Source organism: Kitasatospora sp. NPDC092039 (genome assembly GCF_044756065.1).
GTDB lineage: Bacteria > Actinomycetota > Actinomycetes > Streptomycetales > Streptomycetaceae > Kitasatospora.
The window spans coordinates 1-56,870 of sequence record NZ_JBIVSD010000012.1 but is presented as its reverse complement, the minus strand read 5'-3'; the positions used below and the strand labels follow the sequence as shown (position 1 = coordinate 56,870).

General features: G+C 73.5%; 50 protein-coding genes and 3 pseudogenes (1 of these 53 running past the window's edge). 27 read left to right on the top strand and 26 right to left on the bottom strand.

Translation table 11 applies throughout. The annotated features are described in order from the left end of the window. The 3 genes from ACIQI7_RS23230 to ACIQI7_RS23220 all read right to left on the bottom strand — a co-directional run. Positions 1–659, bottom strand: the 5' portion of a protein-coding gene (locus tag ACIQI7_RS23230; protein ID WP_387752976.1) for a redox-sensing transcriptional repressor Rex. Its footprint begins 244 nt before the window's first position; 659 of the gene's 903 nt are visible here — the first part of the coding sequence; it begins with the start codon at positions 657–659; its stop codon lies beyond the left edge, outside the window. Between the two features lie 101 nt (positions 660–760). After that, positions 761–1,507, bottom strand: a complete 747-nt coding sequence (locus tag ACIQI7_RS23225; protein WP_401112984.1) for an exonuclease domain-containing protein — start codon at positions 1,505–1,507, stop codon at positions 761–763. A 171-nt stretch (positions 1,508–1,678) separates the two neighbouring features. Next, positions 1,679–1,972: a glutaredoxin family protein gene (locus tag ACIQI7_RS23220; protein ID WP_387752971.1), complete on the bottom strand. Its 294-nt coding sequence runs from the start codon at positions 1,970–1,972 to the stop codon at positions 1,679–1,681. A 103-nt stretch (positions 1,973–2,075) separates the two neighbouring features. Between ACIQI7_RS23220 and ACIQI7_RS23215 the strand changes: the two genes are divergently transcribed. From ACIQI7_RS23215 to ACIQI7_RS23205, 3 genes are all read left to right on the top strand, one after another. Then, the gene (locus tag ACIQI7_RS23215; protein WP_401112982.1) at positions 2,076–3,101 is read left to right on the top strand and encodes an HAD family hydrolase; all 1,026 of its coding nucleotides are present in this window, start codon (positions 2,076–2,078) and stop codon (positions 3,099–3,101) included. 568 nt (positions 3,102–3,669) lie between these two features. Further along, on the top strand, positions 3,670–4,485 hold the full coding sequence (locus tag ACIQI7_RS23210; protein ID WP_401113242.1) for an ECF subfamily RNA polymerase sigma factor, BldN family: 816 nt from the start codon (positions 3,670–3,672) through the stop codon (positions 4,483–4,485). 310 nt (positions 4,486–4,795) lie between these two features. Beyond that, on the top strand, positions 4,796–6,094 hold the full coding sequence (locus tag ACIQI7_RS23205; protein WP_401112980.1) for a DUF5667 domain-containing protein: 1,299 nt from the start codon (positions 4,796–4,798) through the stop codon (positions 6,092–6,094). A gap of 158 nt (positions 6,095–6,252) precedes the next feature. Here ACIQI7_RS23205 and ACIQI7_RS23200 read toward each other — a convergent pair whose 3' ends face one another. The 5 genes from ACIQI7_RS23200 to ACIQI7_RS23180 form a co-directional block, all read right to left on the bottom strand. Beyond that, positions 6,253–7,260, bottom strand: coding sequence for a lysophospholipid acyltransferase family protein (locus ACIQI7_RS23200; RefSeq protein WP_401112978.1), 1,008 nt, complete (start codon positions 7,258–7,260; stop codon positions 6,253–6,255). 7 nt (positions 7,261–7,267) lie between these two features. Beyond that, on the bottom strand, positions 7,268–8,401 hold the full coding sequence (locus ACIQI7_RS23195; RefSeq protein WP_401112976.1) for an NAD-dependent epimerase/dehydratase family protein: 1,134 nt from the start codon (positions 8,399–8,401) through the stop codon (positions 7,268–7,270). A 226-nt stretch (positions 8,402–8,627) separates the two neighbouring features. Beyond that, complete coding sequence (locus ACIQI7_RS23190; protein ID WP_003948845.1) at positions 8,628–8,726, bottom strand: 30S ribosomal protein bS22; 99 nt, start codon at positions 8,724–8,726, stop codon at positions 8,628–8,630. A 191-nt stretch (positions 8,727–8,917) separates the two neighbouring features. Continuing rightward, positions 8,918–9,127: a helix-turn-helix domain-containing protein gene (locus ACIQI7_RS23185; RefSeq protein WP_045699258.1), complete on the bottom strand. Its 210-nt coding sequence runs from the start codon at positions 9,125–9,127 to the stop codon at positions 8,918–8,920. Positions 9,128–9,352: 225 nt separating this feature from the next. After that, positions 9,353–10,549 carry an acetoin utilization protein AcuC gene (locus ACIQI7_RS23180; RefSeq protein ID WP_401112974.1) on the bottom strand — a complete coding sequence of 399 codons (1,197 nt, stop codon included), beginning with the start codon at positions 10,547–10,549 and terminating at the stop codon, positions 9,353–9,355. Positions 10,550–10,786: 237 nt separating this feature from the next. On the opposite strand from ACIQI7_RS23180, the gene ACIQI7_RS23175 reads away from it, so the two are divergent. Further along, positions 10,787–11,251, top strand: a complete 465-nt coding sequence (locus tag ACIQI7_RS23175; protein ID WP_387752955.1) for a hypothetical protein — start codon at positions 10,787–10,789, stop codon at positions 11,249–11,251. A 34-nt stretch (positions 11,252–11,285) separates the two neighbouring features. Here ACIQI7_RS23175 and ACIQI7_RS23170 read toward each other — a convergent pair whose 3' ends face one another. Both ACIQI7_RS23170 and proC read right to left on the bottom strand, forming a co-directional pair. Then, the gene (locus tag ACIQI7_RS23170) at positions 11,286–12,536 is read right to left on the bottom strand and encodes an MFS transporter (protein WP_401112972.1); all 1,251 of its coding nucleotides are present in this window, start codon (positions 12,534–12,536) and stop codon (positions 11,286–11,288) included. Between the two features lie 114 nt (positions 12,537–12,650). Further along, on the bottom strand, positions 12,651–13,478 hold the full coding sequence (proC, locus tag ACIQI7_RS23165) for a pyrroline-5-carboxylate reductase (RefSeq protein ID WP_387752949.1): 828 nt from the start codon (positions 13,476–13,478) through the stop codon (positions 12,651–12,653). A 209-nt stretch (positions 13,479–13,687) separates the two neighbouring features. On the opposite strand from proC, the gene ACIQI7_RS23160 reads away from it, so the two are divergent. Both ACIQI7_RS23160 and ACIQI7_RS23155 read left to right on the top strand, forming a co-directional pair. Further along, on the top strand, positions 13,688–14,137 hold the full coding sequence (locus ACIQI7_RS23160; protein ID WP_401112970.1) for a hypothetical protein: 450 nt from the start codon (positions 13,688–13,690) through the stop codon (positions 14,135–14,137). A gap of 239 nt (positions 14,138–14,376) precedes the next feature. Continuing rightward, a complete protein-coding gene (locus ACIQI7_RS23155) occupies positions 14,377–15,693 on the top strand; it encodes a hypothetical protein (RefSeq protein WP_401112969.1) in 1,317 nt (438 codons plus the stop codon). Positions 15,694–15,717: 24 nt separating this feature from the next. Here the strand turns inward: ACIQI7_RS23155 and ACIQI7_RS23150 are convergent, their stop codons facing one another. The 8 genes from ACIQI7_RS23150 to ACIQI7_RS23115 all read right to left on the bottom strand — a co-directional run bounded on the left by ACIQI7_RS23150 (position 15,718) and on the right by ACIQI7_RS23115 (position 27,704). Then, positions 15,718–16,248: a hypothetical protein gene (locus tag ACIQI7_RS23150; protein ID WP_401112967.1), complete on the bottom strand. Its 531-nt coding sequence runs from the start codon at positions 16,246–16,248 to the stop codon at positions 15,718–15,720. A gap of 153 nt (positions 16,249–16,401) precedes the next feature. Next, positions 16,402–18,246: a dihydroxy-acid dehydratase gene (gene ilvD, locus ACIQI7_RS23145; protein ID WP_401112965.1), complete on the bottom strand. Its 1,845-nt coding sequence runs from the start codon at positions 18,244–18,246 to the stop codon at positions 16,402–16,404. A 229-nt stretch (positions 18,247–18,475) separates the two neighbouring features. Beyond that, the gene (locus ACIQI7_RS23140; protein ID WP_401112963.1) at positions 18,476–19,264 is read right to left on the bottom strand and encodes a class I SAM-dependent methyltransferase; all 789 of its coding nucleotides are present in this window, start codon (positions 19,262–19,264) and stop codon (positions 18,476–18,478) included. A gap of 46 nt (positions 19,265–19,310) precedes the next feature. Next, positions 19,311–20,114 (bottom strand): sugar phosphate isomerase/epimerase family protein, encoded by an 804-nt coding sequence (locus tag ACIQI7_RS23135; protein ID WP_387753201.1) that lies wholly within the window; start codon positions 20,112–20,114, stop codon positions 19,311–19,313. Between the two features lie 762 nt (positions 20,115–20,876). Further along, positions 20,877–21,839: a Ppx/GppA family phosphatase gene (locus tag ACIQI7_RS23130; RefSeq protein WP_401112962.1), complete on the bottom strand. Its 963-nt coding sequence runs from the start codon at positions 21,837–21,839 to the stop codon at positions 20,877–20,879. A 203-nt stretch (positions 21,840–22,042) separates the two neighbouring features. Then, the gene (locus ACIQI7_RS23125; protein ID WP_401112960.1) at positions 22,043–23,251 is read right to left on the bottom strand and encodes an SUKH-4 family immunity protein; all 1,209 of its coding nucleotides are present in this window, start codon (positions 23,249–23,251) and stop codon (positions 22,043–22,045) included. Between the two features lie 1,116 nt (positions 23,252–24,367). Further along, the gene (locus ACIQI7_RS23120; protein WP_401112958.1) at positions 24,368–27,142 is read right to left on the bottom strand and encodes a toxin glutamine deamidase domain-containing protein; all 2,775 of its coding nucleotides are present in this window, start codon (positions 27,140–27,142) and stop codon (positions 24,368–24,370) included. Between the two features lie 70 nt (positions 27,143–27,212). Next, positions 27,213–27,704: a hypothetical protein gene (locus ACIQI7_RS23115; protein WP_401112956.1), complete on the bottom strand. Its 492-nt coding sequence runs from the start codon at positions 27,702–27,704 to the stop codon at positions 27,213–27,215. A 388-nt stretch (positions 27,705–28,092) separates the two neighbouring features. Here ACIQI7_RS23115 and ACIQI7_RS23110 point away from each other — a divergent pair, with 388 nt between their 5' ends. Next, positions 28,093–28,995 carry a hypothetical protein gene (locus tag ACIQI7_RS23110; RefSeq protein WP_401113239.1) on the top strand — a complete coding sequence of 301 codons (903 nt, stop codon included), beginning with the start codon at positions 28,093–28,095 and terminating at the stop codon, positions 28,993–28,995. A 25-nt stretch (positions 28,996–29,020) separates the two neighbouring features. Here ACIQI7_RS23110 and ACIQI7_RS23105 read toward each other — a convergent pair whose 3' ends face one another. Further along, the gene (locus ACIQI7_RS23105; protein ID WP_401112955.1) at positions 29,021–30,190 is read right to left on the bottom strand and encodes an NADH-quinone oxidoreductase subunit D; all 1,170 of its coding nucleotides are present in this window, start codon (positions 30,188–30,190) and stop codon (positions 29,021–29,023) included. After that, entirely contained in the window at positions 30,187–31,203 is a 1,017-nt protein-coding gene (locus ACIQI7_RS23100) for an SAM-dependent methyltransferase (protein ID WP_401112953.1), read from the bottom strand. The genes ACIQI7_RS23105 and ACIQI7_RS23100 overlap by 4 nt, the downstream gene beginning before the upstream one ends. 164 nt (positions 31,204–31,367) lie before the next feature. Between ACIQI7_RS23100 and ACIQI7_RS23095 the strand changes: the two genes are divergently transcribed. The 8 genes from ACIQI7_RS23095 (at position 31,368) to ACIQI7_RS23060 (ending at position 39,367) form a co-directional block, all read left to right on the top strand. After that, the gene (locus tag ACIQI7_RS23095; RefSeq protein WP_401113237.1) at positions 31,368–32,564 is read left to right on the top strand and encodes a sensor histidine kinase; all 1,197 of its coding nucleotides are present in this window, start codon (positions 31,368–31,370) and stop codon (positions 32,562–32,564) included. A gap of 37 nt (positions 32,565–32,601) precedes the next feature. Further along, positions 32,602–33,291: a response regulator gene (locus tag ACIQI7_RS23090; protein ID WP_401112951.1), complete on the top strand. Its 690-nt coding sequence runs from the start codon at positions 32,602–32,604 to the stop codon at positions 33,289–33,291. A gap of 246 nt (positions 33,292–33,537) precedes the next feature. Then, the gene (locus ACIQI7_RS23085; RefSeq protein WP_401113235.1) at positions 33,538–34,389 is read left to right on the top strand and encodes a Rossmann-like and DUF2520 domain-containing protein; all 852 of its coding nucleotides are present in this window, start codon (positions 33,538–33,540) and stop codon (positions 34,387–34,389) included. Next, a complete protein-coding gene (gene panC, locus ACIQI7_RS23080) occupies positions 34,389–35,294 on the top strand; it encodes a pantoate--beta-alanine ligase (RefSeq protein WP_401112949.1) in 906 nt (301 codons plus the stop codon). Before ACIQI7_RS23085 ends, panC begins: the two co-directional genes overlap by 1 nt. Positions 35,295–35,428: 134 nt before the next feature. Further along, positions 35,429–35,878, top strand: coding sequence for an aspartate 1-decarboxylase (panD, locus tag ACIQI7_RS23075; RefSeq protein ID WP_387752910.1), 450 nt, complete (start codon positions 35,429–35,431; stop codon positions 35,876–35,878). Between the two features lie 15 nt (positions 35,879–35,893). Continuing rightward, positions 35,894–37,564: an L-aspartate oxidase gene (locus tag ACIQI7_RS23070; RefSeq protein ID WP_401112946.1), complete on the top strand. Its 1,671-nt coding sequence runs from the start codon at positions 35,894–35,896 to the stop codon at positions 37,562–37,564. A gap of 4 nt (positions 37,565–37,568) precedes the next feature. Continuing rightward, the gene (gene nadC, locus ACIQI7_RS23065) at positions 37,569–38,531 is read left to right on the top strand and encodes a carboxylating nicotinate-nucleotide diphosphorylase (protein WP_401112945.1); all 963 of its coding nucleotides are present in this window, start codon (positions 37,569–37,571) and stop codon (positions 38,529–38,531) included. Between the two features lie 47 nt (positions 38,532–38,578). Continuing rightward, a complete protein-coding gene (locus ACIQI7_RS23060) occupies positions 38,579–39,367 on the top strand; it encodes a type III pantothenate kinase (protein WP_401112943.1) in 789 nt (262 codons plus the stop codon). Between the two features lie 7 nt (positions 39,368–39,374). Here the strand turns inward: ACIQI7_RS23060 and ACIQI7_RS23055 are convergent, their stop codons facing one another. Both ACIQI7_RS23055 and ACIQI7_RS23050 read right to left on the bottom strand, forming a co-directional pair. After that, positions 39,375–40,340: a hypothetical protein gene (locus ACIQI7_RS23055; RefSeq protein ID WP_401112941.1), complete on the bottom strand. Its 966-nt coding sequence runs from the start codon at positions 40,338–40,340 to the stop codon at positions 39,375–39,377. Positions 40,341–40,413: 73 nt separating this feature from the next. Continuing rightward, positions 40,414–40,968 (bottom strand): SigE family RNA polymerase sigma factor, encoded by a 555-nt coding sequence (locus ACIQI7_RS23050; protein ID WP_401112939.1) that lies wholly within the window; start codon positions 40,966–40,968, stop codon positions 40,414–40,416. 162 nt (positions 40,969–41,130) lie between these two features. On the opposite strand from ACIQI7_RS23050, the gene ACIQI7_RS23045 reads away from it, so the two are divergent. From ACIQI7_RS23045 to ACIQI7_RS23015, 7 genes are all read left to right on the top strand, one after another. Then, positions 41,131–41,886 (top strand): hypothetical protein, encoded by a 756-nt coding sequence (locus tag ACIQI7_RS23045; protein WP_401112937.1) that lies wholly within the window; start codon positions 41,131–41,133, stop codon positions 41,884–41,886. 246 nt (positions 41,887–42,132) lie between these two features. Further along, positions 42,133–43,689, top strand: coding sequence for a bifunctional lysylphosphatidylglycerol synthetase/lysine--tRNA ligase LysX (gene lysX / locus ACIQI7_RS23040; protein ID WP_401112935.1), 1,557 nt, complete (start codon positions 42,133–42,135; stop codon positions 43,687–43,689). A gap of 243 nt (positions 43,690–43,932) precedes the next feature. Then, on the top strand, positions 43,933–44,370 hold the full coding sequence (locus tag ACIQI7_RS23035) for a BlaI/MecI/CopY family transcriptional regulator (RefSeq protein ID WP_401112933.1): 438 nt from the start codon (positions 43,933–43,935) through the stop codon (positions 44,368–44,370). Between the two features lie 10 nt (positions 44,371–44,380). Next, positions 44,381–44,917, top strand: a complete 537-nt coding sequence (locus ACIQI7_RS23030; RefSeq protein ID WP_401112931.1) for an amino-acid N-acetyltransferase — start codon at positions 44,381–44,383, stop codon at positions 44,915–44,917. Between the two features lie 91 nt (positions 44,918–45,008). Next, positions 45,009–45,362: an Lsr2 family protein gene (locus ACIQI7_RS23025; protein WP_387752884.1), complete on the top strand. Its 354-nt coding sequence runs from the start codon at positions 45,009–45,011 to the stop codon at positions 45,360–45,362. Between the two features lie 674 nt (positions 45,363–46,036). Beyond that, positions 46,037–48,556, top strand: coding sequence for an ATP-dependent Clp protease ATP-binding subunit (locus ACIQI7_RS23020; protein WP_387752881.1), 2,520 nt, complete (start codon positions 46,037–46,039; stop codon positions 48,554–48,556). Positions 48,557–48,901: 345 nt separating this feature from the next. Then, complete coding sequence (locus tag ACIQI7_RS23015) at positions 48,902–51,247, top strand: immune inhibitor A domain-containing protein (RefSeq protein WP_401112929.1); 2,346 nt, start codon at positions 48,902–48,904, stop codon at positions 51,245–51,247. A gap of 96 nt (positions 51,248–51,343) precedes the next feature. On the opposite strand, the pseudogene ACIQI7_RS23010 reads toward ACIQI7_RS23015, so the two are convergent. Beyond that, a pseudogene (locus ACIQI7_RS23010) lies at positions 51,344–52,183 on the bottom strand (threonine aldolase family protein); the annotation flags it as partial. Between ACIQI7_RS23010 and ACIQI7_RS23005 the strand changes: the two are divergent. Further along, positions 52,172–52,327 carry a hypothetical protein gene (locus ACIQI7_RS23005; protein ID WP_401112928.1) on the top strand — a complete coding sequence of 52 codons (156 nt, stop codon included), beginning with the start codon at positions 52,172–52,174 and terminating at the stop codon, positions 52,325–52,327. The pseudogene ACIQI7_RS23010 and the gene ACIQI7_RS23005 overlap by 12 nt on opposite strands. A 79-nt stretch (positions 52,328–52,406) precedes the next feature. Here the strand turns inward: ACIQI7_RS23005 and ACIQI7_RS23000 are convergent, their stop codons facing one another. Next, the gene (locus tag ACIQI7_RS23000) at positions 52,407–52,769 is read right to left on the bottom strand and encodes a hypothetical protein (protein ID WP_401112926.1); all 363 of its coding nucleotides are present in this window, start codon (positions 52,767–52,769) and stop codon (positions 52,407–52,409) included. An 84-nt stretch (positions 52,770–52,853) separates the two neighbouring features. On the opposite strand from ACIQI7_RS23000, the gene ACIQI7_RS22995 reads away from it, so the two are divergent. The 3 genes and pseudogenes from ACIQI7_RS22995 (at position 52,854) to ACIQI7_RS22985 (ending at position 54,692) form a co-directional block, all read left to right on the top strand. Then, positions 52,854–53,372, top strand: coding sequence for a GNAT family N-acetyltransferase (locus ACIQI7_RS22995; protein ID WP_401112924.1), 519 nt, complete (start codon positions 52,854–52,856; stop codon positions 53,370–53,372). Positions 53,373–53,413: 41 nt separating this feature from the next. After that, positions 53,414–53,779 (top strand): annotated as a pseudogene (locus ACIQI7_RS22990) (GNAT family N-acetyltransferase); the annotation flags it as partial. A 67-nt stretch (positions 53,780–53,846) separates the two neighbouring features. Further along, positions 53,847–54,692 carry a sterol carrier protein domain-containing protein gene (locus ACIQI7_RS22985; protein ID WP_401112922.1) on the top strand — a complete coding sequence of 282 codons (846 nt, stop codon included), beginning with the start codon at positions 53,847–53,849 and terminating at the stop codon, positions 54,690–54,692. 68 nt (positions 54,693–54,760) lie between these two features. Here the strand turns inward: ACIQI7_RS22985 and ACIQI7_RS22980 are convergent, their stop codons facing one another. Next, entirely contained in the window at positions 54,761–55,579 is an 819-nt protein-coding gene (locus ACIQI7_RS22980) for a TetR family transcriptional regulator (RefSeq protein WP_401112920.1), read from the bottom strand. Positions 55,580–55,759: 180 nt separating this feature from the next. Here ACIQI7_RS22980 and ACIQI7_RS22975 point away from each other — a divergent pair, with 180 nt between their 5' ends. Further along, positions 55,760–56,332 carry a GNAT family N-acetyltransferase gene (locus ACIQI7_RS22975; RefSeq protein ID WP_401112918.1) on the top strand — a complete coding sequence of 191 codons (573 nt, stop codon included), beginning with the start codon at positions 55,760–55,762 and terminating at the stop codon, positions 56,330–56,332. Between the two features lie 91 nt (positions 56,333–56,423). On the opposite strand, the pseudogene ACIQI7_RS22970 reads toward ACIQI7_RS22975, so the two are convergent. Further along, positions 56,424–56,747 (bottom strand): annotated as a pseudogene (locus ACIQI7_RS22970) (Appr-1-p processing protein); the annotation flags it as partial. Positions 56,748–56,870 lie beyond the last annotated feature (123 nt).

Here is a 56,870-nt window from a genome sequence, read left to right as displayed (position 1 = left end):
AGCTCGATGGAGAGGTCCACCTTGCGCACGTCCACGCCGTCCGGGACGGTCAGCACGGTCGGGGCGAAGTTCAGGATGCTGGTGACGCCGGCCTCGACCAGCCGGTCGCAGACCTGCTGGGCGGCGCCGGGCGGGGTGGTGATCACACCGATGGAGACGTGCTGGCTCTCGACGATCGACTCCAGCTCGTCCATGTGCCGCACCGGCAGTCCGGCCGCGGTGGAACCGACCACGTTGGGGTCGGCGTCCAGCAGGGCGGCGACCCGGAAGCCGCGGGAGGCGAACCCGCCGTAGTTGGCGAGCGCGTGGCCGAGGTTCCCGATCCCGACGATGACGACCGGCCAGTCCTGGGTCAGGCCGAGCTCGCGGGAGATCTGGTAGACGAGGTACTCGACGTCGTAGCCGACACCGCGGGTGCCGTACGAACCGAGGTAGGAGAAGTCCTTGCGCAGCTTGGCCGAGTTCACGCCGGCCGCGGCGGCCAGCTCCTCGGAGGAGACGGTCGGCACCGAGCGCTCGGAGAGCGCGGTGAGGGCCCGCAGATAGAGGGGCAGGCGGGCGACCGTCGCCTCCGGGATGCCCCGGGCACGCGAGGGTCGGCGCGCGGCGCCCTGGTCGGGCGTCTGCGAACTGCTCTGTGGTGATCGGCCGATTGCCACGGTGCTCCTGTGGGTGAAGCTGGGCTTTGACAGCCAGGCTATGCGTTTGTGAACGTGTGCACAAAGATGGTGTCCGTTTTGTCCCCGCACAGTGATGCGCATCACGCCGTCGAACCCATAGCACCGGAGGGGGTCAGGACGATCTCCGGGGCCTGGGAACCGGGCAGCCAGGGGCCGTGCGGAGCCTCCCGGCGCAGCAGCGGGACGGCGGCGCCGGACGGGCGGGAGCGGGCCCGGCCCAGCCGGGGCCAGGGCACCCGGGCGGCCTCCCGCAGCGGGCCGGTCCAGTCGTCCGGCGGGCAGGAGGGGGCGTCCAGGCAGTGCCGCAGCAGCTCGGCGGTCACCCGGGCGTCGCCCAGCGCGGTGTGCGCCGGGTACCAGCCAAGGCCCGCCGCCTCCACGCAGGCCGCCAGGCCGTGGCCGCGGGCCTCCGGCAGGTGGGCGCGGGCCAGCCGCATCGTGCACAGCAGCGGGACCGGGGGCAGCGGCACCCCGATCCGGGCGAACTCGCGGTCCAGGAAGGCGTGGTCGCAGCTGACGTGGTGACCGACCAGCACCCGGCCGGCCAGCAGCTCCAGCAGCCGCGGGGCGATCTCGCGGAAGCGCGGGGCGCCCTCGACGTCGCACTGGCGTATCCGGTGCACGTGGGTCGGGCCGACCGGGCCCAGCGGATCCAGCAGGGTGGCGAACTCCCCCTCGGGGCGGAGCCGCTCGTCCAGCAGCACCACCGCGACCTCGACCACCCGGTGCCGCCACGGACTGCGGCCGGTCGCCTCCACGTCCACCACGGCGAAGCCGCCGGTCCCCTCCGGGGCTCGGGGCGTCGCGGGGGTCGGGCCGGGAAGCATGGCGCACTCCTCGTGTGCTCAGCCCCCCATGGGCGCAAACGCGTTCGATCGTAAGCCGACCAACCCGCGCCGCCCCAAGCCGGAACGGAGTGTCTTTGGCAACGATTCGGCGAACCGCCCCCGCCGATCGGCGGGGGGCGGCGCACGGCCGGACACCCGGTCAGGACCGGCTCAGCCGCCGAGGGCGGTGCGCAGCCGGCGCTCGTCGACCCGCCAGAAGTCGTGCTGGCGGCCGTCGACCAGGGTGACCGGGATCTGCTCCCAGTAGCGGCGGTACAGCTCCTCGTCCTGGGTGATGTCCCGCTCCTCGAAGGACGCCCCCAGGTCGCCCGTCACCCGGAGGATCACCTCGCGGGCCTCGTCGCACAGGTGGCAGCCGGGCTTGCCGACCAGGGTCACGGTCCGGTCCGCGGGCTTGGGGCTCTTACGTCGCAGCAGTGGGCTCACCGCCCCATTCTCCGCCATCGCACCCGCCCGCCCGGAGCTCCCGGCACCCGGTGGAGCTGTTCACCCCGCGGGCACGGCTCCGTCACGGTCGCCGCGCACCCGGCTGGCTATCCTCGATGACATGGCCGTGCTCAGAAGGCTCACCCAGGCAAGGCGTTCCAGCAGCGAGCGGAGCGCACTGGCCGGCGAAGCCGCGGCCGAGGCCGCCGAGGCCGCGCTGCGGGCCGAGCCCGGGCCGGCTCCCGCCGCCGAGGACGCAGTGGCCGCAGACGCAGTGGCCGAGACCGCACCGGCCGCAGACGCAGTGGCCGCGGCCCGGCCCGGCAAGGCCCCCAAGGCCCCGGCCGAGAACCACACCCCGGACCCGGACGACCCCCGCGCCGCCGCCTTCTTCGACTGCGACAACACCATCCTGCGCGGCGCCGCGATCTTCTACCTCGGCGTCGGCCTCTACCGCCGCGGCTTCCTCACCCGCCGCGACATCGCCCGGTTCGCCTGGCAGCAGGCCTGGTTCCGGCTGCACGGCGCCGAGGACCCGGAGCACATCTCGGACGCCAAGCAGTCCGCCCTCGGCATCGTGGCCGGAAAGCCCACCGCCGACCTGGAGGCGATCTGCGAGGAGATCTTCGAGATCGTGGTGGCGGACAAGATCTGGCCGGGCACCCGCGCCCTGGTCCAGATGCACCTGGACGCCGGCCAGCGGGTCTGGCTGGTCACCGCCGCCCCGCTGGAGGTGGCCCGGATCATCGCCCGGCGGCTCGGCATGACCGGCGCGCTGGGCACCGTCGCCGAGGCCCGGGACGGCCGGTACACCGGCCGGCTGGTCGGCGACCTGCTGCACGGCCCGGCCAAGGCCGCCGCCGTCCGCGCGCTGGCCCGGCGCGAGCGCCTCGACCTCGACCGCTGCGCCGCCTACAGCGACTCGGCCAACGACATCCCGATGCTCTCCCTGGTCGGCCACCCGTACGTGGTGAACCCGGACGGCGCGCTGCGGCGCCACGCCCGGGCCCAGGGCTGGCGGGTGCGGGACTTCCGGACCGGGCGCAAGGCGGCCCGGGTGGGGCTGCCGGCGGCGGCCGCGGTCGGGGTGCTGGCCGGCGCGGCGGCGGCCGGGGTGGCGCTGAACCGGCGCCGCCGCCGCGCCTGAACCTCCCGCGCCGGGCGGTCGGGCGGCTCCGGAGGGCGCCCGGAGGCCGTCCGGGCGGGCTCGCCCCCAAGGGTGAGTCCGCGTCAACAAGGCCTCTGACCTGGCCCCTCTTACGGGCGAACTCCCCCGCACCGCACGGAAGTCCGGGCCATCTGCACGAACTTGGCGCCCAGTGACCGGTTCTGATCGTTCGCCAGGCCGGGAAAGTCAGGGGTTGCCGGGCCCCAAGGCTGGGAAACCGCCCCTCAGGCCGCCGAATTGGTCACCCTGGGCACCCGTTCGATCACGTTGAGCCGGATGAACGATGACAGCTCCGGTCAGTGTCAGCCGAATATGCACAACAAATGGATCCCAAACGACCACTTCGACCACACGGTGTAGCTGTCATTGCACAAAGCGTTATTCTCTCCTGGATGCACGTCACGACGCGTCCCGCTCGAACGGACGCTTCGGCGAGTGCTCTCCGCGCAGGCGGAGGTGATCCGTCCACAGTTCTGCCTCTGGGAGTCCCGTGTACCCACCCGTCCGGAACGACGCGCCTGCACCCTCCCGCCCGTCGTCCGCGCCCCTGCGCGCCCGCACCGGCCTCCGCGGCCGGCCGACCGCCGAGCGGCAGATCTCCACCGGCCTGGACCTGTTGCGCACGCTGCTCCGCAGCCAGCTCCCCGTCTCCCCCCAACTCGCGCCGGCCGGAGGATCGTTCGGCCAGCCGCAACCGCTCGGACCGGCGCTGCGCACCACCGCCGCCGGCTCGGCCGGCACCGGCTCGCGCGGCCGCACCGGCAGCACCGGCCGGGGCCGCACCCGGACCGCTCCCAGCCCCGGCTACGAGTCCGAGCACAACCCGATCATGGAGCTGGTCGAGCGGGCCCAGGCCGGCGAGAGCGAGGCCTTCGGCCGGCTCTACGACCACTACGCGGACACCGTCTACCGCTACATCTACTACCGGGTCGGCAGCCGGGCCACCGCCGAGGACCTCACCAGCGAGACCTTCCTGCGCGCCCTGCGCCGGATCGGCACCTTCACCTGGCAGGGCCGGGACTTCGGCGCCTGGCTGGTCACCATCGCCCGCAACCTGGTCGCCGACCACTTCAAGTCCAGCCGCTTCCGGCTGGAGGTCACCACCGGCGAGATGCTCGACTCCAACGAGTGCGAGCGCAGCCCGGAGGAGTCGGTGCTGGAGTCGCTCTCCAACGCGGCCCTGCTGGAGGCGGTGCGCCGGCTCAACCCCCAGCAGCAGGAGTGCGTCACCCTGCGCTTCCTGCAGGGGCTCTCGGTGGCCGAGACGGCCCGGATCATGGGCAAGAACGAGGGCGCCATCAAGACCCTCCAGTACCGCGCCGTCCGCACCCTGGCCCGGCTGCTCCCGCCCGACGCGCGATGAGCCGGGCCGAGGACGGCCCCGGTTGCATAGGCCTCGGTTGCATAGGCCTCGGTTGCATACGCCCCGGTGCCATACGCCCCGGCGGCCCGTCACCGTTCGCGCCCGGCCGACACGTCAGGGTGAACGGACGGTCCGATGATCAGCCGTGCGTAACCGACCGCCCGTACCGCTCGTTGGCCAGCGTGCAAGTCCCCACCGGGCCCACGGTCAAGTCGAATTGTGGCCTATCACCCGATGGAGTGGCTTTGGCCAGCCGGGGCAACCGTCCGGCGGGCCGGGGTGTCGACAACGACGAAGGGAGGTGTGGCCCGTGACGGCAAACGTGCTGGAGCACCGGCGGGCGAAGGCCTTCGCCGAGGCGCTGGAGGCCCACCAGGCGGAGCAACGCGCTGCGGCCGACGGCCAACCGGACAACACCGCCGCCACCGGCGCCGGTCCGGTCGCGATGGCCGAACTGGTCGGTCTGGCCGACGCGCTGGGGGCGCTGCCCGGGCCGGTGCTGGACCGGGGGGTCCACATGGTCCAACGCGCCCAGCTGACGGCCGCGTTCGAGCAGGCCTTCGCCGGCGGGACGGGCGCCCAGGTGCCCCGTCAGCGCCGCCATCGGGCGATCCGGACGGCGCCGCGCGGCCGCTGGAGCCGCCGGTTCGCGATCGGCGGACTGGTCGCCGGGCTCGCCGTCGGCAGCCTGGCCGGCGCCGCCGCGGCCAGCTCCAACGCCGTCCCCGGGGACGGCCTGTACGGCCTCAAACGCGGACTGGAGGGGCTCCGGCTCGACTTCGCGGGGTCCGACTCGGAACGCGGCGAACTGCTGCTGGACAACGCGGCCACCCGGCTCGGCGAGGCCAAGACCCTGGTCGGCCGCACCGGCCCGGCCGGCGCCCTCAGCCCGGCCACCGTCGACCAGGTCCGCCGCGCCCTGGACGACATGCACGCCGACGCCCTCAAGGGCCGCGAACTGCTGCGCTCGGTCTACCGCAGCAACGGCTCGCTCGACCCGATGCGGGCACTGGCCGGCTTCGCCCACGACGAGGACGGCCGGTGGAGCGAGCTGCAGGGCAGGCTGCCCGTCCAGCTCACCCGGCAGGCCGATCTGGTGAACCGGCTCTTCGACGACATAAGCGAGGACGTCGCGCCCCTGCGCCTGGTCCTGCCCCCCGCCCAGAGCGGTGGCACGGCCGGCACCGGAGCGGTCGGCGGCTCGTCCGTCTCGACCGGCGGCCCCTCCGCCGCCGCCCCCGCGGCCGGATCCGGCACCACCGCCGGCACCGGCCAGGCCCCGGGCTCCGGCCCCGCCGGCAACCACCCCGGTGCCACCGAGCACGCCCCGGCCAACCCCGGCTCCGGCGCCTCCGGCAAGGGCGGCGTCCTGCCGGACGCCCTGCCCAGCAGCGCCCCGGACGCCGTCAACGGCCTGGTCGGCGGCCTCACCAACGGGCTCACCGGCACCAAGCCCTCGCCGAGCGCCGACGCGGCCCCGCCGCAGGCCCCGCCGCAGGCCCCGCAGTCGGCCGCGCCCGGCGCCCCCGACGCGGCCCAGCCGCAGGGCGTCGAGGTGCCCCCGCTGCTCCCGGACCTGCTGCCCGGGCTGCGCATCCTGGGCGGCTGACCCCGAGGACCGCGAGGGCCCGGCGGAGTGCGATATCCGCCGGGCCCTCGCTGTGCCCGGGGCGCCCGCCGTACCCGGAGCGCGGCGAGGAGCAGGGCGAGGAGCACGGCGCCCGGCAGGACACCGCGCTCGGGAACGCGCCGTCAGGAGGCGCACCGTCAGAAGAACACCGAACGCCGCTGCACCAGCAGCTGGTAGAGGGTGTGCTGGATGGTCTCGCGCACCTCGTCGGCCAGGTCGAACACCAGCATCGGGTCGTCCGCCGCCTCCGCCGGGTAGCTGTCGGTGGCGATCGGCTCGCCGAAGCGGATCGTCCACTTGGTCGGCAGCGGCAGCATCCCGAGCGGGCCCAGCCAGGGGAAGGTCGGGGTGACCGGAACGTACGGCAGGCCCAGCAGCCGGGCCAGCGTCTTCACGTTGCCGAGCATCGGGTAGGTCTCCTCGGCCCCGACGATCGAGCAGGGCACGATCGGCACCCCCGCCCGCAGCGCCGAGGAGACGAAGCCGCCGCGGCCGAAGCGCTGGAGCTTGTAGCGCTCGTAGAACGGCTTGCCGATCCCCTTGAAGCCCTCCGGCCAGACCCCGACCACCTCGCCGCGTTCCAGCAGGGCCTGGGCGTCCTCGTTGCAGGCCAGCGTGTGGCCGGCCTTGCGGGCCAGCTCGTTGACGCCGGGCAGCACGAAGACCAGGTCGGCGGCGAGCATCCGCAGGTGCCGCCGGGCGGGGTGGTGGTCGTGGATGACCACCTGGGTCATCAGGGCGTCCAGCGGGATCGTCCCGGAGTGGTTGGCGACGACCAGCGCGCCGCCCTCGGCCGGGATGTTCTCCACGCCCTGGACGTCGATCCGGAAGTACTTCTCGGCCAGCGGGCGCAGCAGCGAGAGCAGCACCTCCTCGGTGAGCTCCCGGTCGAAGCCGAACTCGTCCACCTCGTAGTCGCCGGTGACCCGGCGGCGCAGGAAGGCCAGGCCCTCGGCGGCGCGGCCCTCCCAGCCCTTGCCGAACAGCCGGGTGGCGGCCGGGCCGAGCGGCCCGGACAGCGCCCCGCCGACGGCCTCGGCGAGCCGGTCGGCCAGTTTCGGCCCCTCGGGCGAGGTCCAGCTGGGGGCGGACTCGATCGGGATGACCTTGGCTTCGCCCGGCGCGTTCTCGGCTGCGGCACTCATCGCGGGTTCAGCTCCTCGGTCGGCGGGGGCGGTTCGGTACGGTGCCCGGTCCGGCGTCAGGTCCGGCGGGCGGCCCGGCGGGTGCGGCGCCTTCCGGACCGAGCAGGGCGGTCAGCCGGTCGGTGACGGCGGCCAGCCGCTCGGGCGGCAGCAGGCCCGGGCCCTCGGCGGCGGCGAAGTCGGCGAAGGCCTCCGGGGTGCTGAACACCGGGCGGTAGCCGAAGGTGTCGCGCAGCCGCGCGGTGTCCACCACCCGGCCGTGGGTGAGCAGCCGCAGCTGCTCGGGCGAGACGTCCACCAGCCGGGTCCGCCGGGCCAGCACGGCCATCCAGCTGACCGCGGGCAGCAGCAGCGGCAGGGTCGGCCGGCCGAGCCGGCGGGCGCACTGGGAGAGCAGCAGGACGCCCTCCCCCGCCACGTTGAAGGTCCCGGTGTTGACGGTGCCCGGCACGGGCTCGTCGGCGGCCCGGCAGAGCACCGAGACGGCGTCGTCCTCGTGCACGAACTGCAGCCGCGGGTCGTAGCCGAGGACGGTCGGCAGCACCGGCAGCGCGAAGTACTCGCTGAGCGGGGTGTCCGCGTGCGGGCCGACGATGTTGGCGAAGCGCAGCACCGTCACCGCGACGTCCGGGCGGCGCCGGGCGAAGCCGCGCACGTAGCCCTCGACCTCCGCCGCGTCCTTGGCGAAGCCGCCGCCGGGCGGGTCCTTGGGCTGCATCCGCTCGCTGAACACCGCCGGGTCGCGGGGCGCGGAGCCGTACACGCCGGTGGTGGACTTCACCACCAGCCGGCGCACCGCGGGGGCCTTCTGGCAGGCGCCGAGCAGCTGCATGGTGCCGATCACGTTGGACTCCTTCACCGCGGAGCGGTTGGTGGAGCCCAGGCCGGTGGCGCTGACGCTGAGGTGCACGACGGTGTCCACCTGGTGCTCGGCGAGCACCCGGGAGAGCGCCGGGCGGCGCAGGTCGAGCTGGTGGAAGCGGTACGGGGCGGCCGGTCCGGCCGGCTCCTCGGGCGGCAGCCGGGGCGGCTGCACGTCCACGCCGACGACCAGGTCCACGCCCGGCCGGCGGCGGACCTCGGCGACGAACCGGGCACCGAGATGGCGGGCCACGCCGGTGACGAGCACGACCACACCCACGGTGCTGCACCCCATTCCCTCGACCCGACCGGCCTGCGTGCACCGTACCGCGCCGCCCCACCGGGCCGTGAAACGACACCGCCCGCCCAGGCCGCGACGGGCCTGGGCGGGCGGTGGAACGCCGAAACCCCGCGAGGGCGGGGCCTACGAGTTCTTCCTGCGCCGCTGTGCGCGAGTCCGCGGCTGACCCCCCGCGAACACGGGGGCTGAGACGCAGGCTCAGGCGTTACTTCTTGTTGCGACGCTGGACCCTCGTGCGCTTCAGAAGCTTGCGGTGCTTCTTCTTGGCCATACGCTTGCGACGCTTCTTGATGACAGAGCCCACGGAACAACCCTCGCTCACTGAGACTCTCGCCCGTGAGAGACGGAGTCCATACGACTGACGTGAGGGCCTAGCCTACCTTCCGGTTGCCCGGGGCTGTAAATCGCGCCCCCGGCAGCCGGAGAACTCGGGGGAAATCCCCGGCGAACGGGTGTGGGGCCCACCGGTGTGGACCCCGCACCCGCGCGCCGCCGCTACGCGCTCTCGAGCCGCACGTAGGACTCCTTGAGGTACTCGTGCACCGCCTGCTGGGGCACCCGGAAGGACCGTCCGACCCGGATGGCCGGCAGCTCTCCGCTGTGCACCAGTCGGTACACCGTCATCTTGGACACCCGCATGACCGCGGCGACCTCCGCCACGGTCAGGAAGACGACTTCCTGAAGGGGGCGCTCGACGGAACTCATGACCATCACCCGACCCTTACCCGTGTGCAAGGCACCGGCTTCCCCTCCGGTGACTCCACCGGCACACGTGTATCCCCAGAGTAGTTATGGGTGGTACCAGTGGGAAGAGGGGAAGTGCAGTCCTCGTACGGTGAGAGATAGGACTGTTGCAGTACGTAGCCGATCGGCGGATGGCACCGCCCGGCGTACGCACGGCCCCGGCGGGGCCCGGCCGGGGCGGCGGGTTCAGGCCAGCAGTCCGTGCTGCGGGAACACCGCCCGGCGGGTGGCGAGGATGGCCTGATCGAGCCGGTCGGCCGGATCGTAACCCGATTCGAAGTCGCGCCAGGCCGGGCGGGCGCCGTCGGTCATCCGCAGCGGGGCCGGGCGGCGGGTGCGGCGGTAGACCTCGGCGCGCCAGGACTCGGGGGTCTCGGTGGCCGGGTCGACGGGCCGGCCGGCGGCGGTGGCGACCAGGTGGGTCCAGGTGCGCGGGACGACGTCGACCACCGCGTAGCCGCCCCCGCCGGTGGCCAGCCAGCGGCCGCCGGCGTACCGGTGGGCGAGGCCGTGCAGCGCCTCGGCGATCAGCCGCTGGGCGTCCACGGTGACGGCGAAGTGGGCGAGCGGGTCCTCCAGGTGGGTGTCGGCGCCGTGCTGGGTGACCAGGACCTGTGGCCGGAACGCGTCGAGCAGTTCGGGCACCAGGGCGTGGAAGGCGCGCAGCCAGCCGGAGTCGCCGGTGCCCGCGGGCAGCGGCAGGTTGGCGGCGGAGCCGGGGGCGTCTTCTCCGCCGGTCTCGATCGACCAGCCGGTCTGCGGGAAGAGCGTGGCGGGGTGCTCGTGCAGCGAGACGGTGAGCACCCGGGGGTCGTTCCAGAACGCCGCCTGGACGCCGTCGCCGTGGTGGACGTCCACGTCGACGTAGGCGATCCGCTCGGCGCCGAGTTCGAGCAGCCGGGCGATGGCCAGGGCCGGATCGTTGTAGACGCAGAAGCCGGAGGCCTTGCCGGGCATGGCGTGGTGCAGTCCGCCGGCGAAGTTGACGGCGTGCGGGGTCTCGCCGCGCCAGACCGCCTCGGCGGCGGCCACGGACTGGCCGGCGATCAGGGCGGAGGCCGAGTGGATGGCCGGGAAGGACCAGGTGTCGTCGGTGCCGAGGCCGTGCAGGGGATCGGAGCGCTCGGGGTGGGCGGCCGCGCTCCGGACGGCCTCGACGTACTCCCGGGTGTGCACCAGCCGGAGGGTGGAGTCCCCGGCGGGCGGCGCGGAGCGGACGGTCACCCCGGGCCCGGTGCTCAGCCCGAGCGACTCGACCAGGCGCATGGTGAGGGCCAGCCGGTCCGGGTCCATCGGGTGGCCGGGGCCGAAGTCGTAGGCGGTGACGGCCTCGTCCCAGAAGAGGTGCAGACCGCAGGGGGTGTCACGCTCGGCTTCGGGCATGGCCTCCACCGTAGCGGGTGGCGGCGGCCGGGCGGCTGCCAGGGCGGGCCGGGGCGGCGCTCCCGGAACGGTCGGCCGGCCGGTGCGCGACGGGGCCGCGGAGGTTGTGGGGCAGCTGTGGAGACGGGTGTCGAGGCGGTGCAGACAAACGCCCCGCGACTCCATATCCTCTCCGCCATGAAGCCATTCAGCGTGCAACGCCTTGGGGTAATTCTCGCTGCAATACTGGGATTTGGCGTGTTCTTCGCCGCCCAGCCGGCCTCCGCCGCGGTCAGCGGCACCGCCTTCGCGGTCGACAAGCCGACGGCGAAGGCGGGAGACCAGCTGACCCTGACGCTGTCCCTCACCAACTCCGAGGACAGCCCCATCTACTTCGCCTACGAGGCCGTCCAGCCGACCTGGCCGGCCAACTCGCAGGCCGGAGCGTTCACCATCACCGGCTGCACCGGTGACACCTCCGACTGCGCGTTCAACGGGAACAGCGCCAACTTCCACTTCAACGCGCCGATCGCGCCGGGGGCGACGAAGAGCGTCACGCTCACCGTCAAGATCACCGACACCCCGTCGTGGGGCACCGCGCCGTACACGCTGAACTGGGCACCGTACGTCTACTACGAGTTCGGCCAGGTCGGCGGCACCACCACGGCCAAGGACCAGGGCTGGACCTACGGGGTGCCCGAGCTCCAGACCGTGATCAGCTGACCCTGACCCCGCGCCCCGTCGACCGCCCCCGCCGTCACCCGACGGCGGGGGCCTCGGCCGGTGCCGGGACCGGGGCCGGAGCCGGGGCGAAGCGGTGGGCCAGCGGCAGCACGGCGAGCACCAACAGCATCGGGGCGAGCAGCGCCCAGCGGTACGAGCTCGCGTCCGCGATCGCCCCGACCAGCGGCGAACCGACCAGGAACCCCACGTAGTTGAAGAGGTTGAGCCGGGCCACCGCGGCGTCCGAGTCGGCCGGGAAGAGCCGGCCGCCGGCCGCGAACACCTGCGGGATGATCGCGCAGATGCCGAGACCCAGCACGGTGAAGCCGGCGATGCCCGCCCAGGCGGCGGGCGCCACCGCGGCCTCCCCGAAGCCGAGCGCGGCCAGCGCGGCACCGGCGCGGACCACCGGGACGGCGCCGAACCGCTGCACCGCGCGGTCGCCCAGCGCGCGGCCGAGCAGCATCGCGACCATGTAGCCCAGGTAGGAGAGCTTGGCGAGGTCCTCCCGGCTGCCCAGCCCGTCGGTGAGGTACTTGACGCTGTAGTTGGAGACCGAGGCGTCCGCGATGTACGCGAAGGCCATCGCCAGGCAGAGCGGCAGCAGCGGACGCCAGGGGACGGGCCGGGCCGCCGCCTCGGCCGCCTCGGCCGCCTCCCGGACGGCGTCGCCGGGTCCGGCCGGACCGGTGGTTGGGGTCCCGTCGGCCAGGGGTCGGGGGAAGGTGCCGGCCAGCAGGGCGAGCGGGGCGATCACCGCGGCGGCCGTGCCGAACAGCACCGGCAGCCCGAGGCCGTAGTGCGAGCCGAGGCCCGCCAGGGCCGCGCCGAGGATCGCGCCGAGGCTGAACGCGGCATGGAAACCGATCATGATCGAGCGGCCGTAGCGGTGCTGGAGCCCCACCCCGAGCATGTTCATACTGGCGTCCAGCGCCCCCACCAGCAGCCCGAACGCCGCCAGCGACAGGGCGAGTTGCCACAGCGTTCCGCCCAGGCCGACGGCCGCCAGGCCGAGGCAGACGGCGGGCTGGACCACCCGCAGCACGGCCCGCGCGCCGGTGCGCCTCACCAGCCGCTCGGAGGCGATCGAACCGACGCCGGCCAGGACCGGCACCGCGGCCAGGAAGACCGGCAGCAGCCCGTCGCCCAGCGCGTACCGGTGCTGGATCTCCGGGATGCAGGTGACCAGCAGGGCGAAGACGGTGCCCTGGAGCAGGAAGCTGACGGCGAGCGCGGCCCGCCCGGCGCGCAGGCCGGGCGGGAACCGGGGCGGTGCGGCACTCAAGCGGACCTCCACGCGGACTCCGGACGGACCTCACCACCCCGCTACCGGCCGGTAGGACGATGTTGGCGAGAGCGTAGGGGCTGTGCCGCGATTCCGGGAGGGGTCGCGCAGGGGTCATTTCCCGCCGGAGGCCAGCTCCCGGGAGCGGTCCCGGGCCGCTTCCAGGGCGCCGAGCAGCGCGGCCCGCACCCCGTGGTTCTCCAGCTCGCGGATCGCCGCGATGGTGGTGCCGGCCGGGGAGGTCACCGCCTCGCGCAGCTTCACCGGGTGCTCGCCGGAGTCGCGCAGCATCACCGAGGCGCCGATCGCGGACTGCACGATCAGGTCGTGCGCCACCTGCCGGGGCAGCCCGAGCAGGATCCCGGCGTCGGTCATCGCCTCGACCAGGAAGTAGAAGTAGGCCGGGCCGGAGCCGGACAACGCGGTGGCCGCGTCCTGCTGGGACTCGGGCAGCCGCAGCGCCTTGCCGACCGAGCTGAAGATCTCCTCGGCGCGTACCAGGTGCTCCTCGCCCGCGTGCGAGCCGGCCGAGATGACGCTCATCCCCTCGTCCACCAGGACCGGGGTGTTGGGCATCACCCGGACCACCGGGGTGCCCGCCGCCAGCCGCTCCTCGAACCAGGCGGTGGGGACGCCGGCCGCCGCCGAGATCACCAGCCGGTCCGCGCCGACGTGCGGGGCCAGCTCCTCCAGCAGGGTGCCCATGTCCTGCGGCTTGACGGCGAGGATCAGGGTGTCGGCGAGCTTGGCGGCCTCGGCGTTGGAGACGGCCACCACGCCGTAGCGGGCGGCGAGTTCGACCGCGCGCTCGGGGCGGCGGGCGGTCACCAGGACGTCGGCCGGGTCCTTGCCGGCCCGCAGCAGACCGGAGAGCAGGGCCTCGCCGATCTTGCCGGTGCCCAGGAAGGCGATCTTCTGTCCGTGTGCTGCGCTGCTGCCCATGGTCCGCTCCTTGCCTCGGTACTGCGGCCATCCTCGCACCGCCCGGCGGCGTGCGCGGGGACCGTCCGCTGCGTGGTCGACCCGCGCCCGAACGGCCCCGCCCGGCCGGCCCGGCCCGCCCCGGGTGACGGGCCCTTAGGGTCCGTCCGGGGAGAATCTCGGGGGTTTCCCCTATGGCCTCCGCGCTCCGCCGGGCGCACCGTGGAGCCATGGCACACGACGAGATGTCCCGACGTGAGAACCGGCAACTCGCCGTCGCCTCGGCGACCGTGGGCCCGTGGCGGACCGCCGCGGGGGTCGGTGCGGTGGTGGGCGCGACGGCCCTGGGGATCGAGGCGATCTCCGGGGACTGGTCGCTGAGCATGCTGGCCTCACCGGCCGGCTGGGGCCTGTTCTTCTTCTTCCTGGTCGGCACCGTCGGCGGCCGGCTGCGGCGCGACACCGCCGACCGACGGCTGCGCCGCTGGGCGAACGAGCACCCGTGGCAGGCGGCCCTCCCGGCGGCCGGGGGCCTGCTGGCGCTGAACACCCTGGCCCAGCTGTTCCTCGGCGACGAGGGGCTGTTCGGCGCCTTCTTCCTCTCGCTGCTGCCGGCCGGCCTGCTGCTGGCGATCGCCGGGGTGGTCGGCTCGGTCAAGCAGGCCCGCGGCAAGGGTTGAGCGGTTCGGAGCGGCCGGGCCGTTCGGAGCGGCCGGGCGGTTCGGGGCGGGCCGGGCGGTTCGGGGCGGGCCGGGCGGTTCGGGGCGGGCCGGGCCGTTCGGGGCGGCCGGGCCGTTCGGGGCGGGCAGTGGCGCGGTTCCGGACGAAACGGGGTGAACCGCCGGCCCTGCCGCACGAGTCCACCACCCGATGCGCCCCCGATCCGCGCATCGTCACCCCCCGTCGTCATACTGGCGCGATGCCGATTGCCGAAGATCCGGAACCGCGCCCCCGCCGGGGCGACGAGCCGGACGGGTCCGACCCGTCCGGGACGGGCGAGAAGGACCCGTTCGCCGACCTCGTCCTGGACGAGGAGTTCATCCGCAGCGCCACCGTCAAGGAGCAGAGCGGGCGCACCCGCATGCTGTCCGCCCGGTGGAAGCACACCCCGCCGGTCGACCCGGGCGGCCGCCGCTCGGTCAACGACGGCCCCCGGCCCAAGCGCCGGTTCGGCCGCGGGCCCAAGCCCCCGGCGGTCGACGCGTGGGGCGCCCCGCGCCCGCGCCGCCGTGAGTGGCGCGCACCGCTGTTCGTGACGCTGACCGTCGTCCTGGTGCTCGCCGCACTGAACCTCGGCGGGCTGCGCGACTGGTACGAGGACCACTACGGCAGGGGATCCTCCTCCCCCTCGGGCGCCGCCGTACCGACCGTCGCCCCGGAGACGGCCAGGCCGACCTCGGCACCGCCGGCCACCCCGGCCGACCAGCCGACCGTCGACCACCCCTGGAAGGGCTCCCCCGCCGAGGGCTGGCCGACCAGCCTGGAGTCCTTCGAGCTGCCCCCGGCCAAGGCCGTCGGCGTCTTCTCGGCCGAGGAGGTCGCCGCCCAGCTCCAGTCGGTCAAGGCCTACCTGACCGCCGCCAACCTCGACCCCGGGGTGATCGCCGGCGCCCGGCCGGAGGCCGCCCTGGCGATGCTCGACTCCCAGGACCGGGCCTCCGCCGTGGCCGCCCTCGACCACCCCGGCAAGGGCACCGACCCCACCAGCTGGTTCGCCCGTTTCGACCCGCGCGAGGCGGCCCTGGTCGGCGGCGCCGTCAAGGTCCAGGGCCGGATCGGCTTCGAGGAGGACGGCGACCGGGGCGTGCTGGTGCACACCGACTTCACCTTCGTCTACCCGCTGCAGCCGGGCCCGGACGCGGAGAAGCTGGCCTCGTCCCGCCGCGGCACGCCGGACACCGCACCGGGCGGCACCGCCAGGCCGGTCGGCCTGACCGCCCCGGCCTCCGACAACACCGGCAGCACCTGGACGACCCGCACCATCATCCGCAAGGTCGACGACTTCCGCTTCTACGACCCGCAGCGCTACAAGGTCGAGGCGAAGAAGCTGGTGTTCGCCAAGACCCAGTGGGACGCCGGCAACAGCGCCTGCGACGTCTACGACGGCTTCCTGCACCCGCGGTTCGAGCAGTTCACCGCCCACGGCCCCGCGCCCACCGGTCCTACCAGCGACCCGTACGACAGGAGCAAGGACCTCGTGCCGACCGGGCAGTGCGGCATCGTCAGCCGTACCTAGGAGGTGTCGTGTCCGGGGGAGGCGTCAGCGCTTGCGCCCGGGCCGGCCCGGCGCCTTGGCGTCGGGCCGGCGGCTGCGGCCCGCCTGGCGCTTCTCGTACTGGGCGACGGCCCGCTCGTAGGCGGCCCGGTTGACCGCCTCCCCGGGGGCCTCGACCAGGCTGCGGGCGAAGTAGGCGAGCAGCGAGCCGGCCCCGCCGATCAGCCAGACCGCGCCGAGCGACCTGTCCTCGGCCATCCAGCCGGTCAGCTGGTCCTTGCCCTCGGTGAGCACCTTCCAGGTGCGCCGCACGGCCATCATCGAGCAGACCGCGATGGCGGCGGTCAGCAGCCCGTTGAGGAAGGTGCCGTTGTCGGAGAGGGCGATGCCCTCCACGCCGAAGCGCAGCAGCAGCACCGCGGCGGCCGCCGCGGCCAGGGCGCCGACCGACACGGCGACCCGGCGCGGCCAGTAGCCGTTGTCCCGGTTCAGCCAGCTGGTGCCGAACCAGCGCAGGGGTTCCGGCTCGGGGGCGCCGGCGGGAGTGGGGGCGGGGGTGGGGGGCTGCTCGCTCACGCCGTCGATTATCACCCGACCGGCCCGAACGACGGAGGAGCCGTCCCGCGCGCTGCGGGACGGCTCCTGCGTCGTTCGGGCCCGGCACGGGCTCGGGCTGGCCGGTGCGGGCTCGGATTGGCCGGGTACGGGCTCGGGCTGGCCGGTGCGGGCTCAGCCGAGCTTGGACACGTCGCGGACGGCGCCCTTGTCGGCGGAGGTGGCCATCGCGGCGTACGCCCGCAGGGCCTGGCTGACCTGGCGGTCGCGGTTCTTCGGCCGGTAGCCGCCCGCGGCCTCCAGCGCGCGGCGGCGCTCGGCCAGCACCTCGTCCGGGACCTCCAGGGAGATCCGGCGACCGGGGATGTCGATGGCGATGGTGTCGCCGTCCTCGACCAGCGCGATGGTGCCGCCGGAGGCCGCCTCCGGGGAGGCGTGGCCGATCGACAGGCCCGAGGTGCCGCCGGAGAAGCGGCCGTCGGTGACCAGCGCGCAGGCCTTGCCCAGGCCCCGGCCCTTCAGGAAGGAGGTCGGGTAGAGCATCTCCTGCATGCCCGGGCCGCCCTTGGGGCCCTCGTAGCGGATGACGACGACGTCGCCCGCCTTGACCCGCTTGGCGAGGATCGCCTCGACCGCGTCCTCCTGGGACTCGACCACGACGGCCGGGCCGCTGAAGGTCCAGATCGACTCGTCCACGCCGGCGGTCTTCACGATGCAGCCGTCCTCGGCGAGGTTGCCGTACAGCACGGCCAGGCCGCCCTCGACCGAGTAGGCGTGCTCGACAGCACGGATGCAGCCCGCGGCGGCGTCGGTGTCCAGCGACTCCCAGCGCTCGGACTGCGAGAAGGCCTCGGCCGAGCGGACGCAGCCTGGGGCGGCGTGCCACAGCTCGACGGCCTCGGCGGAGGGCGAACCGCCGCGCACGTCCCAGGTCTTGAGCCACTCGGCGAGCGAGTCGGCGTGCACGGTGTGGACGTTCTCGTTGAGCAGCCCGCCCCGGTACAGCTCACCGAGGATGGCCGGGATGCCGCCGGCCCGGTGCACGTCCTCCATGTAGTACGAGCCGTTCGGCGCGACCTTGGACAGGCAGGGCACCTTGCGGGAGACCGCGTCGATGGCCCGCATGTCGAAGTCCAGCTCGGCCTCCTGGGCGGCGGCGAGCAGGTGCAGGATGGTGTTGGTCGAGCCGCCCATGGCGATGTCCAGGGCCATGGCGTTCTCGAAGGCGGCGCGGGTGGCGATCGAGCGCGGGAGGACGGAGTCGTCGTCCTGGCCGTAGTGGCGGTTCGCGATCTCGACGACGGTCCGGCCGGCGTTCTCGTAGAGGGCGCGGCGGGCGGTGTGGGTGGCGAGCACCGAGCCGTTGCCGGGCAGCGAGAGGCCGATCGCCTCGGTCAGGCAGTTCATCGAGTTGGCGGTGAACATGCCGGAGCACGAGCCGCAGGTGGGACAGGCGTTCTCCTCGATGATCGCGATGTCCTCGTCGGAGACGTTCTCGTTGACCGCCTGGGAGATCGCGTCGACCAGGTCGAGCTTGCGCACGGTGCCGTCGACCAGGGTGGCCTTGCCGGCCTCCATCGGGCCGCCGGACACGAAGACGGTCGGGATGTTCAGGCGCAGCGCGGCCATCAGCATGCCCGGGGTGATCTTGTCGCAGTTGGAGATGCAGATCAGGGCGTCCGCGCAGTGGGCGTTGACCATGTACTCGACCGAGTCGGCGATCAGGTCGCGCGAGGGCAGCGAGTAGAGCATGCCGCCGTGGCCCATCGCGATGCCGTCGTCCACGGCGATGGTGTTGAACTCGCGCGGGATGCCGCCCGCCTGCTTGATCGCCTCGGAGACGATCCGGCCGACCGGCTGGAGGTGGGTGTGGCCGGGGACGAACTCGGTGAAGGAGTTGGCGACCGCGATGATCGGCTTGCCGAAGTCCTCGCGGGCTACGCCGGCCGCCCGGAGAAGCGCCCGGGCGCCTGCCATGTTGCGACCGTGGGTGACCGTACGGGACCTCAGCTCGGGCACTGTGCTCCACTCCTTCGGGGCTCTCGCCGGCGCCCCGCTGCTGGGAGGGTTCGGGGGCCGCTGTGGGTACCGAGCCTACGCCCGCGGTCCGGCGGGCGGACGGTCCGTCCGCGATGCGGGCAGGCGGGGGGCGTCAGCGTGCCGGGGCGGGGGGCGTCGGCGGGCGGTGGGACGGGGGCGTCGGGTGTGGGCGTGCGGTCCGGCCGGCCGGGGGCGATGCCGACGGGCGTCAGTGCCGCTTGACGGCCACGGTGAGGTCGAGGACGTACGGCTCGACCACCCGTCCGTCCGGGAACTCGGCCAGCAGCGCCGCGCGCTCGGTGGCGAGCAGCGGTTCGCGCCGCTCGGGGGTCAGCGAGGCGAGGAAGGAGCGCGAGGTGAGGTTGTCGACCACCTGCTCGACGGACACCTGCCGCTGCCAGCGCAGCCGGGTGCGGAGGACCTCCAGCCCGGCGGCGGCCAGGGGAGCGGTCAGGTCGTCGACCCGGCCGTAGCCGTGGTAGCGGCCGGACAGCGCGGAGGACAGCCGCTCGTCCCGGGCGCGCACCCAGGGGACGGTCTCGTCGAAGAGGTTCCACCACGCGGCGAGGGCGCCGCCCGGCCGCAGCACCCGGATCGCCTCCGGGACGGACCGTTCGGGATCCGTCCAGTGGAACGCCTGGGCGTAGCCGATCAGATCGGCGGAGCGGTCGTGGAACGGCAGCTCGTCACCGACGCCGCGGACCAGCGGGAGCTGCGGCGAGACGGCCTGGAACCGCGCGGCCATCCCGGCGGAGGGCTCGACGGCGACGACGTCCGCGCCACGGGCGGCCAGCAGACGGGTGGCGATGCCGGTCCCGGCACCGACGTCCAGGATCCTGGCCCCCTTGAGCCCGCGGCCCCAGAGCCGCTCCAGCTCGTCGAACAGTTCCTCCGGGTAGCCGGGGCGGCCGCGGTCGTACTCGGCGGCCACCGCGCCGAAGCTCCCGGCCAGCTCGCGGAAGTCGGGCAGTTCGCGCAACTGCTGACCCTTCGTCATTTCGCCTCCTGCGCAGGGCGGTTCGCGCCCGATCCGGCCGGACGGCTCAGCGTACGCGCGAGGGGGTGGCCAGGTGCAAGCGGGTGAAGGCGAGGGCCTCGGCCAGGTCGGCCTCGCGTTCGGCGGGGGACGCGGAGCGCCTGGTGTTGACCTCCAGCACCACGTGGCCGTCGAAGCCGGTGCGGGCGAGGTGCTCCAGCAGCTCCGCGCAGGGCTGCTTGCCGCGGCCGGGGATCAGGTGCTCGTCCTTGCCGGAGCCGCTGCCGTCGGCCAGGTGGACGTGGGCGAGCCGGTCGCCCATCCGCTCGACCATGGCGAAGGTGTCGATCCGGGAGGTGGCGGCGTGCGAGAGGTCGATGGTGAAGTGCCGGTACTCCTCGTCGGTGACGTCCCAGCCGGGGGCGTACGCGAGCATCTCCCGGTCGCGGTAGCGCCACGGGTACATGTTCTCGACGGCGAAGCGGACGTCGGTCTCCCCCGCCATCCGGTTGATGCCCTCGACGAACTCCCGGGCGTACTGGCGCTGCCAGCGGAACGGCGGGTGGACGACCACGGCGCTCGCGCCGAGCTTCTCGGCGGCGGCCCGGGCCCGGACCAGCTTGGTCCACGGATCGGTGCTCCACACCCGCTGGGTGATCAGCAGGCAGGGCGCGTGCACGGCCAGGATGGGGAGCTGGTGGGCGTCGGAGAGCCGGCGCAGGGCGTCGACGTCCTGGCTGACCGGGTCGTTCCAGACCATCACCTCGACCCCGTCGTAGCCGAGCTTGGCGGCCAGCTCGAAGGCCACGGCGGTGCTCGCCGGGTACACCGAGGCGGTGGACAGCACCACCTTGGTGTCGGGGATGTGCAGGGCCGGGTGCCGGGGCAGCACCAGCCGGTCGGTGGTGCGCAGCAGCGGGGGGCGGGCGGCGTCGCGCTTGGCGGCCTTGACCGAGCGGACGGACTGGACCGCGGCCTTGGCGGCGCCGGCGGCCCGGGCGGTGCGGGTCTCCTTGGGGGCGGCTCTGCCGGTGGTGGTCTGCTTCGCGGGCTTCGTCGTCCTCGCGGGCTTCGGCTTCGCCGGCTCGGCGGTCTTCGCCGTCTCGGCGGGCTCCGCCGGCTTCGCGGTCGTCGCCGGCTCGGCGGTCGTCGCCGGCTCGGCGGTCGTCGCCGTCTCGGCGGGCTCCGCCGGCTTCGCGGCCTTCGCGCTCTTCGCCGTCTTGGCGCTCTTCGTCGTCTTGGCGGTCTTCGCCGTGGTCGTCTTCGCGGCTGCCGTCTTCGCGGTGCGATGGGCGGCCTTGACGGCCTTCGCGGCCTGCTTGGCGGCCTGGGCGGCGGTGGCGCCGGTCACCGCCTTGCCGAGTCGGCGGCGCGGGCCGTCCGGCCGCGACTGCCCGTTCCCGGGAGTGCGGCCCTCCTGCGTTCCGTCCTCGTCCGCTGGTTGCACCACGGGAGACAGCGTAAGCGGAGCACGCGGCGAACGGGGTGGGATGACCGGCGCAGTGACCATCGGCACGTTGCGGCGGGGCGGCTCCTACCGGCCGCGGGGCGGTGGTCGACCGACGGGTGCCGGGTGTCTTGGCGCGGCCGGGGCTGCAGGCGCGGCCGGGGTGCCGGTGCGGCCGGGCCGGGGTTACGGGGTGAGCGCCGGGCGGCGGCGGTCGGCGGGGCTGTCCATGGCGTCCAGGCGGCGCAGGATGATGCCCTCGCGCAGCGCCCAGGGGCAGACGTCCAGCTCCTCCAGGCCGAACAGGTCCATCGCGGCGTCGGCCACCAGCGCGCCGGCCAGCAGCTGCTTGGCCCGGCCCTCGGAGACGCCGGGGATCCGGGCGCGCTCGGCGACGGTCATCGCGGACAGCCGGGGCAGCCAGGCCGCCAGACCGCTGCGGGTGAGCCGCCGGTCGGCGTACGGGCCGGCGTCGGCGGGCGCGGCGCCGGTCATCCGGGCCAGCTGCTTGAAGGTCTTGGAGGTGGCGACCGCGTGCCGCGGCGGGCCGAGCCGGGTGATCTCGGCGACCACCGTGGCCAGCTCCGCCCGGATGTGGCGGCGCAGCTCGCGCAGCCCGTCCGGGTCGGCGACGTCCCCCGGCAGCCAGCGGGCGGTCAGCCGGCCGGCGCCCAGCGGCAGCGAGCAGGCGACGTCCGGCTGCTCGTCGAGGCCGCAGGCGATCTCCAGCGAGCCGCCGCCGATGTCCAGGTTGAGCAGCCGGCCCGAGGACCAGCCGAACCAGCGGCGGACGGCCAGGAAGGTGAGCCGGGCCTCGTCCTGCCCGGAGAGGACGCGCAGCTCGACGCCGGTCTCGTCGGTCACCCGGCGCAGCACCTCCTCGCCGTTGGCGGCCTCGCGCACCGCGGAGGTGGCGAACGGGAGGATGTCGACCACGCCCTTGTCCTCGGCGACCCGCAGCGAGGAGGCGACGTGGCCGACCAGCCGCTCGACGCCGACCTCGGTTATCGCCCCGTCCGCGTCCAGCAGTTCGGCCAGGCGCAGCTCGGCCTTGTGCGAGTACGCGGGCAGCGGGGCAGCACCCGGGTGGGCGTCCACCACGAGGAAGTGGACCGTGTTGGAACCTACGTCGAGCACACCGAGTCGCATAACTCTCCACGCTACGCGATCCGGGTCCTGGTGAGAGGGGGTGCGGCGGTAATCGTGCTGGCCCGGGACCGGTCGGCGGGCGGGCCGGTGGACCGACGGTTCCGGCCGTCCGCACCCGTACCGCCCGGGTGGTCAATGGCCGCCCGGAGGTCACCGCATCGGGGACGTCCGCCCTTGCGGTTTCCGGCGGGGCCGACCGGCCGTCACAGCAGGCCGTCCCACAGCTGCTCGACGATGACGGCCCACCAGTTCTCCGGGTCGGCGAAGACCGTGCCGTCCGCCTCCGCCAGCGCGCGCTGCAGGGCGTCCACCGCACCGCCCGCGGCCACCGGGTCGAGCCCGCGCAGGGCGGGCCACCAGCCGGCGAGCACCTCCAGGCAGCGGACGAAGGCGCGCAGGCTCGCGTTGCAGTGGCGGGCGGTCGCGTAGTCCGGGTCGACGGCCCGGACCGCTCCGCCCACCGGGTCGAGGGCCAGCAGCGCCCAGCCGTCCGTCCCCAGCACCAACTGCCCGGCGAGCGCCAGGCGCTCCCGCTCGGCCACCCGGGTGCCGCGGCCGAGCTCGGCCAGGTACGCGGCGAGCGGGGGCAGGGCGGTGCGCTGGCGGGTGCCGTCGGCGATCGCCTCGGTGCCCGGGTGGTGCAGCCCGAAGAACCCCGGCACGGAGACCGGGACGCCCACCGTCAGCAGCAACGCGGCCGCGTCCCCGGGCAGTTCGGCGCGGGCGACGTCGGCCGGCTCGAAGCGCTGCACGCCCGCCGGGCCGAACCGCTCGGCGAGCCGGGCGGCGAGCGCGGCGTCCGGCTCGTCGGGCGCGGGGCGCGCCGCTCGGGGGAAGGGCACCCGGTTGCGGGCCGGGCCGTCCGGCGGCGCGGGGAGCGCCCGTACGGCGGCGGCCCGGTGGTCGAAGCGCGGGCCGTACGGGAACTCGAACTCGATCCGGGCGGTGGGCAGTTCGGCGGCCAGCGCGTACGACCAGTAGCCGCCGGGCAGTGCGCTCGGCCGCAGGTCGGTCCGGACGGCGAGCACGTCCTCGGCGGAGACGCCCTGCTCGCGCAGCCACCACCAGCCGCGCAGCGCGGGGTGCGGCAGGCCCGCGGCGGAGCGCAGGGCCAGCGACCGTTCCTCGCCGGTGCCGTCCCGGTAGGTCAGCTCGGCCCGGGCGCCCCGGCCGGTCGCGGGCGGGAGGGTCGGATCGTAGCCGCCGGCGCCGACGAAGTCCCGGTAGAGCCCGACCACTTCGTCCACCGGCACCGAGGGCCACACCGTGAACCGTCCGCTCTCCCGGTCCACCACGGCGCAGGCCGCGCCCACCTCCTCGGGCGCCCGCCGTTCCGCCGTCCGCGGGTCCACCACCAGCCGGGCGGGCTCGGCCCACACCACCCAGCCGAGCTCGAACTCATGGGTGCACACCCGCCGCACCGCACCGGCGCCCTGCGGCAGATCCCCGTTGATCCACCGGTGCCCCGCTTCCACCGCCTGCGCCCGCGAAATCACCCGGCCACCCCCGTCCCGTCCAGCCCCCGACACCCATCCCAACCCGACCCGCGACCCTACGCCCCCACCCCGACCCCACACCAAGCACCGACAACCACCCCCGCCGACTCCCCACCCAACCCCCGCACACCCCGCCCCCTCACGCACTAGAAGTCGGCCCCGCCGACTTCTAGTGCGACTCGCGCCCTCTTCCGGACGGGGCGAAATATGCAGACCGGTCTACATGTCCTTCCGCCTCACGTCCCCGCTGCAAGCGCGAGAAGTCGGTCGGGCCGACTTCTCGCGCATCGCGCCTCCGACTATGACGGTCGGTCTACAGATTTCCTCGCACACCCAACCCGACCACCTCAGATGCAGCACGGGAAGTCGGCCCGCCCGACTTCTCACTCAGGCCCTTACTCCGCCGACGCCATCGCGCCGGGCTGCGCCGTCACGCCAACCGTCGACGCAAGCGCAAAAAATATGACGCTCGGTCTACATATTCTTTCCCACCCGGCCCTAGCGCCTCGAACACGCATAGAAAGTCGGCCCCGCCGACTTCCTATGCGCCCCAACCTCCAGGAATGCCCCGCGTCGGGCTGCACGAGAAGTCGGACGGGCCGACTTTCTGCGCGGGACCAGCCTCTCCCCGCCGAGAGCCATCACATCCGCTTGCACAGGAAGTCGATTCTGTCGACCTCCGATGCAAAGCCGGCATGAATATGACGGTCGGTCTACATATTCTCCCCGGGAAAAGCAGGCAAGCCCCGACAGGTCGACCGCACAGGAAGTCGGATGGGCCGACTTCTCGCGCAGATCCAATCCCACACGCCCGCCGCGTCGAGCGTGCACAGGAAGTCGACCCGGCCGACTTCTCGCGCAGAAACCTGGCGAATATGACGGTTGGTCTACATATTCTTCTGAAGAGAAAAGTCCGGGCGGCTCGTATACGCGCGGGCCCAGCTCTTACTGAGGCCACCGGGCCGGGAGGTGCGCAGGAAGTCGGCGGGGCCGACTTCCTGCGCACTGGGGGCGGGGCGGCGCGGGGTGGGGTCAGGCGGCGGGGGTGAGGGGCAGGGGGCGGCCTTCGGGGGTGAGGGCGATGGCCCAGAGGCCGTGGGTGGCGGGGTGGAGGGGGGTGAAGGCCTGGCGGGCGAGTTGGTGGTCGAGGTAGGTGACGGTGTCCTGGTGGTTGACGGCGTTCCAGGCGTGCGGGCGGCCGTAGGCATCGAGGGTGAGGAGCACCGCCTGGGAGCCGTGGCCGGCGCGGCGGAGGTCCTCGGCGAGGCGGTCGAAGGCCCGGCCGCCGTCGCCCAGGTCCCGGAAGGGGGCGCCGAGTTCGCGTTCGGCGCGGTCCCGGCCGCCGCGTTCGCCTGCGTCGCCCTCGGTGGGGATGCGCGGGGCCGCGCAGGTCGGGCGGCCGGTGTAGCACTCGACCGCCGAGAGGGCGATCTCCAGACTGTTGTTGGCCCGCCCCGGTTCGCGGTAGCCGCCGTCGTTGACGGCCTCCGCCCAGCCGCCGGCGGCCGGGTCGGGGTGGCGGACGGGCAGGCCGTCCTCGTCCTGGGGCGCGCGGCGTTCGAGTTCGGCCTGGTGCTCCGGGTCGACCGGCGCGAGCCCGCCCGGCAGGCCGTACGGACGGCTGTCGGCGATGCTGCGCGCCCGGACCGCCGGATCCTCCGGCTGGCCTCCGCGCCGTGCGCGCAGGGCGAGTTGGAGGGCCATCGCGTGGGCGGTCGCGACCGGGACCGCGCCCCAGGCGAGGGTCGGGTCGGCGAGGCCGGCCGCGTTCTCCCGTCGCCGGGCGTCCACCGGGTGCGGTTCGGGCCGGCCGATGACCGGGGTGGTCCCGACGATCGGCGGTGCGGCCGGAGGCGGCGGAGCGGCGTGGACGGGCGGCGGCCCGACGACCGGGTTCGGCGCCGCGCCGGCCGGGGCCTTGGCCACCGGCGCACCCGGCTGCGGCCCGCCGACTGCAGGACCGCCGATGGCCGCGCCGCCGGGACTGCCGGGCGCACCCGCCCCGACGCCACTGCCGAACGGCGCCGCGACGTTCACCGGCCCGCCACCGGGGCCGGCCAGCGGCCCGGGTCCGACGGTGCCCACCGGACCGGCCGCCGGGTACCCGCCGTACACCGGGGTGCCGAACTGCCCGGGCACCCCGACCGGCCGGATCGCCGGCGGGGCGTCCGGTGCCGGACCGTGCGCCGGGACGTGGGCGGGGCCGCCGGCGGACGGCGTGGTGACGGGCACGGAGACCGGATCGGCCGGCGCAATCACCGAGTCCGTTCGTACGGTCACCGCACCACCGCCACTGGCACTACCGCCACCGCCACCGCCGTGCGAGGAGGCCGCGGGCGCCTGGAGCGGGTAGTCCCCGTCCGCCGAGCCCACCGACCCGACGGACCCGGCGCCGCTGCCGAACGGCGCGGCGGCGGCCGCCGCCGGCGCCCAGGCTCCGCCAGCGCCTGCGCCTGCGCCGCCACCCGTCGCCCGATGGTGCCCCGGCGAGCCCCCGGCCGACGCACCCCCCGACGCGCCCCCCGCCGCACCCCCCGGCGCGCTCGCCGCGACCACCGCGTCCGGCCCGCCGACGACCGCGCCCGGGTCCACCGCGACCGAGGCCACCGTCACGACACCCGGCGCCTTCGGATCCCCCGGCCCCCCGGGCGTCACACCCGCACCCGGCTTGTCCGCGCCCGGCCTCTCGGCCCCCGGCTTGTCGCCGCCCGGCCCGTCCGCCCCCGGCGTCAACCCGGCGAGCGGCACCCCGTGGACCGCCTTGCCCTCCTCGTCGGTGAGCACCGGCTGCCCGTGCTCGTCCAGCCGGACGGCCAGGTCCGCGACCCCGACGACCGGCTTGCCGTCCGGCCCCGGGACGACCAGCAGCCCGGTGGCGTCGGCCACCTCCGTGCCGTCGGCGCGCAGGATGACCGGCTGCCCGTCCGGGCCGAGGACGGGCTTGCCGTGCTCGTCCACCTTGACCGTCAGCCCGGGCACGCCGACCAGCGGCCTGCCGTCCTTCCCCGCGAGCAGGACCAGCCCGGAGCCGTCCGCACCGAGCACCCCCGGTTCGCCGAGGGCGGCGGGCAGCCCGGCGGCGAGCGGGTCGAACGCGCCGCCGCGGTACGAGGCGGCGGTGATCCCCGTCCCCTGCGCGGTGCCGAGCTTCAGCAGGGCGACGGCGGCCGGCTCCTTGAGCACGCCGGACAGGGCGTCCTTCATGGCCCGGCCGAGTTCGGCGAGCAGTCCGCCGATCTTCAGCGCGGCGGCCTCGACGGCGACGGCCGCCACGCCCGCCGCGACCTGCTCGGTGGCGGCGTTCCGCACCTTGGCCGCGACGCCGCCGACGGCCCTCTCCAGACCGCCGACCACCCCGTTCTTCGCCGGGTCGCCGTCGGCCGCCGCGGCGATCCGGCCGGCCGCCTCCTTGGCCGCGGCCGCCTGTTCCTCGGCCTGCTTGAGGTCGGCGGCGAGCTGTCGCAGGGTCGCGATGACCTCGGCCTTGCAGGTGTCCACGGCCCGCGCGGCCGTGTCGAAGGCCCCGGCGACCAGCCCGACCGCGCTGTGCGCGTCGTCCAGGTGGCCCTTGCCGCCGCCGCTGAACGCCTGCCAGTACGCGCCGAAGGCCTCGACCGCGTGGCCGGAGTTGTCGGCGGTCACCCGCCGGACGGACTCGCCGCAGCGGCGGGTGAGCCGGTCGGCCTCCTTGCCGAACTCGCGCCAGACTCCGGCGGCCTTGCGCAGGCCCTCCTCGTCGGCCTGCGGCCACTGCTGGCCGGTCCGGGCCAGCACCGGGACCAGTTCCTCGGGCAGTTTCCGGGACACGCGCTTCTCCCCCTGTCGAGCCGGGTCTGTCGTACCGGCTGTGTCGAGCCGGTAGGTCGAGCCGGGCCTGTCAGACCGACATGTCCTTGGGGACGACGGGAGCCGTCCCCCGGGTTGCCCCCGGAACCCCGGTCACCCCCGGAACCCCGGCCGCCCCAGGCACTCCGGCCGCCCCAGGAACTCCAGGCACCCCCGGCACTCCCGAACCCTCCGGCACCGCCGTCGCCCCGAACCCGCTCGCCGCCGAGCTGTCCGCGTCCGCCGTCCGCCCCGCCATCGTGTGCAGCCCCGCCCCGACCCCGGCCACCCGCCCGGCCAACCCCCGCAGCCCGCCGACGAGTTCACCGCGCGCCTGCCCGTACACGCCGGCGAAGCCGCTGCCCGGCTGGTCCGTCCCCCAGGGGGCGCCGAGCGCCGCGAGGCCCTGTTCCAGGGCGGCGACGGCCTTCGTCAGCTCGCCCCCGAGCTTCTCGAACTCCCGCCCTTCGCCGTGCAGTTCCCACGGCTTGAGGACGAACTCCCCGCCCGCCGGGCCGGACGCCCCGGTGCTGCCGCCTGCCATCCCCGTACCTCCCCGTAGCGGACCCTGCGGGCCCGTGCGGACCCGCAGCGGGCCGGCCGCCATCCTAGGCACGCCGCCGGGGCCGCCCGCAGGGCCCGACGGACCTCTTCACCCCGCCTTCACTCCCCGCGTCACCCGGCCTTCACTCCGGGCCGCCACCCCGCCCTCGCTCCGGGCCGCCACCCCGCCTTCCCTCCCGGCGCCACCCCGCCCTCACTCCCGGCGCCCCCACCGCCACGGGCCGCGACCACCGGTCCCGCCACCGCGCTTACGCCCCCGAAAGCTCTACCCTTGCCGGGTGGCACCAGCAGAAACGTCCCCAGCAGAATCATCCGAGAAGAAGGCCAAGGCGAAGCCCAAGCCCTCCTCCGCCCCCGTCGACCTCGCGATGCCGACCCTGCGCCGCGAGATCCCGCGCGACGAGGTCCCGCTCGACTTCCCGCGCGCCTGGGTCGAGTTCGCCGACCCGGCCGACGAGGAGCAGGTCTTCCGCTGCGACCTCACCTGGCTGACCTCCCGCTGGTCCTGCGTCTTCGGCCAGGGCTGCCACGGCATCCGCGAGGGCCGCGGCGAGTCGGACGGCTGCTGCACGCTGGGCGCCCACTACTCGGACGAGGACGACGAGAAGCGCGTCCGGTCGCACGCGGCCCGGCTGACCCCGGAGCTGTGGGAGAACTTCGCCGAGGGCACCGACGCCAAGGGCCGGATCGTCGCCGACGGCGGCATCACCATGCTGGACGAGGACGGCGACCGCCAGACCCGCCGGGTCAACGGCGCCTGCATCTTCGTGAACAGCCCGGACTTCGCGGGCGGCGCCGGCTGCGCCCTGCACGCGCTCGCCCTCAAGGAGGGCCGCGAGCCGCTGGAGACCAAGCCGGACGTCTGCTGGCAGCTGCCGGTCCGCCGCACCTACGACTGGATCGACCGCCCCGACGACACCCGCTACCTCCAGGTCTCGATCGGCGAGTACGACCGGCGCGGCTGGGGCCCCGGCGGCCACGACCTGCACTGGTGGTGCACCGGCGCCCCGGCGGCCCACCAGGGCGCGGAACCGGTGTACGTCAGCTACCGCCCCGAGCTCACCGAGCTGATGGGCCGCGAGGCGTACGAGGTGCTGGCCCGGCTGTGCGAGGAGCGGATCGCCACCAAGGGCGACCGCAAGGTGGCCCCCCACCCCGCCGACCCGGTCAAGCCCCCCAAGCCGACCGATCAGGCCAAGGCGAAGGACAAGGCCAAGGACAAGGCCAAGGTCAAGGTCAAGGTCACCGCCAAGCCCCCCAAGCAGGACTGACCCGCCCCGCCCGCCCCCGGCGGTCCTACTTGTCGATGTCGCCGACCACGAAGAACATCGACCCCAGGATCGCCACCATGTCCGCGACCAGCGTCCCCGGCAGCAGCTCGGTCAGCGCCTGGATGTTGTTGAAGGACGCCGACCGCAGCTTGAGCCGCCACGGCGTCTTGTCGCCCCGCGAGACCAGGTAGTAGCCGTTGATCCCGAGCGGGTTCTCGGTCCACGCGTAGGTGCTGCCCTCCGGCGCCTTGAGCACCTTGGGCAGCCGCTGGTTGACCGGGCCGGGCGGCAGCGCGGCGAGCTTGTCGAGGCAGGCGTCGGCGAGGTCGAGCGAGTTGAGGGTCTGCTCCAGCAGGCACTCGAAGCGGGCCAGGCAGTCGCCCTCCTCCCGGGTGACCACGGTGAGCACCTGCCGCAGTTCCTCGGATCCGTACGCCAGGTACGGCTCGTCGCGCCGCAGGTCGAGGTCGAGGCCGCTGGCCCGGGCGATCGGCCCGCTGACGCCGTACGCCTCGGCCTGCGCCCGAGTGAGGACGCCGACGCCGGCGGTGCGGGCGCGGAAGATCTCGTTGCCGAGGACGAGGTCCTCGAAGACCGGCAGCTGCGAGCGCACGGTGGCGACGGCGGTGCGGACCCGGCCGAGCCAGCCGGCCGGCAGGTCCTCCTTGAGGCCGCCGACCCGGTTGAACATGTAGTGCATCCGCCCGCCGGAGGCCTCCTCCAGTACGTGCTGGAGGTCCTCGCGGCCGTTGAAGGCGTGGAAGACGGGGGTGATCCCGCCGAGTTCCAGCGGGTACGAGCCGAGGAACATCAGGTGGTTGAGCACCCGGTTGAGTTCGGCGAGCAGGGTCCGGACCCACACCGCCCGCTCCGGGACCTCCATGCCGAGCATCCGCTCGACGCCCATGACGACGCCGAGTTCGTTGGAGAAGGCGGAGAGCCAGTCGTGCCGGTTGGCCAGCATGATGATCTGCCGGTAGTCACGGGCCTCGAACAGCTTCTCGGCGCCCCGGTGCATGTAGCCGATCACCGGCTCGGCGCTCACGACGCGCTCGCCGTCGAGCAGCATGCGCAGCCGCAGCACGCCGTGCGTGGCGGGGTGCTGCGGGCCGATGTTGAGCACCATGTCGGTGGTGCCCGCCGTGCCCGTGAAGTTCTCGGCGCCCGCCCCGATGCCGACCGTGGTCTCCCTCATGAGGTCAGAGTCTGCCATCCCGGCAGGTCCGCCAAACTCCTCGGTCCCGACATCCGGACGGCCTGCACCAGCCACCCGAACCCGCCCAGCCCACCCGGGTCGGTCAGCTCGGCCGCCTCCCCCGCCCCGCTCAGCGCCCGCAGGTAGCCGGCCGGGTCGCTGGACGCCAGCGCGAGCGCCGGGCGCTCGCCGCTCACGCCGAGCGCCCGCAGCGCCTCCCGCTGCGTCGTCCACAGGCTGTGGAGACCGGGGGCGGCGATCGAGTCCAGTGCGACGTGCGCGGTGACGTCGCAGGAGCCGTCCGGCACCGGGGCGACCTCCCGGCCGTCCCGGAAGCCGGCGTGGGTGCCGAACGGCGGCCGCCGGTCCGCCGTGTGCCCGTAGTCGACGGCGACGGCCAGGCCGCGCTCCAGCCCGGCCACGGCCCGCGCCCAGGCGGCGTCCCGGGGGCCGCCGAACTCCACCACCTCGCCGGGCTCCGCGACCGGCCACCAGCGCTCGGCCCAGGCCGCGTCGGCCGCCGAGACCGGCTCGCCGAGGCGCTGCTCGCCGGTGGCGGTGTCCACCTCGAGGTAGCGCAGCACCCCGTCCCCGTCCACCTCGCCGGCGTCCAGCGGCACGTTGTCCAGCCACTCGTTGGCGAACAGCAGCCCGGTGACGCCGCGCGGCGGCTCGTCCGTCCACAGGGCTGTGGACGGCAGGCCGTGCGGCCGCTCGGCGATCTCCACGCCGTACGGCCGCAGCCGTGCCAGCACCTCCGCGGGCAGCTCTGCGAGGACCCCGGTGAGCAGTTCGCCCCGCCCGGCCCCGATGTCGACCAGGGCCAGCTCCTCCGGACGACCGAGGGCCGCGTCAACCTCCAGCAGCAGCCGCGCCACCGCACGGGCGAACCTCGGCGAGGCGTGCACGGAGGTGCGGAAGTGCCCGGCGGGGCCCTCCGGCCTGCGGTAGAAACCCCGCTCGGGGTCGTACAGGGCCTGTTCCATGGCGGGCGCCCACCGCATCCAAGTCATGGGGCCGGACGCTACCCGGCGCCCGACGGCCCCACCCAATCGGATCAGGTGCTCTCCGACCTACGGAGTAGGGCGGATCGCCCTACCGGCGGACCTGGGCATGCGAAGCGACTGCCTACGCTGGACACGTGCATCGACTCAACGCCTGGCTCCGCCGTCACCCCATGGTGGTCGACGCCGCCTGGGCGTCGATCGTGCTGTTCTTCGGCCTGCTGCCGAACGACGGCTACGTCGACGAGGGCTGGCGCTTCGACGCCTCGATCCTGGTCGCGGTGCTGCTGCCGCTGCTGATGGTCTTCCGGCGGCGCCACCCCGACCTCACGGTGGCCGCCGCCACCTGCATCGGCGTCGGCCAGGTGGTCGCGAACGTGCCGCCGGGCGGCTCCTCGATCGCCTACCTGGTCTTCGCCTACACCGGCGCCGCCTTCGGCCAGAAGTGGACCTCCCGGCTGGCCCTGGCGGCCGGCCTGTCCGCCGGGCCGCTGGTGTTCTGGCAGATGAAGCCGGTGAAGACGGTCTTCGACAGGGCCGGCGACGCCCACAGCCGCCCGTACACCTTCGGCGAGGCGGCGCTGATCACGCTGCTGATGAGCACGCCGTTCATCCTCTGCTGGGCCTGGGGCCGGCTGACCAGGGTGCGCCGCGCCTACCTCACCGAGCTGGAGGACCGCGCCGCCCGGCTGGAGCGCGAGCGGGACGCCCAGTCCAAGGTGGCGGTCGCCGCCGAGCGGGCCCGGATCGCCCGCGAGCTGCACGACGTGGTCGCGCACAACGTCTCGGTGATGATCGTCCAGGCCGACGGCGCCGCGTACGTCCTGGACAACTCCCCGCAGCAGGCGAAGGAGGCGCTGAGCACGATCGCCTCCACCGGCCGCCAGGCGCTGGTCGAGATGCGCCGCCTGCTGGGCGTGCTGCGCACCTCCGACACCACCGCCGAGGAGTACGTGCCGCAGCCGGGCGTCGAGGAGCTGCCGGAGCTGCTGGAGCAGGTCCGCACGGCCGGGCTCGACGTGGACTACGCCACCTCCGGGCACCCCCGCGAGCTGCCGCGCGGCGTCGAGCTGACCGTCTACCGGATCGTCCAGGAGGCGCTCACCAACGTCCGCAAGCACGGCGGCCCCGACGTGCACGCCCGGGTCGCGGTCGACTTCGGCGAGCGCGAGCTGGCCGTCCTGGTGGAGGACGACGGGCGCGGCAGCACCGACGAGCAGTTGGCCGCCGGCGGCACGGACGGCCTCGGCCACGGACTGATCGGCATGCGCGAACGCGTCGGCATGGTCAGCGGCAGCCTCGACGTGGGCCCCCGCCCCGGTGGCGGCTTCCGGATCCGCGCCGTCCTGCCGCTGAAGGCGGCCCACTAGCCCCGTCCGCCGTCCACCCCCTCCAAGGAGTCCCACCTTGACCATCCGCGTGATGCTCGTCGACGACCAGGAACTGCTGCGCACCGGCTTCCGGATGATCCTCCAGTCGCAGGGCGACATCGAGATCGCCGCCGAGGCGGGCGACGGCGCGCAGGCCCTGGAGCTGCTGCGGCGCACCGAGGTGGACGTGATCCTGATGGACGTCCGGATGCCTCGGCTGGACGGCGTGCAGGCGACCCGCCGGATCTGCCTGGCCGAGGACGGCAGCCCGCTGCCGAACGCCCCGCACGTGCTCATCCTCACCACCTTCGACCTGGACGAGTACGCCTTCGCCGCGCTCAAGGCCGGCGCCAGCGGCTTCCTGCTCAAGGACGTCCCGCCGACCGAGCTGGTGGCCGCGATCCGCGCGGTGCACGGCGGGGACGCGGTGGTCGCCCCGACCACCACCCGCCGGATGATCGACCGCTTCGCCGAGGTGCTGCCCACCCCGCACAGCGCACCCGGCTCGGACGCCCTGGGCCCGCTGACCGAACGCGAGCGGGAGGTGTTCCTGCTGGTCGCCCAGGGGCTGTCGAACGGCGAGATCGCGGCCCGGCTGGTGCTGTCCGAAGCCACCGTGAAGACCCACGTCGGCCGGATCCTGGCCAAGCTGGGCCTGCGCGACCGGGTCCAGGCCGTGGTGCTGGCGTACGAGGCCGGGCTGATCCGGGCCGGGGCCACCGACTGATCCGGGCCCGGGCCACCGACTGATCCGCTTCGGTGTTCGGGCTCCCCCGTAGACTGGGGCGGTACGTCCGGTACCCGTCGAGCGGACTGGAACGGTCATTCAGGACAAGGCAGGACAAGGGTGGACGTGAATCCGTCCGACTTCGCCGACTTCGGCGAGTTCGCCCCGCTCGCCGACGGTCTCGGCGGCCAGGCCTTCGGCGATCCCGGAGACCCGGGCAACCGCCCGGCCCGGCTCGCCGTCGGCGTGGTCGGCACCGGCCGGGTCGGCCCCGCACTGGGCGCCGCGCTCCAGCTCGCCGGGCACACCGTGGTCGCCGCCTCCGGGGTGTCCGCCACCTCCCGCCGCCGCGCCGAGGCGCTGCTGCCGGGCGTGCGGATCGTCACCCCGCCGCAGGTGCTGGCCGCCGCCGACCTGGTGCTGCTGACCGTCCCGGACGACGCGCTGGCCGACCTGGTGGCCGGGCTGGCCGCCACCGGCGCGGTCCGCCCCGGCCAGCTGGTGGTGCACACCTCCGGCGCGCACGGCGTCGCCGTCCTGGAGCCCGCCACCCGGGCGGGGGCGCTGCCGCTGGCCCTGCACCCGGCGATGACCTTCACCGGCACCTCGGTGGACCTGGCCCGGCTGGCAGGCTGCCCGTTCGGCGTGACCTCGCCCGAGGAGCTGCGGCCGGTCGCCGAGGCGCTGGTGGTGGAGATGGGCGGCGAGCCCGAGTGGGTGCCCGAGGACGTCCGCCCGCTCTACCACACCGCCCTCGCGCACGGCGCGAACCACCTGGTCACCCTGGTCGCGCAGGCGATGGACCTGCTGCGCACGGCCGGCGTCGCCGAGCCCGGCCGGATGCTCGGCCCGCTGCTGGGCGCCGCCCTGGACAACAGCCTGCGCTCCGGCGACGCGGCCCTCACCGGCCCGGTCGCCCGGGGCGACGCGGGCACCGTACGGCGCCACCTGGCGCAGCTCAGTACGGTGTCCCCGGACATCCCGGCGGCGTACCGGGCGATGGCCCGCGCCACCGCGCAGCGGGCGCTCGCCAACGGAGCGATCGACGAAACGTCGGCGGCGGCGCTGCTGGACGTACTGAACGAGGAGAAGCACTGATGGCACGCGGCAAGCAGCCGAACAAGGCCCAGCGGACGCCGAAGGTCCACCGGGCCGTCGTCACCCGCACCGTGGACGACTTCGAGGCCGCGTTCTGGCCGGACGAGCGGCCGGTGGACAACGCCGTCGTGATGACCATGGGCGCGCTGCACGAGGGCCACGCCGCGCTGATCCGGGCCGCCCGCAAGCAGGTCGGCCGGGAGGGCCGGGTCGCGGTGACGGTCTTCGTCAACCCGCTCCAGTTCGGCCCGACCGAGGACCTGGAGCGCTACCCGCGCACCCTCGACGAGGACGTGCGGCTGGCCGAGGAGAACGGCGCCGACGTGGTCTTTGCGCCGTCCGTCGACGAGGTCTACCCGAACGGCGAGCCGCAGGTGCGCATGGTGGCCGGCCCGATGGGCGAGCGCTTCGAGGGCGCCACCCGCCCCGGCCACTTCGACGGCGTGCTGACCGTGGTCGCCAAGCTGCTGCACATCACCGACCCGGACTTCGCCTTCTTCGGCGAGAAGGACGCCCAGCAGCTGGCGGTCATCCGGCGGATGGTCGCCGACCTGGACTTCGACGTGGAGATCGTCGGCGTGCCGACCGTCCGCGAGGAGGACGGCCTGGCGCTGTCCTCGCGCAACCGCTACCTCTCGGCGGAGGAGCGCGCCCGGGCGCTCGTCCTGTCCAAGGCCCTGTTCGCCGGCCGGGACGCCGCCGCGCAGGGCCCGAAGGCCGTCCGCGAGGCCGCCTCGGCCGTCCTGGACGGCGCCGAGGGCGTCACCCTGGACTACCTCGCCCTGATCGACCCGCACGACTTCTCGGAAGCGGCGGACGACTTCCAGGGCGAGGCGGTGCTGGCCGTCGCCGCGAAGGTGGGCGAGACCCGCCTGATCGACAACGTCCACCTCATCTGCCGCTAGCGCCGGTCCCCCGGATCCTCGCCGGGTCCGGGAGACGGGCCTTTCGGCGGATGACCGTCAGGCACGGAAACGTTCGGTAGTACCGACAGCAGGAACCCCCTTCCGGCATGCACTCACAGGAGGCGTGACCCGCAATGCTCCGCACCATGCTCAAGTCCAAGATCCACCGGGCCACCGTGACCCAGGCCGACCTGCACTACGTGGGATCCGTCACGGTGGACGAGGACCTGCTCGACGCCGCCGACCTGCTCCCCGGCGAGCTGGTCCACATCGTCGACATCAACAACGGCGCCCGGCTGGAGACCTACACCATCGCCGGCCCGCGCGGCTCCGGCGTGATCGGCATCAACGGCGCCGCCGCCCGCCTGGTCCACCCCGGAGACCTGGTCATCCTCATCGCCTACGGGCAGATGGACACGGCCGAGGCCAAGGGCTACCAGCCGAAGGTCGTCTTCGTGGACGGGCACAACCGGATCACCGGCCTGGGCGGGGACCCGGCCGAGGCGCAGGAGGGCACCGGGCTGCTGCGCGGGGACGCGGCGTACGGTGGCGGCAACGGCGCGGCCGACGCCGCCTCGCGCTGAAGGAGCCACTGACCCATGTCCACGCACCGCCTCACCGCCCCGGCCCCCGGCTGGACCGCGACCACCGACGTGGTCGTGGTCGGCTCCGGGGTGGCCGGCCTCACCGTCGCGCTCAACGTCCGCAAGGCCGGCCTGCGGGCCATGGTGGTCACCAAGGCGATGCTGGACGACGGCTCCACCCGCTGGGCCCAGGGCGGCGTCGCGGCCGCGCTGGGCGAGGGGGACACCCCCGGGCAGCACCTGGACGACACCCTGGTGGCCGGCGCCGGGCTCTGTGACGAGGAGGCCGTGCGCACCCTGGTCACCGAGGGCCCGGACGCCGTCCGCCGGCTGATCGCCACCGGTGCCGCCTTCGACCGCGGCGCGGACGGCGAGATCCTGCTGACCCGCGAGGGCGGCCACCACCGCAACCGGATCGTGCACGCCGGCGGGGACGCCACCGGCGCCGAGATATCCCGCGCGCTGGTCGCCGCCGTCCGCCACGACCCCGAGATCGAGCTGATCGAGCACGCGCTCGTCCTCGACCTACTGACCGACGCCGAGGGCCACGCGGCCGGCCTCACCCTGCACGTGATGGGCGAGGGCCAGCGCGACGGCGTCGGCGCCGTCCGGGCCCGCGCGGTGGTGCTCGCCACCGGCGGCATGGGCCAGGTCTTCTCGGCCACCACCAACCCGGCGGTCTCCACCGGCGACGGCGTGGCGCTCGCGCTGCGGGCCGGCGCCGAGGTGACCGACCTGGAGTTCGTCCAGTTCCACCCGACCGTGCTCTGGCTCGGCCCGGAGGCCGAGGGCCAGCTGCCGCTGGTCTCCGAGGCGGTGCGCGGCGAGGGCGCCCACCTGGTGGACGCGGACGGCGTCCGGTTCATGGTCGGGCAGCACGAGCTGGCCGAACTGGCCCCGCGCGACATCGTCGCCAAGGCGATCACCCGGCGGATGCTGGAGCAGGGCGCCGAGCACATGTACCTGGACGGGCGGCACTTCGGCGCCGAGATGTGGGCGCACCGCTTCCCGACCATCCTGGCCTCCTGCCGCGCGCACGGCATCGACCCCGTCACCGAGCCGATCCCGGTCGCCCCGGCCGCGCACTACGCCTCCGGCGGCGTGCGCACCGACCCCCGCGGCCGCACCTCCGTGCCCGGTCTGTACGCCTGCGGCGAGGTCGCCTGCACCGGGGTGCACGGCGCCAACCGGCTGGCCTCCAACTCCCTGTTGGAGGGCCTGGTCTTCGCCGAGCGGATCGCCGCCGACCTGGCCGGACGGCACCTGGCCGGCGAGCTGCCCGAGCGCACGGTGGACGTCGAGGCCGCCCGGGCCGCGCACCCCGTTCCGCTGCCGGCCTCCGAGGCGCGCGCCGAGATCCAGCGGCTGATGTCGCGCGGCGCCGGCGTGCTGCGCTCGGCCGCCTCGATGGCCGACACCGCGGCCGGGCTCGGCCTGGTCGCCGAGCAGGCGTACGCGCACGTGGCCGAGGAGAAGCCGGCCGACCCCCGGGTGGAGACCTGGGAGGCCGCCAACCTGCTGCTGGTCGCCACCGCCCTGGTCGCGGCCGCCGCGCAGCGCGCGGAGACCCGCGGCTGCCACTGGCGCGAGGACTTCCCCGAGCGCGACGACGCCCACTGGCGGCGCCACCTGATCACCACCCTCGCCGCCACCGGCGGCCCGGTCAGCACCCCTGAGGAGCAGTAGAACCATGACCCACTCCCACGAGGAACTCCCGATGGCCGGCGGCTGCGGCGACGGCTGCGCCTGCGGGGACGGCGAGGGCTACGAGACCGGCCTGGACCCGCAGCTGGCCGAGCTGCTGGAGCGCTCCGGGCTGGACCCGGTCGAGGTCGAGGACATCGCCACCCTGGCGCTGGCCGAGGACCTGGCCGGCGGCGAGGACGTCACCTCGGTGGCGACCGTGCCCGCCGAGGCCGTCGCGACCGCCGACTTCACCGCGCGCCAGGCCGGCGTGGTGGCCGGCCTGCGGGTCGCCGAGGCGGTCGTCTCGCTGGTCTGCGAGGAGGAGTTCGAGGTCGAGCGGCACGTCGAGGACGGCGACCGGGTGGAGGCCGGCCAGGTGCTGCTCTCGGTCCGCTCCCGCACCCGCGACCTGCTGACCGCCGAGCGCAGCGCGCTCAACCTGCTCTGCCACCTGTCCGGCATCGCCACCGCGACCCGTGCCTGGGCGGACGCCCTGGAGGGCACCGGCGCGGTCGTGCGGGACACCCGCAAGACCACCCCGGGCCTGCGCGCGCTGGAGAAGTTCGCGGTGCGCTGCGGCGGCGGCGCCAACCACCGGATGGCGCTCTCGGACGCCGCGCTGGTGAAGGACAACCACGTGGTCGCGGCCGGCGGCGTGGCCGAGGCCTTCCGGGCCGTCCGGGCCGCGTACCCGGAGCTGCCGGTCGAGGTCGAGGTGGACACCCTGGAGCAGATCCCGCCGGTGCTGGAGGCCGGGGCGGACCTGATCCTGCTGGACAACTTCACCGTCGGGCAGCTGAAGGAGGCCGTCTCGCTGGTGGCCGGCCGGGCGAAGCTGGAGGCCTCCGGCGGACTGACCCTGGCCAGCGCGCGCGAGGTCGCCCAGACTGGTGTCGACTACCTGGCCGTGGGCGCGCTCACCCATTCCTCGCCGATCCTGGACATCGGCCTGGACCTGCGCGCCTGACCGTCAGGGCGAGAACAGACCTGTCCCGACTCGCAGAAAGCGTCCCCGTGCTCCTCACCATCGACGTCGGCAACACCCAGACCACGCTCGGCCTGTTCGACGGCGAGGACGTGGTGGAACACTGGCGGATCTCCACCGATCCGCGCCGCACGGCCGATGAACTGGCGGTGCTCCTGCAAGGGTTGATGGGCAACCACACCGCGGTCCGGGAGGCCGCGGTGGAGGGCCTGGCGATCTGTTCGTCCGTCCCCGCCGTGCTCCACGAGCTCCGCGAGGTGACCCGCCGCTACTACGGCGACGTCCCCGCGGTGATCGTGGAGCCCGGCGTGAAGACCGGGGTGCACGTCCTGATGGACAACCCCAAGGAGGTCGGCGCGGACCGGATCGTCAACGCGCTGGCCGCCAACCACCTGTACGGCGGCCCGTGCATCGTGGTCGACTTCGGCACCGCGACCACCTTCGACGCGGTCAACGCGCGCGGCGACTACGTCGGCGGCGCGATCGCGCCGGGCATCGAGATCTCGGTCGAGGCGCTCGGCGTCCGCGGCGCCCAGCTGCGCAAGATCGAGCTGGCCCGCCCGCGCAACGTGATCGGCAAGAACACCGTCGAGGGGATGCAGTCCGGCATCCTCTACGGCTTCGCCGGCCAGGTCGACGGCCTGGTCGAGCGGATGGCCCGGGAGCTCGCCAAGGACCCGGACGACGTCCAGGTGATCGCCACCGGCGGCCTCGCCACCCTCGTCCTCGGCGAGGCCACCACCATCGACGTGCACGAGCCCTGGCTGACCCTGATCGGCCTGCGCCTGGTGTACGAGCGCAACCGCCCCACGACCTGAGCGGCGCTCAGCTGCCGGGCGGCGGGGTCGCCGGCGAGGTGGCCGAACCCGGCGGCACCGGCGGCGGGGTCGCCGGCGAGGTGGCCGAACCCGGCGGCACCGGCGGCGGGGTCGCCGGCGAGGTAGCCGAACCCGGCGGCACCGGCGGCGGGGTCGCCGGCGAGGTAGCCGAACCCGGCGGCACCGGCGGCGGGACGGCTGGCCTCCCCGTGTTCGGGTCCGGAACGGCCGCCACGACCTTCTTCCAGCGCGGGTCCTTCACCACCGCGGTCAGCTGGTCCGGCGTCAGCGGCGGGTCGGTCCGGGTGACCGGCGAGCCGTTCTCCAGCGGCTTGCGGTTCCACTCCTGGAGCAGGATCTGGTAGCCGCTCCCGGTCAGCTTGGCGGACCACGTCTTCGAGCCGGCCGGCTCGTCGCCGCGCGTCCCGGCCTGGTAGACGCGAACGTGCTCGCCGCCCGGGAGGTCGGCCTCGGTGCAGGCGTCGCCCGGGACCGTCGTGGTGGGGCAGTCGGCGTCGCCGGCCATGAGCGCGATCCAGAACAGGTACTGGACCGCGCCGTTCCCGTCGTCCAGCACCAGCCGCAGCTGGGGGATGTCGTTCTCGGTGCCCCTGGCCTCGTCCACCGTCACCGCCCCCTGCGGCAGGAGTTCGGTGAACATCTGCAGGAACTCCGGCCCGGTGACCGGGGGGGCGGACGCGGTCGACGCCCCGTCCGAGGCCGCGCCGACCACCGCCGCACCCTGCCCGGGCAGCAGGCCGCCGAGCGCGGCTCCGCCCACCCCGATCAGGGCCAGTGCGGCGGCGCCCGCCACGGTGCCGGCCCGCCGCCTGCGGCGCAGCCGGCGGCCGTACGCCCAGCCGGTGTCGACCAGTCGGGTGGCGTCGGCGTCGTAGGCGCCGCCGGCCCGGCCGATGGCCTCGGTGAAGGCCTGCTCGAACCACTCGTCGGGTCCGTCGTGCTCTGCGGACATGCTGAACCAACCTCTCTACCAAGTGAGTTGACGTGATCAGTGCGATGGACCCGCCGAGCGCGGGACGGCCGGCTCAGCGCCCGGCCAGCTCGTCGAGGCTGCCGCCGAGCACCGCGCGGATCCGGCCGAGCGCGCGGAAGGACTGGGTCCGGACGGCGCCCGGGGTGCTCTGCAGGATCGCGGCGGTCTCCTCGACGCTGCGGTCCTCCCAGTAGCGCAGCACCAGCACCGCCCGGTCGCGCGGCGCGAGCCGGCCGAGCGCGTCCACCAGGGTCAGCCGCAGCTCCTGGTCGCCCTGCGGGGCCGCACCGTCCGGCACCGCGTCGACCGGCCGCTCACCGCTGGAGCGGCGGCCGCGGTGCGAGAGGAAGGCCCGCACCAGCACGGTGTGCGCGTACCCGGCCGGGTTGTCGATCCGCCGCTTGGCCCCGAACCAGGCGGTGCGGTGCCACTGGGCGTAGATCCGCCCGAGCGCCTCCTGCACCAAGTCCTCGGCGAGGTGGGTGTCCCCGCCGGTGAGCAGGCAGGCCGACCGGTAGAGCGGTCTGGCCCGGGCCGCCGCGAAGGCCTGGAAGTCCTCGTCCCGGCGCCCACCCGGGGCCGCCTTCCCCTGACCGTCCGGTTGCATCCTGCCCGGCCCCCTCGCTCGTTCTCCCCTGACACCTGGATGACCAGGTGCACCCCGGGCGGCGTTACAGGTGGCGGCGAAAGGCTTCTTCACCGCGCCGAACGTGGGTCGTTCGGCGCGACGTTACCGACAAATCGGATATTCCTCACGTAGTGTCAACCCATGCCTACGCCACACGGATCGCGCGGCGGCATGGCCTTCAGCGCCGACGAAGTCCGCGTGCTGCGCCGAGCCCTCGCCCAAGCCCTGCACCCCGCCGTTCCCGTCCACCTCCAGAAGCCCGACCGCCCGGTCTTCGCCTGGCCCGGCGCCGAGCTCTGGGCGGAGGACGTCCAGGACGCCCTGCGCCTGACCGAGGCGATCGACGAGGCGGTCCAGGAGGGCGGCCGGCTGCGCGCCTTCCTGCTCGCCGACCTCGGACGCTACCGCTCCGCCCTGCCCGGCAGCGCCCCCGGCTACCTGGAGCGGCTGGAGGAGGCGGTGTCCGACGGGTACCTGCCCGGGCCGAAGGACCTCACCGCGCTGCGCGGGCTGTCCCGCCAGCCCTGCGGTCAGGGCGAGCGGGCCCGCCGCTCCCGACTGGCCGGGCGCTGCCACGCACTGGCCGAGGCCGCCGTCCGCGAACGGCTCGCCCTCCACACCGGCCCCCGCCACCTGGTGGCCGTACCGAGCCCCGCCGCACCGCCGCACAGTCACCCCATTCCCGTAGGAGGACGGACCATCATGAGCAGCACCGAGTCCCGCCCGGAGCAGCCCGCCGCCGCGACGACCCCGCCCCGTCCGCACCGGATGCCCACCCCCGCCGAGCTGTTCGGCCGCCGCCCCAAGCCCCCCACCCGTCCCGCCCCGCCCGCCGACCAGGCCCCCGAGCACATCGAGGACGTCGAGGACGTCGAGCTGGCCACCGGCACCGGCTGAGCCGGACGACACGCCCCGGAGCGGGGACCGCCGTCGCGGTCCCCCCCCTCCGCCGCGCCCCGGTCCACGTGTCGACGGTGCCGCGTTCCGGCCGGCCGCCGTCGATCACCTCTGGGACTCGGCCGGCCCCGGGCCCGCCGCGACGGCTGGCCCGGGCCCGTCCGGTCCGCGGGGAGGCCGCCGTCACGGCCTCCTCCGCGGCAATCCCGGCGCGGAGCACCGTGTGTGGCTGGCTACCCTTGTGGGGTGAGCGATCAGAGCCTTTTTCCCGCGACCGACGACCTTCCCGAGCAGATGCGCGTCCGGCGCGAGAAGCTGGACCGGCTCCGGGCGGCCGGCGTCGACCCGTACCCGGTCGGATTCCCCCGCACCACCACCATCGCGGACCTCCGCGCCAAGCACCCCGACCTGGAGCCGGACACCGCGACCGGCGAGCGGGCCGGCGTCACCGGCCGCGTGATCCTCTCCCGCACCGGCGGCAAGCTCTGCTTCGCCACCCTGCGCGACGGCACCGGCGACCTCCAGGTGATGTTCTCCCTGGACAAGCTGGGCGCCGAGCGGCTGGCGGCCTGGAAGGCCGACATCGACCTCGGCGACCAGGTCGGCGTCGAGGGCGAGGTGATCACCTCCAAGCGCGGCGAGCTGTCCGTGATGGTGGACCGCTGGGAGCTCACCGCCAAGTGCCTGCGCCCGCTGCCGGACAAGCACAAGGGCCTGACCGACCCGGAGGCAAGGGTCCGCCAGCGCTACCTGGACCTGATCGTCAACCCCGAGGCCCGCGAGATCCTGCACCTGCGCAGCAAGGTCGTCCGCTCGATCCGCCGCACCTACGAGGACCGCGGCTACATCGAGGTCGAGACCCCGATGCTCCAGCCGGTGCACGGCGGCGCCAACGCGCGTCCGTTCAAGACGCACATCAACGCGTACGACATCGACCTCTACATGCGCATCGCCCCCGAGCTGTACCTCAAGCGGCTGGTGGTCGGCGGCGCCGAGAAGGTCTTCGAGATCAACCGCAACTTCCGCAACGAGGGCGCGGACTCCACCCACAACCCGGAGTTCACCTCGCTGGAGTCGTACGAGGCGTACGGCGACTACGACACCCAGGCCGAGCTGATCCGCGAGACGATCGTCAACGCGGCCCGGGACGCGCTGGGCACCACCGTGATCAAGGGCCTGGACGCGCACGGCGTCGAGCACGAGATCGACCTGGCCGAGCCGTGGGAGGAGGTCTCCGTCTACCCGGGCATCTCGGCCCGCCTGGGCGTCGAGGTCACCCCGGAGACGGGCGTCGAGGAGCTGCGCAAGCTGGCCGCCGAGCACGGCATCCCGTTCGAGAAGGAGTGGGGCCACGGCCAGATCGTGCTGGAGATGGTCGAGCGCCTGCTGGAGGAGAACGCCGTCCGGCCGACCTTCATCAAGGACTACCCGACCGAGGTCTCCCCGCTGACCCGCCAGCACCGCTCGCGGCCCGGCGTGGCCGAGAAGTGGGACCTGGTGATCTTCGGGACCGAGATCGGCACCGCCTACTCCGAGCTGGTCGACCCGGTCGAGCAGCGCGCCCGCCTCACCGCCCAGTCGCTGCTGGCGGCCGGCGGCGACGTCGAGGCGATGCAGGTGGACGAGGACTTCCTGCGCGCCCTGGAGTACGCGATGCCCCCGACCGGCGGCCTCGGCCTCGGCGTGGACCGCCTGATCATGCTGCTGACCGGCAAGAACATCCGGGAGACGGTGCTCTTCCCGCTGGTGAAGCCGGAGCCGAAGGCTTCCGCCGCGACGGCGGAGAAGACCGAGGAGGAGTGACCTGATGGACTACGTCAGCGCGATCGTGCCGCCGCTGGTCATGGCGATCGGCTTCGGATTCCTGGTGCGGGCCATCGTCCGCAGCCAGGGCGGGGCCCAGCGGGCCAAGGAAGACGTCGACTGACGCCGTCAGCCGTCCCCAACGACCGGCGCGCCGCCATTCCCGATTCCCGGGGGTGGCGGCGCGCCGGTTTGGCGCACTTCACAAGATTTGCCCCATTCACTCCCTATCCTGGCCGCACTATGGTCCGGCAACTCGGCGAACTAGAGAACGCCATCATGACCCGGGTGTGGCAGTGGAACCGACCGGTCACGGTTCGCGAGGTTCTCCTGGATCTGCGGTCGGAACGCGAAATCGCGTACACCACGGTGATGACCGTCCTGGACAAGCTCCACAGAAAGGGCTGGCTGCGCCGCGAGCGGGTCGGCCGTGCCTATCGATATGAACCGGTCTCCTCGCGCGAGGCGTACACGGCGGCCCTGATGAACGACGCCTGGGCCACCGGTGACAATCCGGCGGCGGCCCTGGTGCACTTCTTCGGCCTGATGTCGCCCGAGCAACGCGAAGCGCTCCGGGACGCGTTGCGGGTGGCCGCGCTGTTCCCGTCCGATCCGCCCGGCGCGGATTCCCCGGACGACGGACCGGATACCGGTGGGACGGAACCGGGAGCGGCGCGATAACGTCCCGACCATGGAGGTCACCATCCGCCGGGCGCGGACCACGGACGTGCGGGCAGTGCGCGGGCTCATCGACGCCTACGCGCGCGACGGCATTCTGCTGGACAAGCCCACGGTCACGCTGTTCGAATCCGTCCAGGAGTTCTGGGTCGCGGAACGCGACGACAACGGCGCGGTCGTGGCCTGCGGCGCGCTGCACGTGATGTGGGAGGACCTCGCCGAGGTCCGCACGCTCGCGGTGGATCCGGCCGTCCGCGGCTTCGGGATCGGGCACCTGCTGCTGGAGAAGCTGGTGCAGACGGCACGCTGGCTGGGCGTCCGTCGGATTTTCTGCTTGACGTTCGAGGTCGCGTTCTTCGCGAAACACGGTTTCGTCGAGATCGGGGAGCTCCAGGAAACCGATGATGGTACGACAGACCCGGCGGCGATCGCTACGGATGTCTATGAAGAACTCCTCCGCTCGTACGATGAAGGCGTCGCCGAGTTCCTCGACCTGGAGCGGGTGAAGCCCAACACACTGGGCAACTCGCGCATGCTGCTGCACCTCTGAGGCGCTCCACCCGGGTCAAGGGTTTGTGTTTTCCGGAGAAAGGCGCTTTCCTTTCCTTAGGCAATGGGTCGTTTAGCGGAAAGGGAAGCCCGTGGCACAGAGGGTGCAGGTCATTCTTGAAGACGATCTCGACGGCGGTTCGGCGGACGAGACGGTGACGTTCGCCCTCGACGGCGTTGCCTACGAGATCGACCTGAAGAGCGCCAACGCGGACAAGCTCCGCGGCCTGCTGGCGCCGTACGTGGAGAAGGGCCGCAAGCAGAGCGGCCGGCTCGCTGGTACCCGTCGTCCGGGCCGCGGCGGCGCGGCGCGTCCGGCCGGCGGCGGTGCGCCCGACACGGCCAAGATCCGCGCGTGGGCCAAGGAGCAGGGCCTGGAGGTCAACGACCGCGGCCGCGTTCCGAGCAACGTCCGCGAGGCCTACGAGAAGGCCAACGCGTCCTGATCCCGGCGCCGTCGGCCCGCCGGTGCGGGCACGGGGCCCCGGCGGCCGGAGACGGCGCCGCCAGTACACGCACGGGGCGCGGAGGAGTCTCCTCCGCGCCCCGCGGCGCGTGCCCGCGGGGCCGGGCGGGGCACCGGTCCGGGCGGCGGCCCGGGCACCCGGTCGGGCACCGGTCCGGATACCGGCTCGGGCGGCGGAACAATCGCGGGCTGTGCAACGCTGTAAGGGCGAAGCGGTAAGCGGACACCACCGGGGCACGTACCCGGGCCCCGGCCGCCGTTGAACCGCCGTCGCCACGGCCCGACTTCTCGCCAGGCGAACACCGCCACCGCGGAAACTGCGCGAGAACCGCCCCGATACCGGGTATGAATGCAGGTGGACGGGTTCTTCGGCCCGTCCAGGGGCAGTATGCGCGACCGGCCGGAGCGTTCCGGCCCACGCCCCCGGCGGCACGTGTTCGCCGATGGCGTAGCGGAATCCGGTGCATCCGGCCCACCTGTGGGAACACCGTTTCCCAGCATCAGGTTGGGATTGGTGTCGGCTGGTCGCGCAGCATCTCGCTCCTCTACCGGGGAGTGAATCCGTGGGCCGCGCCGCTGAGCGGGACTAGCATGCGGAAGGACAGGGCGGGGACGGACCCCGAACTGCCCGACCGCTCTGAGGAGCGATAAACGATGTTCGAGAGGTTCACCGACCGCGCGCGGCGGGTTGTCGTCCTGGCTCAGGAAGAAGCCCGGATGCTCAACCACAACTACATCGGCACCGAGCACATCCTCCTGGGTCTGATCCACGAGGGCGAGGGCGTCGCCGCCAAGGCCCTGGAGAGCCTCGGGATTTCTCTTGAGGCCGTTCGCCAGCAGGTCGAGGAGATCATCGGCCAGGGCCAGCAGGCCCCGTCCGGCCACATTCCCTTCACCCCCCGGGCGAAGAAGGTCCTGGAGCTGTCGCTCCGGGAGGCCCTGCAGCTCGGCCACAACTACATCGGCACCGAGCACATCCTGCTCGGCCTGATCCGCGAGGGCGAGGGCGTCGCCGCCCAGGTCCTGGTGAAGCTGGGCGCCGACCTCAACCGGGTGCGCCAGCAGGTCATCCAGCTGCTCTCCGGCTACCAGACCGGCGGCAGCAAGGAGTCGGCCACGGCCGGCGGGCCCGCCGAGGGCACCCCGTCGACCTCGCTGGTCCTGGACCAGTTCGGCCGCAACCTCACCCAGGCCGCCCGCGAGGCCAAGCTCGACCCGGTCATCGGGCGCGAGAAGGAGATCGAGCGGGTCATGCAGGTGCTGTCCCGCCGCACCAAGAACAACCCGGTGCTGATCGGTGAGCCCGGTGTCGGCAAGACCGCCGTGGTCGAGGGCCTGGCCCAGGCGATCGTCAAGGGCGAGGTCCCGGAGACGCTCAAGGACAAGCAGCTCTACACGCTGGACCTGGGCGCCCTGGTGGCCGGCTCGCGCTACCGCGGTGACTTCGAGGAGCGCCTGAAGAAGGTGCTCAAGGAGATCCGCACCCGCGGCGACATCATCCTGTTCATCGACGAGCTGCACACCCTGGTCGGCGCGGGCGCCGCCGAGGGCGCCATCGACGCCGCCAGCATCCTCAAGCCGATGCTGGCCCGCGGCGAACTGCAGACCATCGGTGCCACCACCCTGGACGAGTACCGCAAGCACCTGGAGAAGGACGCCGCGCTGGAGCGCCGCTTCCAGCCGATCCAGGTCGCCGAGCCGTCGCTGCCGCACACCATCGAGATCCTGAAGGGGCTGCGCGACCGCTACGAGGCCCACCACCGGGTCTCCATCACGGACTCCGCCCTGGTCGCCGCTGCCACCCTGGCCGACCGGTACATCTCGGACCGCTTCCTGCCGGACAAGGCGATCGACCTGATCGACGAGGCCGGCTCCCGGATGCGCATCCGCCGGATGACCGCGCCGCCGGACCTGCGCGAGTTCGACGAGAAGATCGCCGACGTGCGCCGCGAGAAGGAGAGCGCGATCGACGCGCAGGACTTCGAGAAGGCCGCGTCCCTGCGCGACGACGAGAAGCAGCTCCTGCAGGCCAAGGCCAAGCGCGAGAAGGAGTGGAAGGCCGGCGACATGGACGTCGTCGCGGAGGTCAACGAGGAGCTCATCGCCGAGGTCCTGGCCACCGCCACCGGCATCCCGGTCTTCAAGCTGACCGAGGAGGAGACCTCCCGCCTGCTGCGCATGGAGGACGAGCTGCACAAGCGCGTCATCGGCCAGAAGGACGCCATCAAGGCGCTCTCCCAGGCCATCCGGCGCACCCGTGCGGGCCTCAAGGACCCGAAGCGCCCCGGCGGTTCGTTCATCTTCGCCGGCCCGTCCGGCGTCGGTAAGACCGAGCTGTCCAAGACGCTGGCGGAGTTCCTGTTCGGCGACGAGGACGCGCTGATCGCGCTCGACATGTCCGAGTTCTCCGAGAAGCACACCGTCTCCCGGCTGTTCGGCTCCCCGCCCGGCTACGTCGGCTACGAGGAGGGCGGCCAGCTGACCGAGAAGGTCCGCCGCAAGCCGTTCTCGGTCGTCCTCTTCGACGAGGTCGAGAAGGCCCACCCGGACATCTTCAACTCGCTGCTGCAGATCCTGGAGGACGGTCGCCTGACCGACTCCCAGGGCCGCGTGGTCGACTTCAAGAACACCGTCATCATCATGACGACCAACCTCGGCACCCGGGACATCTCGAAGGGCTTCAACCTCGGCTTCGCGGCCACGGGTGACACCCAGACCGGGTACGAGCGGATGAAGGCGAAGGTCGGCGAGGAGCTCAAGCAGCACTTCCGCCCCGAGTTCCTGAACCGCGTCGACGACATCGTGGTGTTCCACCAGCTGTCCGAGGACGACATCATCCAGATCGTCGACCTCATGATCGCCAAGGTGGACGAGCGGCTCAAGGACAAGGACATGGGCCTGGAGCTCAGCGTCGAGGCCAAGAAGCTGCTGGCCAAGCGCGGCTACGACCCGATCCTGGGTGCCCGTCCGCTGCGCCGCACCATCCAGCGCGAGATCGAGGACCACCTCTCCGAGAAGATCCTCTTCGGTGAGCTGCGGGCCGGCCACATCGTCGTCGTCGACGTCGAGGGCGAGGGCAAGGACGCCAAGTTCACCTTCCGCGGCGAGGAGAAGTCGGCCGTCGCGGACACCCCGGCCGCGGTCGCCTCGTCCGGTCCCGACCTGACGAAGTAACCCAACTTTTAACAGACAACTTCACAGCCACCGAGCCCCCGGCGTTCACGCCGGGGGCTCGGTGCGTTCCGCCCCCGCCGACGCCGGCGGGGGCGCGGACCGGAATGACCGGCTCCCCGGCTGGCTGGTACGGGTGCGCTCGGTTTCTCAGCAAGCTTTAACGAACATACGGTTGACATGCGGTCAGATGATGGGAAGTCGCGGAGCATAGCGCCGTGACCATGTCATGGTCAAGGTCTATCTTTTCTGTGCACGCTTGTATCAAATGACGTCCACCTGTCTTTCATTTTGGTTTGCCGGGCTTTTGGCCATGAGCTGGCCCCGGTCGGGGAGGACGTCACAACGTTGAAGAACACCAGGAGAACCGCTGCGGTCGCCACAGCCGCAGCGGTCATAGTCACGCTCGGCGCGGGCCTGCTTCCGGGCACCGCCGTCGCCGCCGGCTCGGCCCCGGTCCCGAAGGACCCGGCCGAGGCCGTCCAGAACACCGAGCACAACCTTCCGGGCCCGCTGACCGCGAAGGTGGAGGCGGAGCAGAAGGCCGCCACCGAGAAGCTGCTCAACGGCACCGCCCAGGTCGAGCAGCACAACGGCAGCACCAGCGTGAAGCTCGGCAAGGACAAGTACGTGGAGCTCGCCCGCGAGCGCACGGACAAGATCTTCACCATCCTGGTCGACTTCGGTGACCAGGTGGACAACACCACCATGACGCCGGACGGCAAGGTCAAGTACGGCGGTGAGCCCGGCCCGAAGCACAACGAGATCGAGAAGCCGGACCGCGCCACCGACAACTCGACCGAGTGGCAGGCCGACTACAACCAGCAGCACTACCAGGACCTGTACTTCAACAAGGACAAGCCCTCGCTGAAGACCTACTACGAGAAGCAGTCCTCGGGCCGCTACTCGGTCGACGGCGTGGTCACGGACTGGGTCCGCGTCCCGTGGAACGAGGCCCGCTACGGCTCCGACTACTGCGGCTCCAACGTCTGCGCCAGCGCCCAGGACCTGATCCGCGACGCCGTGGACATCTGGTACAAGGACCAGCTGGCCAAGGGTCAGACCGACGCCCAGATCAAGGCGACCCTGGCCCAGTACGACCAGTGGGACCGTTACGGTTCGCACCACGACGGGAACTTCAACCAGCCCGACGGGTACCTGGACCACTTCCAGATCGTGCACGCCGGCGAGGACAAGTCGGCCGGTGGCGGCAAGCAGGGCAAGAAGGCCCTGTGGGCGCACCGCTCGTACGTCTACGGCAACCTGCAGGGCACGGCCGGCCCCGAGGGCAACAAGCTCGGCGGCGTCCAGGTCGGCAGCAGCGGCATCTGGGTCGGCGACTACACGATGCAGCCGGAGAACGGCGGCCTCGGCGTCTTCGCCCACGAGTACGGCCACGACCTCGGTCTGCCGGACCTCTACGACACCGCCGGCAAGGGCATCGACAACTCGGTCGGCTTCTGGTCGCTGATGTCCTCCGGTTCCTGGCTCGGCGAGGGCAAGGACGCGATCGGCGACATGCCGAACGACCTCGACGCCTGGAGCAAGTACCAGCTCGGCTGGCTGAAGGTCGACCGCGCCAAGGCGGGCACCGAGTCGACCCACCACATCGGCCCGGCGGAGTACAACAGCAACCTGCCGCAGGCCCTGATCGTCGACCTGCCGAAGAAGAGCATCACCACCGAGATCAACAAGCCGTTCGCCGGCGCCGGTGAGTGGTGGAGCGGCAGCGCCGACAACCTGAACGTCACGCTCACCCGCGACGTGGACCTGACCGGCAAGACCAAGGCCAGCATCAACGCCAAGGCCTGGTACGAGCTGGAGCAGGACTTCGACTACGCGTTCGGCGAGGTCTCCACCGACGGCGGCAAGTCCTGGACCGTCATCGACGGCACCTGGAACGGCACCGCGCTGCCGCGCGAGAACGACCGTCCGGCCCTCAGCGGCCAGGTGGCCGCCTGGGGCGACCTGTCGTTCAACCTGGACGCCTACGCGGGCCAGAAGGTCAAGTTCCGCTACCACCAGACCACCGACGGCGGCCTGCACTTCCGCGGCCTGACGCTGGACAACATCGCGGTCGTCGCCGACGGCGCCGCCGTGTTCAGCGACGACGTCGAGAACGGTGACAACGGCTGGGTGGCCGACGGGTTCTCCCGCTTCGGCGGCTCGTACACCAAGGACTACGCGCAGTACTACATCGCGGAGAACCGGCAGTACGTGTCCTTCGACCAGACCCTGAAGACCGGCCCGTACAACTTCGGCTTCGCCGACAGGCCGAGCTGGGTCGAGCACTACTCCTACCAGCCCGGTCTGCTGATCTGGTTCTGGGACGAGTCGCAGACCGACAACAACGTCAGCGCCCACCCGGGCCACGGCCTGGTCCTGCCGGTCGACTCGCACCCGAACGTGCTGAAGTGGACCGACGGCAGCCTGATGAAGCCGCGCGTCCAGGGCTTCGACTCCACCTTCGGCTCCCGCCGCGTCCCCGCGCTCACCCTGCACAACAAGGGCGTCGAGACCGTCATCCCGAAGGCCAAGGGCGTCGACGAGTTCAACGACCTGAAGTCGTGGTGGAGCAAGGACGACCAGTACGCCGGTGTCGACGTCCCGAAGACGGGCACCAGCATCGAGGTCGAGAACGAGTCCTCGAACTACCTGGAGACCTGGATCCGGGTCCGCCCGGTCGACAACTGATCGTCGCTCCGGTAGCGATCGGCCTGTGACCAGGCAGCTCTGACACTCCACGTCCGGCCCGTCCCCGCAGTGCGCGGGGGCGGGCCGGACGCTTTGTCAGGACCGGACGGCCGGCAGCCGGGCCAGGAAGGCGGCGGCCGCCCCCGCGACGTCGGTGCCGGTCCAGTCGAGGGCGGGCGCGGCGACCGTGACCTCGGTCATCGAGAGCCCCGGCGGCCCGTCCTCGCGCCAGGCGCCGAACAGCCCGGTCCCGGTGTCCTCGGCCAGCCCGAGTCCGGCCTCCTCCAACTCCCCCGCCGGGTACGGCAGCCAGAACTGGAACTGGTGGGTGTGCGGCGGGGCCGGGTGCACCCGGGCGCCGGGGACGGCGGCGAACGCCCGCTCCAGCGCCGCGGCGACGGTCCGGGCGTGTGCCACGTACCCGGCCAACCGCGGCAGTTCGCGCTCCAGCCCGGTCAGCGCGGCCAGCGCGGACGGCCACTGCTGGTAGAGCTGCCCGCCGTAGCGGTGCCGCCAGGCCCGGGCGGTGCGGACGAGGCCGCCCGGGCCGGCCAGCGCGGCGCCGCTGATCCCGCCGAGCGTCTTGTAGAAGGAGACGTAGACCGAGTCGGCCAGGGCGGCGACCTCCGGCAGCGGCCGACCGAGGGCGACCGCGGACTCCCAGATCCGGGCGCCGTCCAGGTGCAGCGCCGCACCGTGCTCCTCGTGCACCACCGCGGCCAGTTCCACCAGCTCCGCCCAGCCGGGCAGCACGAATCCGGCGTCGCGCAGCGGCAGCTCCAGGCTCAGCGCGGCGTACGGCTCGTCCAGGGCGCGCAGTTCCTCGGCGGTGGGCTGACGCGGCGCGGCCGTGGGCCAGAGGACGCGCAGGCCGGACAGGACGCCGAGGGCGTGCCGCTCGTGCCGGTCGGTGTGGGCCAGCGGGTGGGTGACCACGGTGCGCGCCGCGCCGCCGACATCCACCACGTCGGGCTCTACGTCGGCGACGACCAGATGATCGAGGCTCCGCGGGCCGGGATGCCGGTCAAGCAGGCCAGCCTCTGGATCATGGGCACCCCGGACTTCTACGCCAGGCCGTAGCCGGCACCCGCCGCCCGCCCGCCCTCGCCGGGCCCGACGTCCGCCCGCCCTCGCCGGGCCCCGGCGAGGGCGGTACCGGCTACCGGCCGGACAGCGCGGCCACCTCCCGGCGGCTGTCGCGCAGCCGCACCACGGTCCAGACCCAGAGCGCGGCGAGCGGGAGCGACACCAGGAGGACGGCGAACGCGCTGCCGATCCGGCCGATCACCTCGGAGTCGCAGGCCTCCGCCATGTGGAAGCCGGTCGGCTCGTAGAAGGCCGGCGAGCCGCAGAGCCCGTCGCCCGGGAGGAGGACCAGCCAGAGCGCCCAGAGCCAGGCCGCGACGGTCAGCCCGCCGACGAGCTTCGCCGCTAGCACCCGCCGCTCGTACTTCTCCGGCTCGCGGACGTACCGGTCCTCCACGGTTCCCCCGAAGTAGATCGTCTGTGCCTGAGCCGGCACGAGGATGCCAGCTCGGGCGGCCCGGGCGCCACTGTCGGCGGGCCGCGTTAACGTGGCCGTCCGGACCGGCACTGAGGAGGCGTCATGCGACTGCGGGATGTTCGGGCGGAGGACGTCGAGGCGTACGTCCGGATGCGCTGCGACCCGGTGATGATGGCCGAACTGGGCGGCCCGCTGCCCCGGGAGGCGGTGGAGGAGCGGCTGCGCAAGGACCTCGCCCTGACGGCCGCCGACGGCCCCTGGGTCAGGATGATCGTGCCGGACGGTGCCGAGGACGACGAGGCGGCGGGCACCGTCACGCTCTGGTCGGACGAGGAGGACGGCGTGACGGTCTCCGAGATCGGCTGGATGGTGCTGCCCGAGCACCAGGGCCGCGGCCTCGCCAAGGCGGCCGTCCGCCAGGTGCTGGACGCCGCCGCGAACGGTCACTGGGGCGAGATCCACGCCAACCCGGGGGTCACCAACGGGCCGTCCAACGGGATCTGCCGGGCGCTCGGCTTCCGGCTGCTCGGCGAGCGGGACATCGACTTCGCGGGCCGCGTCCTGCGCGCCAACCACTGGGTGGTGGTGCCGGGCGAGCACGTCGGGTCGGGCACGGAATAAATCGGGTGCCGCTGCCCGTGGGGCCGCCGTACGGTGGCCCCATGGGCAGCAGCATCGATCACACGACCGTCGACACCGTGAACGGGCTCCAGGTCCGGGCGGTCTCCGAGGACGAGGTGGAGGCCTGGGGCCGCGCGCTCGACCTCGGCTTCCTGCGCCCTGACGTGGGCAGCGCGGCGGACCTGCGCCGTCGGCAGTGGGAACCGGGCCGGATGCTGGCCGGCCTCGACGGCGACCGTCAGATCGCCACCTTCCGCAGCTTCGACGCGGAGCTGACCGTTCCGGGCGGGGCCGTCGTCCCGGCCGACGCGATCACCAACGTCACGGTGAGCGCCACCCACCGCCGCCGCGGCCTGCTCAGCGCGATGATGCGCCGGGACCTCGCGGCGGCGGCCGACCGCGGCAGCGCGGTCGCCATCCTGATGGCCGCCGAGTACAACATCTACGGTCGGTTCGGCTTCGGCCCGGCCACCCGTGGCGGCGGCTGGAACATCGCTGCGCCGCACCCGGGGGCTGCGCGAAGGGCTGCCGGGCGTCCCCGGCGGCCGGATCGACTTCGTGACCATGCCGGAGCTGCGCGAGCTGGGGGCCGCGCTGTACGAGCGCTGGCGGCACACCCAGCCGGGCGCGATCGACCGCGACGCGCTCTGGTGGGAGCGCACCGTCGGGGAGGTCCGTACGCCGGGCAACGAGTTCAAGGAGCCGTTCGCCGCCGTCCACCGGGACGCCGACGGCGCGGTCACCGGGCTGGTGGTCTACCGGATCGGCGACAAGTGGGACGGCGCCTATCCCGACTGCAAGCTCACCGTGGAGGAGTTCCTCGCCCACGACCTGCCCACCTCCGTCGAGCTGTGGCGCCTGGTGCTCTCGGTCGACTGGGTGGCCCGGGTCGAGGTGCCCAACCTCGGCCCGGACGACCCGCTGCCGCTGCTCCTCCAGGACCCGCGCGCGGCCACCCCGCACGAGGACAACGCGGACCTGATGTGGCTGCGGGTGCTGGACGTCGAGTCGGCGTTCGCCGCCAGGACGTACGGCGCCCCGGGCCGGGTGGTGCTGGAGGTCGACGACAAGCTGGGCTACGCCTCGGGCCGTTGGGCGCTGGAGGTGTCCGAGGACGGCACCGGCCGGTGCGCCCGCACCACGGACGACGCCGACCTCGCGCTCGGCGCCTCGGAGTTGGGCTCGCTCTACCTGGGCGCCGAGACGGCGTCGAGGCTGGCCTCGGCCGCGCTGGTCACCGAGCTGCGCCCGGGCGCGGCGTTCGCCGCCGACCTGCTGCTGCGCACGCCGGTGCAGGCCTGGTCGCCGACTGAGTTCTGAGGCCGTCCACGACGGAGGAGGCCGGCCCGCGGTCGTCGCGGGCCGGCCTCCTCCGTCGTCGTCGGGTGCTACTTGACCGCCGTCTTGCCGATGGTGGGGAGGATGAAGTCCTGGATCAGGCCCTTGGCGTCACGGACGATCGGCCGGAAGACCCGGTAGCGGGACAGGTTGATCACCCGGGCCGCGAGCGGCGTGGAGCGGCGGACGAACTCCCTGGTCCGCTCGGTGTCCGGGGTGCGGTCGAAGACCCAGTAGAGCACCACGATCATCAGGTGCAGCCAGAGCACGTCCGGCAGCAGCTCGACCAGTTCGGCGTCCAGCTTGGGCGCCAGCTCGGAGCCCTGGAGCACCTCGCGGAACAGCTCCACGGCGGTCGCCCGGGCCGGGTGGGACTCGTTGGAGAACGGGCTCAGCGAGCTGGTCGGGTCGGCGGCGGTGCGGAAGAACTGCGCGGAGAACTCGTGGTACGGCGCGGCCGTGTCGAGCCAGGAGGCCAGCGCGATCTGCAACCGCTCGGAGAAGTCCCGGGTGTGGGCCATGCGGCGCTTGGCGTCGGCCGCGTGCTCGTAGGTCATCCGGTCGTAGAACCCCTGGATCAGGAATTCCTTCGCCGAGAAGTAGTAGTACGCGTTGCCCACCGAGACACCGGCCTCGGTGGCGATCGCGCGCATGGTGGTCTTCTCGTAGCCCCGCTCCTGGAACAGCCGCATGGCCGTCTCCAGGATCAGCGCCCGGGTCGCCTCACTCTTGTCGGTCTTCGGCTGTGCCCGGCCGCCGGGCAGGGGCCCGGTCTCTGGCCCGGGCCCGCCCTCCGGTCCGGGCACGGCCGGAGCCCCGGCCGTGCCGTTCTCGCCGTCCGTTCGGTTCGTCGCTGCCAGGTCGTCCACGAGCACGAGCCTAGCCGGAGACGACGTTCCACCCGGTGTCGGTGCTCGTGGTACCGGATGCCCCCTCCGCATCCGGTACCACGACGACCCCCCTGATTTCGAACGCGTTCAAAAACCCAGCGGAACTGTAGTCGTATCGGTTGAACATGTTCAACTCCTTCTCTGTGGGAGGCTGGTCACATGATCAGTTCAGGTCAGACCCTCATCCGGCACGGCGGACCGCAGGACGCCGAGTCCGTCGCCGAACTGCACGCCCTGAGCTGGCGCACCGCCTACCGGGGGATCGTCCCGGAGGAGGCACTGGGCGACGGAATGGTCGCCCAGCGGCGCGAGCTGTGGAGACTCCGCCTGGACGCCGACTACGGGGAGCCGGAGAACACCCCCGAGCTCCTGGTGGCCGAACGGGCCGGTGCGACGGTCGGGTTCATCTACCTCGTCCCGCAGCCGGACGGCGCGGTGCTGATCGACAACCTGCACGTGCGCCCCGGCCTGAACGGTGGCGGCATCGGCCGCGAGCTGCTGACCGCGGCCCGCACCCGGGTCGCCGAGCGGCACCCCGGGGCCGGACTCTTCCTGGAGGTGCTGCGGGACAACACCCGCGCGATCGCCTTCTACGAGCGCGAGGGCGCCGAGCGCGTGCGGGAGCAGGAGGGCGAGTTCCCCGGCGGATTCCTGCTGCCCGAGTACGTGTACGCCTGGCCGGCCGCACGCGTGGCGGTCGGGGCCGGTCGGCCGGAGCCGACGGACCGGTAGGAAACGGATCGGTGGAGTCGGTCGGTGGGAACGGACCGATGGAGACGGTCGGTGGAAACGGATCGGTGGAGCGACCGCCGGGTCGTTCCGGTCAGTCGAAGTCGTAGACGGTCACCGGGACGCCCCGGGCCGTCAGCCGGGCGGTGACCAGCGGTTCGACCCGCTCCCACCGCCCGCCCGCCAGGCCGCAGCCGATCCGCGGCATGTGGACGGAGGCGCCGAGCCGGAGCGCGTGGCCGCCGAGCGCGGCCAGCCCGGTGTCGATCGCCTCGTAGCGCACCGGCACCCCGGTGGAGCGCCCCGTCCGGATGCCGCGCTGGCCGACCAGGTTGGCCACCCAGAAGTGCGGACCGACCGGCACCAACTGGACGGCGCCCAGGCCGAAGTCGTTCTTCGCCCGCTCCCGGTGCCCACGGGTCTGTCTTCGGACTCCCGCCTGCGGGGCGACGCCGGGGCACGCACCTCGCCGCGTTGTCGTCGGTCGCCAATGCTCCGCAGTGGCTCCCTCCTCCGCCTTGCGATGCACGCACCCCAACGC

Excerpts from the sequence above, each read along its gene's own strand:
- ACIQI7_RS23225 (WP_401112984.1), bottom strand. The coding sequence starts at position 1,507 with ATGCTTCCCGGCCCGACCCCCGCGACGCCCCGAGCCCCGGAGGGGACC.
- ACIQI7_RS23220 (WP_387752971.1), bottom strand. The coding sequence starts at position 1,972 with ATGGCGGAGAATGGGGCGGTGAGCCCACTGCTGCGACGTAAGAGCCCC.
- ACIQI7_RS23215 (WP_401112982.1), top strand. The coding sequence starts at position 2,076 with ATGGCCGTGCTCAGAAGGCTCACCCAGGCAAGGCGTTCCAGCAGCGAG.
- ACIQI7_RS23200 (WP_401112978.1), bottom strand. The coding sequence starts at position 7,260 with ATGAGTGCCGCAGCCGAGAACGCGCCGGGCGAAGCCAAGGTCATCCCG.
- ACIQI7_RS23185 (WP_045699258.1), bottom strand. The coding sequence starts at position 9,127 with ATGAGTTCCGTCGAGCGCCCCCTTCAGGAAGTCGTCTTCCTGACCGTG.
- ACIQI7_RS23180 (WP_401112974.1), bottom strand. The coding sequence starts at position 10,549 with ATGCCCGAAGCCGAGCGTGACACCCCCTGCGGTCTGCACCTCTTCTGG.
- proC (WP_387752949.1), bottom strand. The coding sequence starts at position 13,478 with ATGGGCAGCAGCGCAGCACACGGACAGAAGATCGCCTTCCTGGGCACC.
- ACIQI7_RS23160 (WP_401112970.1), top strand. The coding sequence starts at position 13,688 with ATGGCACACGACGAGATGTCCCGACGTGAGAACCGGCAACTCGCCGTC.
- ACIQI7_RS23155 (WP_401112969.1), top strand. The coding sequence starts at position 14,377 with ATGCCGATTGCCGAAGATCCGGAACCGCGCCCCCGCCGGGGCGACGAG.
- ACIQI7_RS23140 (WP_401112963.1), bottom strand. The coding sequence starts at position 19,264 with ATGACGAAGGGTCAGCAGTTGCGCGAACTGCCCGACTTCCGCGAGCTG.
- ACIQI7_RS23130 (WP_401112962.1), bottom strand. The coding sequence starts at position 21,839 with ATGCGACTCGGTGTGCTCGACGTAGGTTCCAACACGGTCCACTTCCTC.
- ACIQI7_RS23115 (WP_401112956.1), bottom strand. The coding sequence starts at position 27,704 with ATGGCAGGCGGCAGCACCGGGGCGTCCGGCCCGGCGGGCGGGGAGTTC.
- ACIQI7_RS23110 (WP_401113239.1), top strand. The coding sequence starts at position 28,093 with ATGCCGACCCTGCGCCGCGAGATCCCGCGCGACGAGGTCCCGCTCGAC.
- ACIQI7_RS23105 (WP_401112955.1), bottom strand. The coding sequence starts at position 30,190 with ATGAGGGAGACCACGGTCGGCATCGGGGCGGGCGCCGAGAACTTCACG.
- ACIQI7_RS23100 (WP_401112953.1), bottom strand. The coding sequence starts at position 31,203 with ATGACTTGGATGCGGTGGGCGCCCGCCATGGAACAGGCCCTGTACGAC.
- ACIQI7_RS23095 (WP_401113237.1), top strand. The coding sequence starts at position 31,368 with ATGGTGGTCGACGCCGCCTGGGCGTCGATCGTGCTGTTCTTCGGCCTG.
- panC (WP_401112949.1), top strand. The coding sequence starts at position 34,389 with ATGGCACGCGGCAAGCAGCCGAACAAGGCCCAGCGGACGCCGAAGGTC.
- panD (WP_387752910.1), top strand. The coding sequence starts at position 35,429 with ATGCTCCGCACCATGCTCAAGTCCAAGATCCACCGGGCCACCGTGACC.
- ACIQI7_RS23070 (WP_401112946.1), top strand. The coding sequence starts at position 35,894 with ATGTCCACGCACCGCCTCACCGCCCCGGCCCCCGGCTGGACCGCGACC.
- nadC (WP_401112945.1), top strand. The coding sequence starts at position 37,569 with ATGACCCACTCCCACGAGGAACTCCCGATGGCCGGCGGCTGCGGCGAC.
- ACIQI7_RS23055 (WP_401112941.1), bottom strand. The coding sequence starts at position 40,340 with ATGTCCGCAGAGCACGACGGACCCGACGAGTGGTTCGAGCAGGCCTTC.
- ACIQI7_RS23050 (WP_401112939.1), bottom strand. The coding sequence starts at position 40,968 with ATGCAACCGGACGGTCAGGGGAAGGCGGCCCCGGGTGGGCGCCGGGAC.
- ACIQI7_RS23045 (WP_401112937.1), top strand. The coding sequence starts at position 41,131 with ATGCCTACGCCACACGGATCGCGCGGCGGCATGGCCTTCAGCGCCGAC.
- ACIQI7_RS23035 (WP_401112933.1), top strand. The coding sequence starts at position 43,933 with ATGGTCCGGCAACTCGGCGAACTAGAGAACGCCATCATGACCCGGGTG.
- ACIQI7_RS23030 (WP_401112931.1), top strand. The coding sequence starts at position 44,381 with ATGGAGGTCACCATCCGCCGGGCGCGGACCACGGACGTGCGGGCAGTG.
- ACIQI7_RS23020 (WP_387752881.1), top strand. The coding sequence starts at position 46,037 with ATGTTCGAGAGGTTCACCGACCGCGCGCGGCGGGTTGTCGTCCTGGCT.
- ACIQI7_RS22995 (WP_401112924.1), top strand. The coding sequence starts at position 52,854 with ATGCGACTGCGGGATGTTCGGGCGGAGGACGTCGAGGCGTACGTCCGG.
- ACIQI7_RS22975 (WP_401112918.1), top strand. The coding sequence starts at position 55,760 with ATGATCAGTTCAGGTCAGACCCTCATCCGGCACGGCGGACCGCAGGAC.